The sequence below is a fragment of the Sphingobium sp. OAS761 genome (genome assembly GCF_024168485.1).
Lineage (GTDB): Bacteria > Pseudomonadota > Alphaproteobacteria > Sphingomonadales > Sphingomonadaceae > Sphingobium.
Genome location: NZ_JALJVY010000003.1, coordinates 114,976 through 168,803 on the forward strand (window position 1 = coordinate 114,976; position 53,828 = coordinate 168,803).

Sequence of the window (53,828 nt, forward strand, 5' to 3'; positions counted from 1 at the left end):
GCGGCAGTAGAATTGAGTGCCCCGGACACATAGCCCGACAGGCCGATTGTGTAGCAGTTGTGTGGGGCAGGCGCTCTCTGGGGACCGTCTCTTCGACGATCCCCCAGCATTTTCAATGCCATGAGAACAAATGGTGCCCCACAGGCAACGAAGATGGGCACTTAGATCATTGGATAATTTGCGTCAGGCGCTGAAGGGCCAATCAAGATTGTGACCTATACGCCATATTCCGCAACATCGTCTTCGGAAGGCCAGGGTGGGTATATGATTGGCTTCTCGCCAAAGTGCTGCCGAACTGAACGCGCGCGACGCTCCACCACATCCTCGTTCGGATCGATTGCGTCAGGATAGATGTACGCGACTTCAAACCTGCCGTCGCGGACCAGATACTCCAGTTCCATCCACCGATTCTTGCCCTCCTGCAATTCCCATAGATCGAGAAGCGCGTAGGGCAATCTCTCGTTGACCGGCCACCGATAAAGAACCTGATTGCCGAGTTCCTTGAAGATTGATTCGCCAATCATATTGTGATCGAGCTGAGCATATAGCAGTGTGGGCTCGGACGGATATTCGCGATCCTCCGCCAGTAATCTTCCGATCTCGTTCAGCAATTCCTCGGGATCATCAGTTGCCACCATTTCTCTCCGATCGCTCGTTAGGAAATTTCACACTTTTGGCGTTTCCATCGACTGTCCACCACACGTCGATCACCGTTGGTCGAGCAGAGGCTCCGTCAAACCGTGGGACGATTTTGACCGTGACAGCCCTCCCGGCACGCTTGTCTCTCGCCCACTCATCCTCAAGTACTCGATAGCCGCCCCGATTGAAGTTTGCATCCTGCGCAAAATGGTTGAATGACTCAGTCGGGCCATTAAAGCGCGACGCGATGTAGTGACCGCCATCGTCACTTGCCCGGCGTTCGATTCCCCCCGCTTGCCGTTGCGAGACTCGAGAGCGGATAGGCACATTTGCAACCGTCAGCGCGCCAGAAACGCGCCGCGTTCTCTCTCGCGAATCGATCTAGTATGTATAACCGTTGCGGATGACCGCACGAAACGGCGGCTCCGAGGCTACGGCAGGTCGCGCGGAACTACTACCACTCGACTGACTGGCAGGGGCGGTCGCCGCTGTGGCTCTTTTTTTTTGAGTGGCGGAAATGGGTTTCGACCGGGATCTTTTCCACGTGCCTGTTGCCCCGCCACCGCCAAAGCTCCCGCCTCCACCGTGGTATCGTCCTGTCCCGGCGAATGTGAAACGCCCATCTTCTGGATCATGCCAGGGATTGAATTTGCACTCGATCCCATCGCCCTTTGAACGGGAAGGCAGCCTTCCTGTACGCAACCATATCGGAAAGGCGCGACGCCATTCCTCTTCTGATACTTCGATCATGCCCCGTCACCTCTGAAATGAGGTGAGAACATTTCATAAACATTATCCAACAAGTCAAGCCGGTAAGCAGCACTTCCCGCGCTATTGATTGAATATGTGTAGGTCCTGCAGACGATTCCGAAGGTGCTGATCAACACCACCGATTCTTAAGCAGTCATTTATGGGGTCTGTCGAAACCCAGCTTTTGCGCGGATTTCAGAAAATGGTGCCAGAAGAGCTTTCGGCCGGGCGACCTAAGCGATTGATTTCGAAGTCAAATCATAGACTTACGAACTCGCCGAGAGCATTAATAGCACGATCTGGATTCGTGGAAAAGGCTGGACGTCATCGGACGCGATGGTTCGAGTCCTGATTGCGCCGGTTTAGGAGGTTCAAAGCTGAGCGGGCAGTGCGTCGCGATGCCCTCGCTGCAACCGGATGACATGTGACGAAACCTCTGATAAAGATGCGATCCATCAGAGGATTCGTCACATGGCCTCGAGGCCCATCTCGCAACGGACAAAGCTTCGCAGTCTATTTACCGCCCATACAATGAGGCGCGCGGGAGAGCTGCGTGCCGCCGGCATCGGCCCGCAAACGATAGCGCGGGCCGTCGAGGAAGGTGAACTCGAGCGCATCTCGCGTGGCCTGTATCAACGGCGCGGCTCAGAGATTGAAGAGCACCAAATACTGGCTGAAGCTGCGATCCGGGTCCCCAAGGGCGTCATTGCCCTGACCTCGGCGCTGGCCTTTCACGGCCTGACTGATCAAATGCCGAGACGGATATGGATGGCGATCGGCGCGAGCGATTGGTCGCCAGTGCAATCCTATCCGCCACTGCGGATCGTGCGCTTCACCGACCCCTATCTTCGCCAGGGCGTCGAGCATCATACGATCGCCGGCGTAAACGTACCTATCTATTCGATCCCCAAAACCCTCGCCGATGCGTTCCGCAATCCCAAGCTGGTCGATCGCTCGGTCGCAGTCGAGGGCCTGCGTGCAGCAATCGAGCAACGCAAGGCGACGCCGAGCGCAATCGCCGAAGGAGCCAAGGCTGGCGGTGCATGGAAGACTATGCGCCCTTATCTCGAGGCCCTCACCGCCAATGGCTAGATCGCCCGCCAACCTCGCCAAGTCGGTCAAGGATCGCCTGCTCAATATTTCGCGAAGAGAAGGCCGCGCTTTCGACGTTCTGCTGGTCCGCTTCGCGCTCGAGCGCCTCCTCTATCGGCTGTCGGTCTCGGAATATCGCGAGCGATTCGTGCTCAAGGGCGGAATGCTGGTCACGGCGTGGATCGACGACGACAATCGAGTCACGCGAGATGCTGACTTCCTGGGCTATGGCGACGCCAATCCCGACAAGCTGGTCGCCGACTTCCGGGCAATCATGCAAATTGAAGGAGACGACGGCCTTGTGTTCGACGCCGATGCGTTGGTTGCCAGAGCGATCCGCGAGGAAATGGAATACGGCGGCGTCAGACTCAAGACGGCGGCCTATCTCGAGCGCACGCGAATACCCGTGACGATCGACATCGGCTTCGGCGATGCGCTGGCGGATGCCGCTCAACAACTCGACTACCCGACGCTGCTCGATCTCCCTGTCCCGCACATTAGATCCTACCCGCCGGCGACGGTCATTGCCGAGAAGTTCCAGGCGATGGTTGCGCTCGGTGTGCTCAATGGCCGGATGAAGGACTATTATGACCTATGGGCCATCCCCAGGAATCTGGAGATCGCCTCCGAGGATCTGGATGTGGCCATCCGCGCGACTTTCGAGCGGCGCGGAACACCTATCCCTACCGAACGGCCGCCCGGGCTTTCAGCCGAGATGATGGAGGACGAAACGAAGCAGCTTCAATGGCGTGCTTATGCCGCTTCGATCGAACTCGAAGGCCTTGGCCTGAATTCCATCATTGATGCGGTGTGGAATCTTGTAGGGCCGTCGTGCAAACGGCTGACGGCAAAGACTGGCTGATCAACCTTCGCAGCCGACTTGATCCTACCGCCATGAAGCCGAGGCGCCCATTTTGACGACGGAAAGCCTTCTATAGATCAAATCATGGGATATTTTGATCGATAAGTAGCCGGGTTATCGATCACGCGCCAAGGCATGGATGCCTCGTCAGCCTACCTTTACCGCTCCCCAGTCCAGTCCAAAGCGCGCGAGATATTTTCGCAGACGATCGGCATCGTTGGAACTGCTGCGTCGGGCGCGTGATGCATTAAACAGGGTTCGCCCCGCCTCTGACAACGAGCGGCTTGCGCGGCAGACCCGAAGCGCCTCGGCAAGCTGAACGCGATCGAACAAGTCCATCTCGACAATCGCCTGCTCGTCGAGCACATCCGTGAGGATGCCGGCACCATTGTCCACCTGGCCCGACCAGAGTCGGCGGAGGCGCCCAATTTCCGCTTCCACGCAATCGAGATCGATCCGGCCCTTGGGGCTCAGCGTCGCCATGCGTGTGATGCTGGCAGCCAGGTCGCGAAAATTGCCGGGCCATGTCGCTTCGGACCCGTTCGCGAACGCGAGGTAGCGCTGTCGGGCCTCCTTGTTGAAACTGGCCCGATCCCCTTCGCGCTCGGCAAACCGGTCGAGTTCATAGTCGAGATTGGGTTCGATATCCTCGCGCCGGTCGGCCAGGCCCGGCAAGCGGAACGTCCAAAGATTGAGACGCGCATAAAGATCGTCGCGAAACGCACCCGCCGCGACAGCCTCGCCCAAATCGGTGTTGGTGCCTGCGATCAGCTGGAAGTCACTCGACACTTCCTTATCGGCGCCGACCGGCAGGAAGCGCTTGTCCTCGATCGCCCGCAGGATCATCGCCTGCTCATCGAGTCCGAGTTCACCGATCTCGTCCAGGAACAACATCCCTTTGTCGGCCGCGCGCAGCAGACCCGGGCGATCGGCGACCGCGCCAGTGAACGCCCCTTTGCGATGCCCGAATAGTGCCGACATCGCACTGTCGCCCTTCAGCGTCGCGCAGTTCACCTCGACGAACGGTCCTGCAATCTGATGCTTGAGCTTCTTCAGCTCGAAGATACGGCGCGCGAGCAAGCTCTTTCCGGCACCGGTCGGCCCCATCAGCAGGATTGGAGCCTTTGAGCGCAAGGCAACCTGTTCGATCTCGTCGATCATACGATTGAAGGCGGCGTTGCGCGTGTCGATGCCGGATTTCAGGAACGACGTGCTTTCCGCGCTAGCGACGGCGAAGCGGGTCGCGATGCTGTCGTAGCGCGAGAGGTCGAGGTCGATCGTGTTCCAGACGCCCGCGGGATTTAGCGTGCCGCGCTCGGGCTGCGTCTGAAGCAGTCTCCCGGGCAGGTAACGTGCCTCGGTCAGCAGGAAGAGGCAGATCTGCGCGACGTGCGTGCCGGTCGTGATGTGGACCAGATAGTCCTCCGCCTCGGGATCGAGCGGTTCCGCGCGGGCGAAGTCCAGCAGTTTCCCATAGACTTCCTCGAAATCCCACGGGTCGCGGAAGTCGAGCAGGCGCATCTCGACGTGCGTCTCTGGCGAGACCGAGGCGATGCCTGACGGACTACATCGACTTCTAATCGCCAGGTCGCGGGTTCGAGCCCCGCCGGGTCTTCCATGGACCCGTAGCTCAGTTGGTAGAGCGGGAACGTTCGTCAAACACCTGGTCGCCATGGACCAATTCACAGCTGGCGAATGCCGGCGGGACTACATCGGGAAAGGCTGAAAGGCCGAGCGGTTCGAATCCGCCCCGGAGCAATCCGGGATGTCCCGCCTACCCTCGTCGCCAGCACCAGACTCAACGTCGGCGAATGCCGGTGGGACTACAGGTCAGAGCGCCTGCCGCAAGGCAGGAGGTCGGCGGTCCAACTCCGCCTCCGGTTCGCCGGATAGCTCAGGGAAATGTCTCGCCACGTTTCGTCGCCGGCACCATGATGAAGCAAGGAGGTCACGATGACCGAAGCAATGTTCGACTACCAGCATGTCGAGGGCGGCGTGCCGATCAAGATGTGGACGCGTGGCGTGTCGGTCGAGGACGGCGCGCGGGCTCAGCTCATGCGGGCGGCGCAGATGCCGTTCGTGTTCAAGCACGTGGCCGCGATGCCAGACGTCCATGTCGGCATCGGCGCGACCGTGGGTTCGGTGATCCCGACCAAGGGCGCGGTCATTCCGGCAGCGGTGGGCGTCGACATCGGCTGCGGCATGATGGCGGCACGTACCTCGCTTGTTGCGAGCGACCTCCCGGATAACCTGGAAGCCATCCGCTCGGCGATCGAACAGGCTGTGCCGCATGGTCGGTCGGTCGGTCGCGGTCAGCGCGATCACGGTTCGTGGGGCAGCCCGCCGCCGGCGATCGTCGAGGCGTGGGCGACCCTCGTCCAGCGCTTCGAACGGCTCACCGACAAGCATCCGCGGCTCAAGAACACGAACAACCTCGTGCACCTGGGCACGCTCGGCACCGGCAACCACTTCATCGAGCTCTGCCTCGATGAGGAACAGCGGGTGTGGGTGATGCTGCACTCGGGCTCGCGCGGTGTGGGCAATGCGATCGGCACGTTCTTCATCGAACTGGCCAAGCAGGACATGCGCAAGTGGTACATCAATCTGCCCGACGAGGACCTCGCCTACTTCCCGGAAGGGACCGATCATTTCGACGACTATGTCGAAGCTGTCGGCTGGGCGCAGGACTTTGCGGCGCTCAACCGGCGCATAATGATGACAAATGTCATCGCCGCGCTCCGGGGCCAGATTGCCAAGCCGTTCGACGCGGAAATGGAGGCGGTGAACTGCCACCATAACTACGTCCAGCGGGAGAACCATTTCGGGCAGAATGTCCTGGTCACCCGCAAGGGCGCCGTGCGCGCCGCCAAGGGTGTGATGGGCATTATCCCGGGTTCGATGGGCGCCAAGTCGTTCATCGTGCGCGGGCTGGGTAACCCGGAATCGTTCGATAGTTGCTCGCATGGTGCCGGTCGGGTGATGAGCCGGACTGCCGCCAAGAAGCTGGTGACGCTCGACGAGCATATTGCCGACACTGCCGGCGTCGAATGCCGCAAGGACGAAGGCGTGATCGATGAGACGCCGAAGGCCTACAAGCCGATCGAGGCCGTAATGGCCGCGCAGTCGGACCTGGTCGAGATCGTCCACACGTTGAAGCAGGTGGTGTGCGTCAAGGGCTAGCGCTCGTGGCGCGCACCACCACCCAAAAGAGAAGTATCATGATCGAGATCGACGGTTCGGAAGGTGAAGGTGGGGGGCAGGTCGTGCGCAATGCGTGCGCGCTGTCTCTCGTCACCGGCCAGCCGTTCCGTATTACCAATGTGCGCGGCAAGCGCTCGAAGCCGGGGTTGATGCGCCAGCACGTGACCGCGATCGAGGCGGCGTGCCGGCTCGGCAGCGCCCACTGCGAGGGCCTGACGGTCGGTTCGTCCGAGATCACCTTCGAGCCCGGCCATGTGCGGCCCGGCGAATATCATTTCGCGGTCGGCACGGCGGGCAGCACCGGCCTTGTGTTCCAGACCGTGCTGATGCCGCTCGTCCTTGCGGACGCACCGTCGCGCCTGGTACTCGAGGGCGGGACGCATAACATGCTCGCGCCGCCGTTCGACTTCATCGCGAAGAGCTTCGTGCCGATCATCGAGCGAATGGGGCCGCGCATTTCCGTGCGGCTCGTGCGTCACGGTTTCTACCCGCGCGGTGGTGGTCGGATCGAGGTGGAGATTACCCCCGCGCCCCTTGCCCGGATCGATTGCCTCGAGCGTGGCGCCCTGCTCTCGCGATCCGCGACTGCGGTGTTTGCTGGCCTGCCATTCGACATCGCCGATCGCGAGATCAAGACGGCACGGAAATTCCTGGCCGATTGGCCGGAAGAGGCGTTCGCCGTCCGTGAACTGCCGGCCGAGCAGGGGCCCGGTACGATCCTCCTGCTGGAGGCGGCGTTCGAGCAGGTGACCGAGGTGGTGAGCGGTTTCGGCAAACTCGGCGTCTCGGCGGAGTCGCTCGCCAAGACCTCGGCGCATCGGATGGCTGGCTATCTTGCAAGCAACGCGTTCGCGGGGCCTTATCTGGCCGACCAGTTGCTGCTGCCTTTCGCCCTCGCTGGCGGCGGCAGCTTCACGACGGTGAAGCCCAGCCAGCACTCCCTCACCGCACGCGACGTGATCGAGCGGTTTACCGGGCAACGCTGGGTGTTCGAGCAGCAGGCAGATGGCTGCCACCTCGTTCACAAGCGCGGGCGGGATAGCTGACGCGCGATGGCACCGGGAGCGCCGCTTCAATGTTTGAAGCAGTGCTCCCGATGCCATCTGACGAATTGCTGGTGCGGGCGATCGGCTTCTCGCATCGGCATCAACAGGTGTCCGCTGCTATTGATCACGCCGCGGATGCTCTCCTGGTCGTTTGCCTGTCGCGACACCAGGATCTGGAGCTCGTCATCGAGCCCGATCAGCCCTCGATCGAACATCCAGTGCGCCGTTCCGGACAGGGCAAGACCGTTAGTGACGATGTCGGGTCCGTTTTCTTCGACGGGGCGAATATGTGCGGCCTCCACCTCGGCCCGCCCGCCACCGTTGATGAGCTTCAAACCCGTGACGACGCAGCGTTCATCATAGGCGCGCAAGACGATCCGCCGGAACACGCGGTCCCGAACGACCCGCGATACGAGCGAAGCAACTCGCGCCCGCGCCTCGTCAACCACGAAGGGTGCGCGCTCTTCGCGCAAAACAGGGCCGGCATCCGCAGTCCCGGTTCGCGGCAGCAGCGGACTATCGTCGGCGAGGCCCGCCTCGACGATCCGGCTGAAATCACCTGACGACAACCCGCGGACCGCAGCCTGCGCACGTCCTGAAACGCGCCCCGCATCGTTGAGAACGCCGCGTTCGATCGGTCCGCTCTCGTTTGCAAATGGGACCGGCGTGGCGAAATCGAGGTAGCTTCCTGGTTCGATCAGCGCGAGGTACATGCCAGGCGTTGATGGATCGGGGACAACACGCTCTACTTTGGCAACAGCATAATAGCCTTTCGTATCAGGCACTTTCCGGGGTTCGTAATATATGGTCCAGTCGCCGACACATGCCTGCGCGCGCTCCAGATACTGCCTCGGAAACTGGTACCGCTCGGCTGGTGTATCGTCATAGATCGAGTCGGATCTGTGGATGAAAACGCCGAAAGCCATGCGTTTTGATAACCATTAGCGCGAGGCGGCGAAACGAAATCTGATTGTCAGGCCCCTGAATAGCGGGGCAGGCCGCGCAGTGTTCAGCCCAGGGGCTATGCAGCCCGAGACTGATCCTGATCTGCAGAGGGTGAGACCATGCGTGAACCATCCAGACGACGCCGGACGTTCATAGACGTATGCGGATTCAGAAGAGCTTGATCGCTGGGCGACTAAGCGGTTGATTTCGCAATCAAATCATAGACTTGCGAACTCGCCCGAGGGCACTAATAGCACGATCTGGATTCGTGGAAAAGGCTGGACGTGAATGGACAGGGCGGTTCGAGTCCTTCCGGGCATCGGGCTGGCTGGGGTTTGTCCGAAATATGACTACAAATTTCGGACAGGAAGGCGTGTAGCAGTCCCTATATCAGCGACTTCTCGAGCGCGCTGAGAGGCTCCGCAAATATGGAGCGGCAAAACCGGTTGGACGGATGATTCGGGGGCACGATTCCGATCGTCCAACACAATAACCTAATTTACGCTCGACACAATAACCTAAAAATGGCACAGCACAAAAACCTAATAACCGCGCGACACGAAAACCTAATGGTTGCGCATCATCGAGGGTGAATGCCGTGGCAACTCCCCAGCAAAAGCTCGCGGACGCGCTCGATACGCTCCGCACGCTTCAGGACCGCAACCTCGTCGCCATCCGCAGCGACGATCTCAGTCGGCCCCAGCGCGAGCTGCTCATGAAGCAGGGCTTCCTGCAGGAAGTCATGAAGGGCTGGTATATCCCTGCACGGCCTGATGCGGGCGCTGGCGAAAGCACGGCCTGGTATACCTCCTATTGGGGCTTCTGCGGCGCCTATCTGAACGAACGCTTCGGTGAAGACTGGTCCCTCTCCCCTGAGCTCTCGATCGCGCTGCAAACGGGAAATCGCACGGTTCCAAAGCAGCTCCTCGTGCGCACGCCGAAAGGCGGCAACAAGCCGACGGCACTGCCCTTGGGCACTTCCTTGTTCGACGTCCGTGCGGCGATCCCGACACCGGAGGATGCCGCGGCACAGGACGGGTTGCGCCTCTTCTCGATTCCCGCTGCCCTCATTGCGAGTGCACCCGGTCTCTACGAAAACAATGCGATCGACGCCCGAGCAGCCTTGGCGACCGTGCGGGACGCGTCCGAATTGCTGGGACGATTGCTCCAAGGAGGCCACAGCGCGATCGCCGGCCGTCTGGCCGGCGCCTTCCGCAACATCGGGCGCGAACGCATTGCCGACGACATTTTGAAGGCGATGCGGTCGGCAGGCTATACCGTGCGCGAGCAGGATCCGTTCGCGACAAAGCTCGAGACTCTCCTGCCGGCGCGTGAGCGCTCTCCCTATGCGGGCCGGATCCGCCTGATGTGGCAGGAGATGCGCGGAGCAGTCCTTGAGCGATTCCCACCGCCGCCGGGCCGCCCCGCCGATATCGGCGCCTATCTCAAGCGCGTGCAGGACAGCTACGTCACCGACGCCTATCATTCGCTATCGATCGAGGGCTATCGCGTCAGCCCGGAACTGATCGAGCGCGTCCGCAGCGGCACGTGGAATCCGGAAGCCGACGAGCAGGATCGCGAATATAAGGATGGACTGGCCGCACGCGGCTACTGGCTCGCCTATCAAGCTGTTCTCAAAAGCCTGAATCGCGTCCTGGCCGGCGAGAATCCTGGCCTCGTCGCCGACGAGGAGCACGGCGACTGGTATCGCGAGATGTTCACGCCGAGTGTTACCGCAGGATTGATCAGCGCGAGCGATCTCGCCGGATACCGCAACGGTCAGGTCTATCTGCGCGGCTCGATGCATGTACCGCTCAACTGCGATGCTGTCCGCGATGCGATGCCGGTGTTCTTCGAATTGCTAAGCGAGGAAACCGAGCCTGCGGTCCGCGTCGTCCTCGGCCACTTCATCTTCGTCTACATCCATCCCTATATGGACGGGAATGGAAGAACCGGCCGCTTCCTGATGAATGTCATGCTCGCGGCTGGCGGCTATCCGTGGACGGTCGTGCCCGTCGAGCAGCGCGCCGATTATATGGCTGCGCTTGAGGAGGCCAGCGGCCGGCAGGACATTCGCCCCTTCACGGAGTTCCTGGCGCAATTGCTGGACCGCGAACTGAAGGGGGAGCCAGTCGCCCGGCTTCCGAAAGCGTGATTGCCGAGGCCGGTCATAGCGCTTCGAAATATGCGCTCGCATTATACCAACGGTATATTCCGAGCATAAATTTCAATGCTTCGAGGCAGACCGGTTCGCACTGAGACGGCCACCGTTGCCGCATTTGGTGCAGATCGGGCGTGACGGTGAATCATCGATCTCACTCAGACGCCGGCCTTGGATTATTGGCCTCCGTCAATTTCGTGTCGTGGCGGCAAGAATTTTCTCGCATCTGAGATGCGCGAAAACCTCAAAAACTCACGGCGTCTGGGACACGCTGTGGGGTAGACTCTTGGCACAAAAATGCTGAAATCCCATCCGACCCCCTCTCACTTTTGTCAGAAAAACGTATACATATCTCTGACAAAGGAGACGCTGGTGCGTGGGACTGGTCTGAATCTGAAAGGGCAAATACTTGATCGGATGGAACAAGCCGCGCCATTCGGCGCTTGGACGCCGGTCGACTTTCTCGATCTCGGGGTACGTGATGCCGTCGATCAGGCACTCCATCGACTGACGCGCGAAAAGCAGATCCGTCGCTTCGCGCGCGGCCTTTACGACAAGCCCAAGACCAATAGCCTAACCGGCAAGCCCACGAATCCCGATTCTCGCGCCGTCGTCGACGCATTGTCGCGACGCGACCAGACCCGCATGCTCATCGACGGCATCACCGCAGCCAATGACCTCGGCCTTACGAACGCGGTGCCAGCGAAAATCGTCATTCATACCGACGCGCGCCTCAAATCTTTAAAACTCGGCAATCTCGTCATCGTGTTCAGGAAGACTGCTCCCAGCAAACTTTACTGGGTTGGACGACCGGCAATGCGCGTAGTGCAAGCGCTGCACTGGCTGCAGGACGTCCTGCCGCAAGATGGCGAACGCATCCGCGCACAGCTGCGCATCGTCTTCGGCCATCCCGATCATGGCGCTGCAATGGTCAAGGATCTGCACCGCGGCATGCACACTCTCCCGGCATGGATGCATGACTTTCTGCGCGATATATTGGGCGGACCATAAAACTAGATCGATGACGCGTTGCGCCATGGGAGAATCCCTCTCCCTCCGCCAACACTAGCTGATTTAATTAGATTTTTTTGAATGCCGGGCCTGGCAACCCGGTTTTTCAGGCGAACAAGTGCAGCCAATAGTGGTCTTTTGCGGTCGAACCGAGGTCAGCCCCGGGAAGCGAAAGCCCGCCTTTGGTGGGTTGTGGAACGGTCAAAGGACTTGTTTTGGTCTCAAGCTCGCCTGTAGTTGCCTAGCTCGGAAGGCGGATGCAGACCAACAACCGCGCCGCTTAGCGGCGCACGTCAACCGCAGCCGGCGCGGCCGTTGCCCTCGATTTAGATGTCCGCTCCTAGAGACACTCTGCGCTGTCGGCGAGTCCCGTTTTCGAGTGGGTTTCATTCGCATTCTACCGCTGTCGCGCTTTCCGGTGCACACTAGCCCGACCGCGCCCAACAAGGATCACACATGTTCATTGAACGAATCAGCTTGGAGAACTTCCGATGCTTCGGATCTATTCCAACGACGATTGATTTGACATCGGGTCTGACAACCTTCGTCGGTGTCAATGGCGCGGGCAAAACTGCGGTCATGCAGGCACTTCAACGCCTATTCGGGATCACCGGCGATCACCGGCGGCTGCGTCGCCAGGATTTTCACATTCCGGCGGCCGAGCTCGTCGCGCCACTTCAGCGAACCTTGGCTCTCGAAGCAATCCTTGCCTTTCCCGAGCTTGATGGCGGCGGCGCGGACGCCGGGGCGATTCCGGAGTTTTTCCAGCAGATGGCGACCGATGAAGGCGGCCGGCTAAAGTGCAGACTACGTCTGGAGGCAACTTGGACGGACGATGGCTCGCTTGAGGGGACGATCGAGCAGAAATATTGGGCCGTCCGCACTTTCGGCGCGTTCGCGGAAGCGGACTGCATCGAACTGAAGGTTCTGGACCGCGCAAGGATCCAGATGATCTATGTGCCGGCGTCACGCGACGGTGCATCCCAGGTAACCGCCTTCCTGCGCGGGCGCCTGTGGCGCGCAATTAACTGGTCACAAGATGTAAGGGACACGTTTTCCAACGCGGGCGCCACGCTTAACAACGCTTTTGCCGGCGAAGCCGCCGTGGACATCGTGTCGGTCGCTGTGCGGCGACGCTGGCAGGAGATGCATACAGCCGGCACCGACACGACAGCGAGCTATCGGCCGAATATAAAGCCCAGTTCGCCTGGGACATGCTGACGCCGCTCTGGCAGACGATCGGACGCGGCATCCGCAGCCGGGCGCGATGCTCGCTTCCATCAACGCCGCCGCCTCGTGGAAATCCTGATCGCGCGCGAAGTCGATTGGTGTCCGACCGCTGGCGTTACGCCAGCCAGCGTCGGCGCCATGCGCGAGCAGAATGCGCGTGATTACGGCCGCGCGATCGGGATCGTCGGGCGGAAGGATGAACAACGGCGTCGGCCCCTCGGGGTCGGGAAGGGCAAGGTTGGCCCTTGTGGGATCCTCGCGGAGGATCGTTTCGAGCCTTTCGGCTTGGCCCATATAACCCAGCGTGCGGGGATCGCGGCTGAGCGGCGCGAGCCGTTCAGCGATATGCGGCTGGCCCATCTTGACCGCCCAACTCAGCGGCGTCCCATTCCAGCGCTGCTCCTGCAGATCGACATCGCCGCCCGCCGCAACGAGCAGATCGACCGCCTCGACAGACCCTGATTGCGCCGCGCGGTGCAGCGGGCTGATCCCATCCTCGCCGAGCCCATGGACCGAGGCCCCGAGCGACAGCAGCAGCGCGACGGCGCGGGCATTGCCGAACTCTGCGGCGACGATCAGCGGCGCCGGATCATCGATCAGGGCCGGATCGGCGGCAAGCATCGCGCGGACCCTGTCCTCGTCGCCCGCGAGACAGGCAGCCTGGAAGGCGTGGATACCCTCGAGCACCACGGGCCGGGCGCCATGTCGTTCGAGCAGGGCGCTCATTTCCAGAAAGCCCGACATCTGGGCGAGCGCGTGGACCGACTGGAGACGAAAGGGCTGGATCGTGTCGGGATTGGCGCCGTGGGCGAGCAGCCATTCGGCGCGCGCGAGATGGTTCTGGCCGGCCGCGCTGCCGAGCAGGAAATCGAGCGTGCTGAGTTCCAGATTCCCGCCCGGCCGACCGGCCGCCGGGTCGCTCCATTTATGCGCGGTGCCCTGCGCTTCGCTATGGCGCCAGAGCAACTCGTACCAACCGGCGTCGCCGGGGACGCAGCCGACATTGTACAAGGCCTGGAGATCGAAAGGGTCGGCGCCGGCCGCGACGAGCAAGTCGACGAGCGCCTCGGCTTGGGGATGGCTCGGCCTGTGCTGTTCGCCGAGCCAGATCGCGCCGGTCAGGATCTTGAACGGGCTGCCCCAGCCATCGTCGAACTGGAAATTGGGATCTGCCCCTGCATCGAGCAGCAAGCGTGCGATGGCGACGGCATTTTCGGTGTCGAGGCGGCCATAGGCGACATAGGCGAGCGCGGTCCAATTGAGCCGGCCTCCGGTCCGGGTCGCGGCTTTCGGATCGCGGGCCAGCCGCCGCTCCAGCTCCGCCAGGTCGCCGCAGGTGACGGCGGTGAACAGGCTATGCCGGGCGATGTCGGGATAAAGATCGAGGATGCGGCGGGCGATCCTGGTGTCGCCGTCCCAGCCATGGCGCAGCAAGCGGTCGAGGCGGTCGGCCCGATTGCTGCCGGTAAGCGCCAACTCCTCGATTGCGGCCTTGAGCGCCGTCCAGCTTTCACAGCCATATTCGCGGGCGAGCGCATGCTGGACGTCACGCAGTCCGGGTTCAGCAGGCGCGGTGTACCACGCCGCTGTCAGGCGAGTTTTCGCTTGCGGGTCGCCAGCCCTCAGGGCCTTGAGCCAACGCTTGGCATCCTTGCGGAGCGTTTCGACAGAGGTTCGGGGCGTGAGGACACGGGTCATCGTCAACCTTCCTTCCCATCGCCAAACGTCCGCTTACGAAAGGCCGGAAGAAGGGTTCGTAAGATCATATCGCTATGACTGGATGGGAGGATCTCCCTTGCCGCGGACAGGAGGCGCTCCAGATGCGCTCTGCCGCCGATCATTGGCGAGCTGCTGCCACGTGTCAATGCGAACTGGACGACCAGGCCCGGTCACGTCTTGACAATATGTTTGATAGCTAACATTTATGTTAGATGGCTAACAAAGATGCGATCCGTAAACACGACACCTTGGGTGCGTGGGCAAAGCGATGCTTTTTCGCGGGACGTGCGCTGATGGAAGAGGCCCTGCGGCCGCACGGCCTGGGCGCGACGCAATGGTATATTCTGCACCAGCTAGCGACGATCGGTCCGACGATGCAGCGCGAGCTCGCGCCGTTGCTCCAGATCGAGCGGGCGACAGTCAGCATCATCGTCTCGGCGCTGGTGCGAAAGGGTTTGGTCGAACAGGTTCCGAGCGACCTTGACCAGCGGCAGAAGCTGCTCCGCCTGACCCCGGCAGGAACAGGCTTGTGGGGTGAACTGCCCGACCTCGCTTTCATCCATGACGAGGCGTTTAGCGACTTCTCCGACGCCGACCTCGAAACAACGGCGCGGGTGCTGCGCGCAGCGACCGAGCGCCTCAATCACCGACTGAAAGGAAAGAAGGCATGACGATCCTAGTGACCGGTGCAACCGGACTGGTCGGCGAACGCCTGGTGCCGCGCCTCGTCGAAGCTGGAGAAGACTGCCGTGTCCTGGTTAGGGCAGGCAAAGCTGCGCCTGCCGGCGTGGAGGCCGTGGAAGGCGATCTGTTCGATCCGGCATCGCTGGCGGACGCGGTCGCGGGCGTTTCGACAATCCTTCATTTGGCAGCGGTGTTCCGCACAGCTGACACCGACTTGATCTGGAAAAGCAACCTGGAGGGCACGCGCAGCCTTATTGCCGCGGTGCAGGCCGATGCGCCCGATGCGCGCTTCGTGATGGCCAGCACCTCCAACGTCTACAACAAGAACAGCCCGCAACCGGGGCGCGAAACGGATGCGGTCGCGCCGGATGAGGCGTACCCGGCCAGCAAGGTCGCGGCCGAGAAGGCCCTGCGCGAAAGCCGCCTGAACTGGGCGGTCGTTCGGTTCCCCTTCGTCTATGGTGATGGCGATGGCCATCTGGAAATGTTGCCGAAGCATCTGAGCGCCTTCGGATTTCACCCAGCCAACCGGATGAGTACGATCCATCACCGCGATATTGCGACGGCAATGAAACTGGCCTTGGCAGGCGCGTTCGATGGCCGGATCGTGAACATAGCGGACGAAGCGCCCACAACGATCTACGAGCTGGTCCAGCTGGTCGGCCACACCATGGCCCCGTCTTTCGAGCCCATGCAGAACCCGTGGCACCTTCATATCGATGGCGCCCTTGCGCGTACCCTCGGCTTCCAACCGACCGTGAGGACAGTCTACCAAGCCGAGCAGGAAGGAATACTCTAAAAGCTGAGGTATGAGGGGCTGCGACAGCGCCCGCGACGGCTAGATCCAGTCCTTCCTGCTACCCGCCCGCACCGTCGTCAGAGAGCAGCTCAGGCTACGCTGAATGGACACCGACCGCCGGAACGCGTCGATCGTTCTTCCTGGACGCGGCCCTGACGGGGAAAGATCGGAGAGTTGCAATGATCGCGTCATCTCAGGAACGAGCCGCCACCGGCATGTACGAGCGATACATCGCCTGCCTGAATGGCCGTGCCTTGGGTGCGCTGGGCGAGTTCGTCGCGGACGATGTGGCTCATAACGGGCGCCCGCTCGGGTTGGATGGATATCGATCCATGCTCGAAGAGAATTACCGCGATATTCCCGACCTTCATTTCGATGTCGCTCTCGTCGTGGCGGATGAAAGCCGGATTGCGTCTCGAATTCGCTTCGACTGCACACCGAACGGAACATTCCTGGGCCTGCCGGTCGATGGAAGGCGCGTCGTCTTCCACGAGCACGCCTTTTACACTTTAGAGGAAGGAAGGATCGCGGAAGTCTTCTCCGTGATCGATAAGGCGGCAATCGAAACCCAGCTAAGGCCGTGAATCGCGATTCCGTTCAGCATTCTACGGCACCAGCGTCATCCGATCCGGATCAAAGGCCGGAACTCGACTGCGTCTCCACCGGCGTGTTGAGGAGCTGCTGCTCCCAAAGAAAAGCAATGCCGCTGCCGCCGAGATGAGAGATCAGGATTTCAGTCAGCGCTTCGACGTGCTCGGTGCGCGCCCAGTCCCGCTGCCACTCGCCCGCAAGCGCCATCCAGGTCATCATGTTCACGCCCGCCGCGATCATGCGCTGGATGGCAACCTCGTGAGACTCCTTGGTAACGCCGCCTGACGCATCGGTGATCACGGTCACGTCCCAGCCTTCACCGGCGGCCTGGATCGCGGGCATCGCGACGCAGACTTCGGTCCACAAGCCGGCAATGATCAGTTGCTTGCGACCGGTGGCCTTGACCAGGTCCACCACCTTCTTGTCCTCCCAGGTGTTCACCCAGGTCCGGTCGATCACTTCCTGGTCCGGGAAGACGTCGGTGATCTGCTTGAAAAGAAGGCCGCCACGGGCTGCGAGCACGCTGGTGAGAATGGTCGGAACATTGAATGCTTTCGCCAGCTTCGTCAGCGCGGTCGTGTTGTTGACGACCGTTTGAGGATCATGACTTCCCAGCCCCGCAAGCTGGAAGGCCTGATGATCGATCAGGACGAGGACTGAGTCCTCGGGACGAAGAAGCGAGTCGAGGCCGTTGCGAAAGCTCATGATGATCCTTTGGCATTTATCAGAAAGGGTCGCTGGCAAGCCCCGGGAGGTGCGTTGCCTGGCCTAAGCATTGCCATTCCCGCTTTTGAGACGGTAGTCCGGCTTCGAGACACACTGCGTCGCGCATCGGGGAACGCCGGATGGATATCGAAGAGTTGCGAACCTTCGTGGAGGTCGCCGATGCCGGGGGTGTTTCGCCTGCCGCGCGCCGTCTGGGCCTCTCGAAATCGATCGTCAGCCGGCGGCTCGCCCGGCTCGAGGCGGATCTCGGCGTCCAGCTGCTCGCACGGACGACGCGGGGCGCGGCGCTCACCGAGGCCGGGACCATTTTCCGGGACCATGCGGCACGGGTCTGTGCGGAAATCGACAACGCGAAGGAGATGATCCTGCCTGCCGGAGAGCTTCGCGGCCGGCTCCGGATCGCAGCGCCGCTGACCTTTGGCCCGACGCATCTGGCGCCCGTGATTGCAGAGATGGGGCGGCGCCATCCCAGGCTTGAAATCTTCACCTGCTACGCCGATCGCTTCGTCGACCTCATCTCCGAAGGATATGACTGCGCGATACGGGTTGGATTTCTTGCCGACTCCAACCTGATCGCCCGCCGGGTGGGGCCTATTCGCGGAAGCCTTGTTGCGAGCCCGAGTTACATCCGCGCCCATGGCGCGCCGGAGGAGCCGGACGAGCTGCTCGCGCATGAGGCCGTCATGCAAGTGAACGAAAGCTGGCAGTTCATGGATGGCGACAAGAGGATCACCATCCGTCCGCGGGGCCGCTTCAGGGCTGATAACGGGACGGCCCTGGTGTCCGCCGTCGTGGCGGGATTGGGCATTGCCTGTCTTCCCGACGGGGTCATCGAGGCCCATGTGAAGGCCGGCGAGCTGGTGCGGATCATGACCCGCTATCCCGTGCCTGAAGCCGGTATCTTCGTTATTCGCCCGCCTGGGCAGCATCCTTCGCGCAAGATACGGGTGCTGACCGAGATGCTGATCGAATGCTTTGGGTCTACAGCGCAGGAGGAGGGAGCCTGACGTAGGGCGGCCACCGCCTGTCGCCGCTGCCGGCCGCGCCGGGGCGACGGGCCTCATGCAACTGCTCCGGCCACCCGGTCGGAAAATGCGCAAGGCGTTCGCTTCTTTCCGGTCGAGGATCGCGCCGACCTTCCGCAGGTCACCCAGCGCTATCCGGCGTTTGCCCGTTCGCGCGCGAGGTCGACGAGCGCGCGAAACGCGGCCGAGGGATTTTTCCGCCCCGCATAATAGAGGCACAGCGGCGCCAGCTGCGGCATCCAGTCCGCCAAAAGATGGACGAGACGGCCGGCAGCGATATCCTCGCGCACATCCGCCTCCATCATATAGCCGATTGCTAGGCCCTCCAGCATTGTGATGCGGGTGAGGCTCGGTTCGTCGAGCGTGATCGGCCCGGCGACGTCGACCGGCAGCGGCCGGCCGTCCTTTTCGAAATGCCAGCGATACGGCGCGCCGTTGGGTAGACGGATCGCGATACACGCATGACGGTCAAGATCGCCCGGCGTGCGTGGCACGCCATGAGCTTCGAGATAAGCCGGTGAAGCAACGACAGCGTTGCGACGCGGTGGCCCGACGGGAATCGCGATCATGTCGGTCGGAACGAGATCGCGGCTGCGGATACCGAAATCGAAACCGTCCGCCACCACATCGACCAGCCGGCCTTCGGTAACCAGATCGATCGAGACCTGGGGGTAGCGCCGCAGAAAGGCCAGCAGCAAGGGTGCCAGAACCTCGCGCGCGGCTGTCGCGAACGCGTTGATCCGCAGCACCCCCGACGGCGTCGCCTGCTGCGAGCGTGCGATGTCCATCGCACCATGAATATCGCTGAGCGCCGGGCCGATATGGTCAACGAACCGGCGACCGGCGTCGGTCAGCGAGACGCTCCGCGTCGTCCGGTTGAACAGGCGCACGCCAAGCTGCCGTTCAAGCTTTGCGATACTGTTGCTGAGCGCGGTCGTCGACATGCCCAAGTCTACCGCTGCCGCACGGAAGGACCGATGGCGGGAAACCGCGAGGACAGCGTCGAGTTCTAGCAGGCTATGCCGCACGATTGTCCTCAGAAGCGGGATGTTACATCCCGATCTATCCCGCTTATCGCGACGAGCGTCCATCTCTATCTTTAGCGAACAAGGCGACATCCGCCGCGAAGTCCAGCTCATGGCCGCAGGATCGGGCGTCGCATCATGCGAAAGGATCACGACATGGCAATTGCGCTCCCGGCACCGATCGCCGGCTATTTCGAAGCGGACAGGGACGAGAAGCCGGAGGCGATAGCGCCCTGGTTCGCCGAGGATGCGATCGTCGAGGACGACGGCAAGACCCATGTCGGCCGCGACGCCATCGTCGCCTGGAAGGTCGAGTACACCAAGGCCTTTACCTCTGTCGCCGAGCCGTTCGCCATCGCCGAGGATGGCGACGAGGTCATCGTGACCAGCCACGTGACCGGGGACTTCCCCGGCAACCCCATCGACCTGCGCTATTTCTTCGTGCTGCGCGGCGAGCACATCGCCCGACTGAAGATCACGCCGTGACTGCGCGCCTTTTCATTCCCACTCCTCCGAAAGGGCCAAGAAAATGACGGACTTCCTCAATCTCGCGGGCAAGCGCGCGCTGATCACATCGGGCACGCGCGGTGCGGGCGCGGCGACCGTCCGTCTGTTTCGCGAGCAGGGCGCAACCGTCCTGACGACCGCGCGCTCGAAACCTGATGACCTTCCCGATCAGCTGTTCGTCGCCTCGGACCTGACTACGGCCGCAGGGTGCGACGCGCTGGCGGCGGCCGCGCAGGAGCGGCTCGGTGCGATCGACATCATCGTCCACATGCTCGGGGGCTCCTCGGCTCCCGCGGGCGGGTTCGCTGCGCTGAGCGACGAGGAATGGGACAAGGAGCTCGACCTCAATCTGAGGCCGGCGATCCGGCTCGATCGCGCGCTGCTACCCGCCATGGTGGCGCGCGGCAGTGGTGTCGTGGTGCATGTGACTTCGATCCAGAACCGGCTGCCGCTGCCCGAGGCAACAACCGCCTATGCCGCCGCCAAGGCCGCGCTTTCGACCTACAGCAAGAGCCTGTCGAAGGAAGTTTCGCCAAAGGGAGTCCGGGTGATGCGCGTGTCGCCGGGCTGGATCAAGACCGAGGCGTCGGTCGGGCTGGCCGAGCGGATGAGCGCGCAGTCCGGCGAGAGCATCGAAGAGAGCATCCAGCGGATCATGGATGCGCTTGGCGGCATCCCGCTCGGTCGCCCTGCCCACCCTGACGAGGTGGCGAACCTCGTCGCATTCCTCGCATCCGATCGCGCCGCCAGCATTACCGGGACGGAATATATCATCGATGGCGGCACCATCCCGGTCGCATGAGCGGCAGTTGGCTCCCGCTTATCTCCTCGCGATCCGATGCGTCTCAGGCGAACCGCACGCCGGTCATCTCCTCGGAGAGCGCCCACAGCCTCGTGGCGGCGGCGGGGTCGAGCGCTTGCCTCGGTATCTTGGCGATAGCGGGCGCTCCGCGCGTCTCGCCAAGATTCCTGGGACCGTAGTAGCTGCCGGGCCTGGTCTCGGGAGAGGTCGCTGCGAACAGCGTCGGCAACGCGCCTTGTGCTACCGGCTGGAACAGGAACCAGAGCAGCGAGCGGGTCAGCCCTGTCGCGCTCCAGCGGCCCGGGGCGTTGTGCAGCAGGTCGGTGCGGGCGATGCCCGGGTGCGCGCCGAGACTCGTGATGCCCCACGCGCCGCAGTCGCTGCGCCGCTGCAGTTCCAGGCTGAACATCAGACAGGCAAGCTTGGACTGGCTATAGACCGGCATCGCCCGATAGCTTGCGGTCGCGTTGATGTCGTCAAAGGCGATTCCACCGCTTCGCGCCGCGACGCTGGATAGCGTCACGACACGTGACCCGGCCGTGCCGCGTAGCAGCGAAAGCAGCCGGCCGGTCAGCGCGAAATGGCCGAGATAGTTGGTGCCGAGCTGAAGCTCGAAACCGTCGGCGGTCTCCTGCCGCTGCGGCGGGACCATGACGCCCGCATTGTTGATCAGGATGTCGAGCCGCTCATATCGCTCCGCGAACCGGTCGGCGAAGGCGGCGACCGAGGCGAGACTGGCAAGGTCGAGCTGCTCGAAGCGGATATTCGCGCCGGGCACCGCCGCACCTATCCGCGCGACCGCGTCGGCGCCCTTGTCCGGATTGCGGCCGGCCAGGATCACTTCGGCGCCCGCGCGCGCCAGTGCCAGGGCGTCTTCAAAGCCAAGGCCCCCGGTGCCGGTAACGATCGCGACGCGGCCAGTCTGTGGTGGGATATCGGACGTCTTCCAACTTGCCATGATCTGCCTTTCAAGAATCTCGCACTCAGTGTAAGATGCAGATATTTACACCCAGTGTAAGTTTCAAGGTCCAATGACGAACGGCATCGATCCAGCGCCGCAGGAAGGGACGCGCGCACGCAAGCGCCGGGAGACGCTGGCGCGGATCACCGAGGCGGGCATCACCCTGTTCCTCGAGAAGGGCTATGACGCGACCACGCTCGACGACATCGCAGCGCGCGCGGGCATCTCGCGGCGCAACTTCTTCTATTACTTCAAGTCCAAGGACGAGATCCTGCTCTCGCTCCAGAGCGGCATGGGCGAGATGATCGTCGACGCGCTCAGGCAGCAGCCCGTGGACCAACCGCCGCTAGAGGCGGTCCGCGACGCGGTGCTGAAAGTCTGCGCGATCTTCCCGACCGACGAGATGATCGCCATCGATCAGCTGATGCGAACCAACCCCGTGGTCCAGGCGCGCAAACAGGCGAGCATGGTCGAGCATGAGGCCACGCTCTACGCGGCGCTGCGCGAAAAATGGCCAGCGCCCGATCAGGCAATCCGGCTGCGCATGGTTGCGATGATGGCGATGGGCGCGATCCGACTTGCCACTGACAGCCTGCATCACGAGGGCGGTAAACGAGCATTCACGGACATCCTAGCCGGCAATTTCGCTGCGCTGCGCGACACCGCGTGATCAATTGCTGGGGGCCAAGATCGCTCAGGCCTGATGGATCTTCGCGGTCAGTTTTGCCGAGAGGAACCAACAGCTGGGGGCACTGCACCGGCTCACCCCTGGTCTCCAGCGTGTTCCTGGGTGCACCCGCCCGTTGCCCAAGTGATTGCGTCGGCTCCGGCCGGAAGAACCATCGGGCAGTCAGGATCGCTCGCGGCACGAAACACAGCTTCTGCCACATCACGCGCGGTCGTGACGTCTCCTGATCCTGCGGCATGAAATGCCGCCATCGTCTGATCTGCAAAGTCCTGATAGGCCTCAGGGAACCAGCCGCCCTTCGCAATCTGCTCCTGTGCGTTGGCGGCGAAGTTCGTCGACGGGGCCATGCCGGGGACGACGACCCTTGCGCGAATGTTGAACGGTGCGATTTCCAGCGCAGCCGACTCTGTCAACGATGTCACGGCGGCTTTGCTCGCGCGATAGACAGAGAGCAGCGGCAGGGGCTTATAGGTCGAGCTGGAACTGACGTTCACGATCACGCCAGACCGGCGCTCACGCATGGCTGGCAGCACGGCCTGCATGGTTGCGATCGTGCCGAACAGATTGGCTTCGAAGATGCGACGCACCACGTCCATCGGCGTGCCTTCAATGGCGTTCATCCAGCCAATGCCGGCATTGTTCACCAGCACGTCGATCTCGCCAGCCTCCGCGACGGCAGCCGCGATGCTGTCAGCGCTGGTGACATCCAGCGGCAGGACGCGCAGGTGCTCCGACACAGGCAAGGTGCTGGTGGCGGGGTCGCGCATCGTTGCGACAACGGCCCAGCCCTGTTCGAGGAAGTACAATGCGGTTTCACGGCCGAAGCCAGTCGAGCAGCCAGTGATGAAGACGGTTTTCATGGGGCCTGTCCTTGTGATGGGGTGTCTGTCGCTCTAAGATATGAAGGATCCTTCAGTTTTGGAATTCGCATATGAACCGACCGGCGCCTGACCTCCTGAAGCCCCGGAAAACGCCGCAACAGTCGCGCTCGGCGGCAACGATCGAGGCGATCCACACGGCAACCATTCAGGTTTTGCTGGCGGATGGGGTCGGACGGCTCACGACAACGCGCGTGGCGGAACGGGCGGGTGTTTCGGTCGGGACAATGTACCAATATTATCCGCACAAGCAGGCGCTGCTGTTCGCCATCGTCGAGCGGCAGCTTGATCTGATCGTGACCGCCATGCTTGGGGCCGTCGAGCGTCTGGAAGGGCACGATCTGCAGACCGTTTCGGATGGGCTGGCGACGGCTTGGCTCGACGCAAAGATGGCGGACCTCGTCTCGTCGCGCGCCATTTACGGCATCGCCGCCGAGTTCGATCTCGCCGAACTGATGAGCCGCGCCAAAAATCTCATGGTCGAGGCGATCAGCCCATTGCTCAGAGCGGTTCCCGATGCACGCTTTGCCGATCCCGATTTGACGGCCTTTATGCTCGCCGCGCTGCTTGGCGGAACGGTGCGCGTTGTCATGGAGGCGGGCTCCTCGGAGGATGACCTCGAGCGTTTGCGCCAGGAATTGCCGCGGGCCTGTCTGGGCTACCTTAAAATGGCCGCTTTGCAGCCTACGTCCCTCTGATGGATGACCGACAGCTATCGGGAAACCCGTAAGCTGGTTTCAACGACAGAAAAGAGGGCGGTCAGTGCCCACTTCAAATCTAGCTCGTCGAGCTGGGTCCTGCGACGGCGGAACGTGCAGCAATGAGCCAATCGATATGCTGCAGGAAATCGTGCAACACAGGCGACGAATTGTCCGCCCGGTATCCCGCAGCGATCTCTATCACCGGGGCAGTTCCGACAAGCGGCCTGCTCACGACGGACCGGGGCAGCAGCTTCTCGACATAGGCCGGCAGGAGCGTCAGGCCGCCGGTCGACGCGACTAGGGAAATGCCGGTCGCAAAGCTGTCCAGGAAGTGGCTGGACGAAACGGTGACGCCGCGCTCGCGCAGATAGCGCTCGACGATGCCGCGCAACACGTGCGGCGTGTCGGTGTAGCCGATAAAGGGATGGTCGCCGAGATCGGCCGGATCGATTTCGGATCGAGCGGCCAAGGGATGGTCTCCTGGAAGAATGACCACGATCGGTTCGGCGGCGATCACTGCATAGGTCACATCGGGCTGCGGCTCGACGCGAGAGAAGCCCAGGTCGATCTCACTGCGCTGCACGGCCTCCGCCACGGCGGGCGAGAAGTCGCTCGAGACGCGGAAATCGATTTCCTTGAGCTGATCGCGCAGGATCTGCGTGACATGAGGCAGCCACTCCACTTCCTGCCCGGTCAGGAAACCGACCGAGAAGCTCGCCTTGGCCGGCCGCGACACGCGCCGCGCAGCGGCGACGGCCTCGGCAGCCTGGGCCAAGGCGAGCCGCGCATGGTCGAGAAAGATCTGCCCGGCAGGCGTCAGGGTCACCCCGCGCGAGGTCCGGATGAGCAGCGGCGTGCCGACCTCTAGCTCCAGATCGCGAAGCTGGCGGCTGAGCGACGGCTGTGCAGTGTGCAGGCGTTTCTCGGCAGCCACGGTCAGGCTGCCTTCCTCTGCAACCGCAACGAAATAGCGTAGATGGCGAAGCTCCATAGGCCATGCCTAGCAGGTATGGCTGGAAAAGCTACAAAGTCTTTCCGCCGCGCCTTTCTATAGGGCATTTAAGCACCAGCTAAAGAGCTCTGGCCGGCGGATATGCCGACCAGGCATCGCCGACAAAATGAAAGCCATCCGCTGGGCCACGGCACTGTGCCGGCCCCTGTGAGCCCGCTTGTGCAGAAAGGAGTAGTCACATGACCTACGATCCATTCTCCGCGCTGACCTTCATCACCGGGCCGGCGATCCTCACCAATGCCTGCGCGATCCTGCAGAACGGCGCGACCACCCGTTATAATCTCGCCGTCACGCAGTGGCGCGAGTTTCAGGCGTCCTTCGCGGCGGACGAAGACAGGCTTTCCCTGCTCTACGTCGATCCCGATCGCGCCCTGTCGCTCGCCGAGCGGCGCATTCATCTGCAACTCCGGGCACTCGGCCTGCTCAACGCGGGCGTCGCGCTGTTCGGGGTGACCAGTATCTGCGGCCTGATCGGCGTCTTCCTCGTCCAGGCGCTCTCCGTGCCGCCCGGCGCCGTCAGCCTGTTCATGGCGGCCGCCGGCGGCGCTGCGCTCACAGCCATGCTCGCGGCGATCGGTGCTCTGTTCATCGAGGGCGCGTGCGGCCGGGACATGGTGCGGCTGCACCATCGCCTGAGCACGGTCGCACGGCGCCGTACGCCACTCCCGCAAAGGGCCGAACGGCCTGAGGCGTAGCTACCACCCCGTCGGCGGGCTGCCGACACATCAAGAACCACGAAAGGACTGACCAATGACCACCATTTCCATCGTTACCGGCGGCAGCCGTGGCCTCGGCCGCAACACCGCCATCAGCATCGCCCGCCACGGCGGCGACGTGATCTTCACCTACCGCAGCGGGGCCGAGCAGGCTCAGGCCGTCGTCGCGGAGATCGAAGCACTCGACCGCAGAGCGGTCGCGCTGCAGCTCGATGTCGGTGACATCGCTGCCCTGAAGCCGTTCGCCGACCGAGTTCGCACGACGCTCCAGTCCTGGGGTCGAGAGAGCTTCGATCATCTGGTCAACAATGCCGGCCATGGCGAGATGGCGAGCTTCGCCGAGACCAGCGAGGCGCAGTTCGACCAGCTGTTCAACGTCCACGTGAAGGGCGTGTTCTTCCTCACTCAGGCGCTGCTGCCGCTGATTGCCGATGGCGGCCGCATCGTGAACTTCTCGTCGGGTTTGACCCGGGTCTCCTATCCCGGCTTCTCGGCCTATTCGGCCGCGAAGGGCGCGATCGAGATCCTCACGCTCTACATGGCCAAGGAACTCGGCAGCCGCAGCATCACCGCGAATGCGATCGCACCGGGCGCAATCGAGACCGACTTCCTCGGCGGCGCGGTGCGCGACACGCCGGAATATAACGAGGCCTTCGCCAACATGATTGCGCTCGGGCGGGTCGGTGTCCCCGACGACATCGGGCCGGCCATCGCCAGCCTGCTTGGCCCTGACAATCGCTGGATCACGGCCCAGCGGATCGAAGTGTCCGGCGGCCAGAACATCTGACCCTCAACCCTAATCTCATCAACCGGTCGTCTTCCCGACGACAAGCAGGAGACATATCATGACCAATATCCTGATCGTTCTTTCGGCTGCGGACAAATGGACCCGTGCCGATGGCTCCATCTATGAATCCGGCGTCTGGGCGCAGGAGTTCGTCGATCTCGACGAAGCCTTTGTGCGGGCCGGCTTCAAGGTCGATCTCGCCAGCCCCGGCGGCATCGTGCCGACGATGGACAAGCGCAGCCTCGACCCCGGCACGGTCGGCGAGAAGGTTGCAGACCGCATGCGGGCCTATCTCGACAAAAATGCCGAGCGCGTCGAAAAGCCGCTCATCCTCGCCGACATCAGGACCGCCGACTATGACGCTATCGTGGTCCCCGGCGGACACGGCCCGGTCGAGGATCTCTACAGGGATCCCGACATGGGCCGCGTGCTGATCGAGGCGGACAAGACCGGCAAGGTCATCGCTGCGGTCTGCCATGGCCCGGCGGCGCTACTGGCGGCACGGGACGAGAACGGCCGCTGGCCATTCGCCGGCCGCAAGATGACCGCGCTCAGCGACGAAGAGGAGATCGAGTTCGGGACAGCGGAGAATGCGCCCTGGCTGCTGGCCGACACCCTGCGCAAGCAGGGCGCCGTGTTCGAGCAGGGGCCGAACTGGCACGCGCACGTCGTCAAGGACGGTAATCTGCTCACCGGCCAGAACCCGCAGTCGTCGGCTCCCTTGGCAGAGGTCGTCATCGCAGCGCTTCGGTAGTGGACCGAACGAAACTGTATCGGGCAGCCGGCGACAGCGCCGGCTGCCCGATCGACACCCACGGATGGCGACCTGATTGAACTCGATGAACAAGCGGCAGCTTCTGGCGGGCATGGCGTCGAACCCGCCTCCAATCTGACCAGTCCGTGCTGTCGGTCCCCAGAGGGGTATGCGCAGACCCCAGCGGGTCACTGATCCCAAGCACCCGGATGAGACAGACTGGCGGACAATCCTGAGGCACGCTTCCGCGTTGCCGGGAGAACTCGTCAGTCCCTGGAGATCATCCATGTCCTCTTCCATCCGCATGCACGCAAAGCCCTTTGCCGCTGCCCTGCTCGCCGTTGGCTCCCTCGGCCTCACCCTGACCGTACCGGCAACACCAGCCCATGCGCAGTTCGGCGGCGTGGTGTTCGACCCCAGCAACTATGCGCAGAACATCCTGACCGCCGCGCGTACACTGCAGACCGTCAACCAGCAGATCCAGCAGCTCCAGAACGAAGCGCAGATGCTGGTCAACATGGGCAAGAACTTGGAGACCATCGACTTTCCGCAGCTCGATGCGCTCAAGCAGAAGCTCGCCGAGATCGACCGGCTGATGGGCCGCGCGCAGGCCATCGACTTCCGCGTCGACCAGCTCGACGACAAGTTCCAGAAGCTCTTCCCGGAGGACTTCTCATCCGCGCTGCGCACCGACGCGCGCGTGCGCGATGCAAGGTCGCGCCTCGACGCCAGCATGGGCGCGTTCCGCCAGACGATGACCGTGCAGGCGCAGGTCGTCGAGAATATCCAGGCGGACACCCAGGCGCTGGCGGACATCGTCGCACGCAGTCAGGGCGCAGAGGGATCGCTCCAGGCCCAGCAGGCGACCAACCAGCTGCTCGCGCTCACCGCCAAGCAGCAGTTCCAGCTTCAGCACTTGATGGCGGCGCAATTCCGCAGCGAAGCCGTCGAGCGGGCGCGCCGCGCCACCCAGGCGGTAGAAGCCCGTGCCGCCACCAAGAAGTTCCTCGGTTCCGGATCGGCCTACACGCCCCGATAGCCCCCTCGGGCCGACAGGCCCGATCCGGACCTGCGATCGGCGGCGTTCCCTCCGCCGCCAGTCGCCGTCGCGGGGCGCGGTTCCGCTCCCCAGCCGCGTCCCGCGACATCTCTCAACACCAACCAGGAAGTGTAGCGCTTTGAACGACCTCAATGTCATCGACCGCTTCCTGCAGGCGTTCATCACCTACATCGACAGCGGGTTCGGGTTGCTCGGGCCGGACGTTGGGTTCCTCACCGCGACGCTGATTGGTATCGACATCACGCTTGCCGGCCTGTTCTGGGCGATGGGCGGCGAGGACAATGTCATCGGCCGGTTCCTCAAGAAGATCCTCTATATCGGCGCATTCGCGTTCATCCTGAACAGCTTCTCGACGCTCGCCGACATCATCTTCCGCTCGTTCGCGCAGGCCGGCCTGACTGCCGGGGGCGGAGTGCTCACGGCCGACGACCTGCTCAAGCCCGGGCGACTTGCCGGGACCGGCTTCTCGGCCGCGTGGCCGCTGCTCGGACAGGCCAGCGAGATGGTCGGGTTCACGACCTTCTTCGACAATTTCCTGACCATCATGGTGCTGCTGTTTGCCTGGGCGCTGGTGATCGTCGCCTTCTTCATCCTCGCCGTGCAGATGTTCGTCTGCATCCTCGAATTCAAGCTGACCAGCCTCGCGGGCTTCATCCTCGTGCCGTTCGCGCTGTGGAACCGGACCAGCTTCCTCGCCGAGCGCGTGCTCGGCAATGTCGTGAGCTCGGGCATCAAGGTCATGGTGCTGGCCGTCATCGTCGGCATCGGGTCCAATTTCTTCACCGAGTTCACCGAGGCGCTCCAGGGCCAGGAGCCCGACATTGGCCAGGCCATGAGCCTCGTGCTCGCCAGCTTGTCGCTGTTCGGCATCGGGATCTTTGGCCCATCGATCGCCTCCGGCCTGGTCGCCGGCGCGCCGCAGCTCGGTGCCGGTGCCGCCCTCGGCACGGCCGTTGGCGCGGCCGGTGTCACGATGCTCGCCGGGGGTGCTGCCGTTGGTGGCGCCCGCGCGCTCGGCGGTGCGGCGCTCGGCGCGGTTCGCTCGGGCACCGCGATGGGGTCGGCCGCATCGACCGCCTACCAGCTCGGCCGCGAGACAGCCGCCACGCCATCCGTGGGGACCGGGCTCGGCGGCGTGGCGCGCGCCGCCGGTAACGCTGCCAAGTCCCGCGCCAGCGGCGCGCTCGGGCTGGGCAAGGCTACAGCAGGCGGACGTCAGGCGGCCTGGAACGCTCTCAACCAGAACTCTCCGTCGCCGTCGCAGGGCGGACCGGGCAGCGGCGGGGAGACGGGAACGCCGACCTGGGCTCGCGCGATGCGCGACCAGCAGACCAATCGGCATCGCCGTCAGCTCGCCATCCACACGCTCCAGCAGGGCGACCGCGGCGGCGCGTCCGCCACTCCCGACATCAAGGAAAGGAACGACTAAGCCATGTTCTTCAAGCGAAGTGCGCAGCGCTACGGGCGCACGCCACCGCCCGAGACGCCGTACCAGCGCGCGGGCCAGCTCTGGGACGAGCGCATCGGCTCGGCGCGGGTGCAGGCGCGCAACTGGCGGCTGATGGCGTTCGGATGCCTTGCCCTGACGGCGGGCACGTCGGCGGGTCTCGCTTGGCAGTCTCTGCAAAGCCGCGTCACGCCCTATGTGGTAGAGGTCGACCGGCTCGGCGAGGCCCGCTCGGTGCAGGCCGCCGATGTCGACTACCGGCCAACCGATCCGCAGGTCGCCTGGCACCTGTCGCATTTCATCACCAATGTCCGCTCGGTGTCGCTCGACCCGGTGCTGATGCGCCGCGACTGGCTCGAGGCCTATGACTTCGCCACCAAGCGGGGCGCCCAGTTCCTCGGCGAATATGCCCGCTCGGCCGCGCCGTTCGCCAACGTCGGCGAGCGGACCGTGTCGGTTCAGGTCACCAGCGTCGTGCGGGCATCGGACAAGTCGTTCCAAGTGAAGTGGACCGAGACTGCCTTCGAGCGCGGCTCGCAATCCGGCACCAGCCGCTGGACCGCGATCCTGACTACCGTCACCCGCCCGCCGGCATCGGCCGACGTCCTTCGCAAGAACCCGCTCGGCATCTACGTCGACGCGATCGACTGGAGCCGCGAACTGGACGGCGAGGCACCCGAGCGCCCTGCGCCGACCGCGTTACCCGCGGACCTACCCTCGACTGTCGCACGCTCGATCCCCGCTGGCTCGCCGCTCGATCCCGCGTCCGACGACCCGGCCATCAACACCCAGGAGACGCAACCATGAAATCGGCCATCTTTCCAGCGCTCGCCGGAATTCTCGCCGCCACGCCGGCACTCGCCCAGCCCGAAACAAAGGCGGGATCGATCCGTCATGTCGCGACCGCAAACCGCGCGGCGACGTTCCGGCCGGCGCCGTCCGGGTTCATCGGCGGTGCGCAGGTCTATCCTTGGAGCGAGGGCACGATCTATATCGCCTACACGGCGCCCGGACTGGTGACCGACATCGTCCTCCAGCCCGGTGAATCGCTGATCGCGGTGGCGAGCGGCGATACCGCGCGCTGGGTGATCGGCGACACCACCAGCGGCTCCGGCGAGACGAAGCAAACGCATTTGCTCGTGAAGCCCTTCTCGGGCGGTCTCGTCACCAACCTCGTCGTGACGACAGACCGTCGCACCTATCATGTCCGGCTGGTCAGCACGTCGGCGACCGCGCTGTCGTCGATGCGCTGGACCTATCCGCAGGATGAATTGCTGGCGCTCCGCCGGAAGACCGAAGCCGAGCGAGCCGCCGCGCCTGTCGCGACGGGACTGTCGGTCGAGACGCTTCACTTCGACTACGCGATCAGCGGCGACAAGCCCGGATGGCGTCCGTTGCGCGCATTCGACGACGGCCAGCGGACCTATGTCGAGTTCCCCGCATCGTTGGCGAATAGCGAGGCGCCGCCACTGTTTATCGCCGACCGCGAGGGCAAGGCTGAGCTGGTCAACTACCGGCTGAGCGGCCGCTTCTACATCGTCGACCGGATTTTCGACGCCGCGGAGCTTCGTCTCGGCCTTAAGAAGCAGCAGATTGTTCGCATCGACCGCATAGCGCCATCGGCCAAGCGGAGGGGCGCATGACCGAGGCAACTGCACCCGCTTCAGCCGCATCGGGCTTGCCGCCCCAGTCCCCGCAGCCAAAGCTCGATCCAGAGACTTTGGCCATCCGCTCACGCCCGGCGCGTGCGATCCGCTTTCGCAAGGGCGCGATCATCGGCGTCGCGGCACTCGGATCGGCGAGCCTGATGGGGATCGCCTGGATGGCGCTCAAGCCGCAGGTGTTCAGGCAGGTGGCCCAGGACAGCGAACTATCGCAGCCATTGTCGAAGCCTGCGTCCGACGCGCTCTCCGGATTGCCGGCGAGTTACGGCGACGCGCCGAAGCTCGGGCCGCCGCTTCCCGGCGACCTCGGTCGGCCGATCCTGCGGGCGCAGCAGCGGGCGGGAGCCGAGGTCGCGCCATCGCCGATCGATACCGCGGAGGCTGCTCGGCAGCAGCGCCTCGCCGAGCTCAAGGCCGCGCGCGAGTCCGGCCTGATGGCGCAGGTCGCGACCGGCAGAGGCGTCGCCGCACCCTCGATGGCAGACGCGACCGCTGCGTTGACCGCTCCGCAACCTGTCGCGCCTTCCTTGGCGGGGACGCGAAAGGAGCAATTCGCATCCGGGCGCAACACCGAAGACGATCTCAATTCCGGCGGGCTGGTGGCGCCCGTGTCGCCCAACAGTCTCCTTGCCGGCAGCGTCATCGCGGCGAGCCTCATCACCGGGCTCAATTCCGACCTGCCGGGCATGGTCACCGCGCAGGTGACGCAGAATGTGTTCGACACGGTGACGGGCAACATCCTGCTCGTGCCACAGGGCGCTCGCCTCATCGGCAAATATGATAGCGTGGTGGCGTTCGGCCAGCGGCGGGCGCTGGTCATCTGGCAACGACTGATCCTGCCGGACGGCAGCTCGGTCCGCCTCGACAACATGCCGGCGACCGACGCTGCGGGCTATGGCGGGCTGGCGGACAATGTCGATTTCCACACATGGACGCTGCTCAAGGGCGTAGCCATTGCGACGATGCTGGGCGTCGGCTCGGAGCTCACCATCAGCGGCGAGAACGATCTCGTCCAGGCAATCCGGCAATCCGCCCAGTCGAACACGGCCCGCGCCGGCGACCGGATCACGCAGCGCAATCTCGACATCCAGCCGACGATCACGATCCGCCCCGGTGCGCCGGTCCGGGTGTTGGTGACCCGTGACCTCGTCCTCGCGCCCTGGCGCGGAAAGGCAGGCTGACATGGTCGACCTGAAACTGGGCAAGCTGCCGGATCGAACGCCGGTGAAGCTGTCCGTGACGATCACGCCGGACCTGCAGGCTGGCTTGCAAGCCTATGCCGTACTCTATGCCGAGACCTACGGCGTGGAGGAGCCGGTTGCTGAATTGATCCCGGCGATGCTGTCGACCTTCCTCGAAAGCGATCGCGGCTTCGCGCGGTCGCGCGAGGCATCGGCCCGGAGGGCGAAATGATCGAGCGCCCCTGGGAGAAGAAGATCGAACCGCTGACGGTACGGATATCGACGGCGGTGCGGATCACCGGGCTGAGCCGCTCACGGATCTACGAGCTCATCCAGTCCGGCGATCTCGAAACGACCAAGGTCGGGCGAGCCACCCTGGTGCAGTATCGCAGCCTGAAGCTGCTGACGGACAATGCCGGTCCCGTCACTGAGGGACCGGCCTGAAGCTGCCTGGGAATTTGCATCCCTAATCGTTGGTTGCGAACGATCCCGAACGGAAGCGCGCAGGCAAGGACCGCAGGTAATGCGCAGGTTTGTGCGTCGTGGCCTGTCAACTCGGCAGAATGACCGTTATAGTGGGCTTGGAAGGCTTTTGTGCCTGCTATAACGGTCATTTCCGCTGTAGTGAGCCATTGATCACCAGCTGCAGATTCGTCTGTTTCCAGTCTGGATGCCGGCGTTGCCAAACCTATGTGCGAGTGAAAATTGTTTCGGGTAGGCGGCTATTGGTCCGCTATGACCGGACCTTTTGAGCATTGTGCAAAATGCTCTCTTGATCGAATTTTACAAAAGTGCGATTTAGTCCGGCATGAACGGACCAAATGAAAATCGGCTAAAGCAGGTGCTCGATCAGGTTCCACCTGGCTTCCTCGTCGATTCGCGCTGGCTGACCGCTAGCGGCGTCGCAAAGAGCTCGGCCTCGGACTATCATCGCGAAGGATGGCTCGGTCGCGTCGCCCGTGGGGTGTATCGCCGTCCCTATCCGCAGGAGCGCTCGACGGAAGTCGTCGAGTGGAAATTGGCGGTGCTCTCCGCCCAATGGATCATGGGCTATGACTTCCACGTCGGCGGGATGACCGCCCTCAGTCTCGAAGGACATAGCCATTATCTTGGCCTCGGGCGCAGCGCGAACGTCTATCTTTACGGTGATGTGCCCATGTGGCTGTCCAAGCTTGCCCTCGATGCCCATGTCCTGCTCCGCCGGCGACAGCTGTTCGGATCGAATCCGTTTGGTATCGACGACCACGACTTCGACCCTGCCGCGAGGAATGCTCCTAGCCCATGGAACTGGCCTCTGCGGCGCTCGAGCCCGGAAAGGGCGGTGCTCGAAGCGCTGAACGAGCTCCCGGATGCGGAAAGCTTCCATAAGGTCGACATGCTCTTCCAGGGGCTCGCATCGCTTCGTCCTCGCCGCCTCGAAGACCTGCTGCAGGCGTGCAGGAGCGTGAAGGTGAAGCGGCTGTTCTTCCTGTTCGCAGACCGCCACCGCCACCGCTGGCTTGCCCATATCGACCGGGCGGGCATCGACCTGGGCAAGGGGCCACGCATGCTGGTCGAAGGCGGTCGCTATGCGGCGGCCTACCAGCTTGTCGTGCCGGAGGAATTCGCTGCCCCAGGTTCGGAAGAGGCGGCAGATGGCCCGTGAAGCCTATGTGGCGCAGGTCGCGCTCCTCGTTCGCGCGCTCCCATTGGTCGCCGACGAGCCCGAATTCGCGCTCAAGGGCGGCACGGCGATCAACCTGTTCTATCGCGACATGCCGCGGCTTTCGGTCGATATCGACCTCACCTACATGCCGCTCGACGACCGCGGCACGGCCCTGACAAACATCAGTGCCGCCTTCGGTCGACTGGCCGAGCGCGCGCAGCGCGACCTGCGCGGCATCGAGGCGCAGCGGATCAGCGGCGGCGGCGATGGCGATACCCGGGTCCTGCTGCGCGCCGCCGGGGCCGAGGTGAAGATCGAGGTTTCACCGGTGCTTCGCGGCACCGTGGTGCCGCCGCACATGATGCGCGTGACCGACCCGGTGGAGGAGGCATTCGGCTTCGCCGAAATGTCGGTGCTGGCCTTCGAAGACCTGTACGCCGGCAAGCTCTGCGCCGCGCTTGATCGCCAGCATCCGCGCGATCTGTACGACGTGCATCTCCTGTACGAGCATGAAGGCGTCACCGACGCGCTGTATCGGACATTCCTGATCTACGCCGCCTCCTCGCCGCGACCGCTCCACGAACTGATCGCGCCCAATCGCATCGACATCGACCGCGCCTTCGCCCAGGAGTTCGACGGCATGACGATCGAGCATGTTCCCCTTCAAACCCTGCTCGCGGCGCGCGACCGGCTGTTTCGCGATGTGGCGGACCGCGCGACCGGGGGCGCGGCAGAATTCCTGCTCTCGCTCCACGATGGCGAGCCGGACTTCGGGCTGGTCGGTCATCCGGCGGCTGCGGACCTGCCGGCGATAAAATGGAAGCTGCTCAACCTGAGAAAACTCAGGGACAGCAATCCGCAAAAGCATGCCGACCAGCGCGGCAGGCTGGAGGCTGCGCTCCGCTGATGATTCGGGACGACCGCCTGCTGCATCTCCGCTTCGCGCGCAAGCCGGGCCTGGAGGCCGCGCGATCGTGACGGCCCTCCTTCGTTGCCGAGGCGCCATGAGCGAGATGCAGGCTCTGTTCGGCGCCGAGCCTTGCGGCAAGCCGGCCTGGGAACCCCTGATCTGGCCCGGCGAGCCGGTTGTTGCCGTCACCGAACGCAATGGCCGGCGGATGATCGATACACAGGCCTGGGGCCTGCCGGCGGCGGCATTCGTCGACTCCGACCGGTCGCGCGCACATCGTGCCATCCTCTTTCCACGCGAACTTCGCGCGGACGCCGGCGCGCTCGTGGATCCCGGCGAACTCGAGCGCTGCCTCATCGTGCTTGAATCCTTCGCCTATCCTGACGGACCCGGCGGGCAGCGAACGCGCGCATGGGCGGGCCTGTGGGAACAGCCACTGGTCGGCTGGGCCGGCTTCTGCGTGCCGGGTGGCCAAGGTTGCGCAGGCCTTCTCGTCTTGGCCAATCCGCTCATCGAGCGCGCCAGCCGGCACATGCCGCTGCTCCTGCGTCCGGACGGTCACGACGCCTGGCTCGACGGAAGTGCGACGATCCTGTCGGTGGCGGCGGTCACGGAGGAAGCGGACTTCTTTCTCGAGCGCACGGACGAACGCTGGTCGACCGGCGCATCGCTCGACGACGAGGACTGAAATGCGGGGAGTGTGACAAAACCTCGGACTCGACGCGATCCTGTCCGAGGTTTCGTCACCCATATTGGGCTAGCCCATCGTCTTCCGACCGAAATCAGGCCGCAGTACCTTTCCGCCGTCGCGCAACAGGTCGAGATAGTCCGACCAGTGCTGCATCATTCGAACGCGTTCATCCCAATATTCGCCGCGAGCGTAAGCGCGCCGGACTTGGTTGGTATCGACATGGGCGAGCTGGCGCTCGATCGCGTCGGGGTTCCATTCGCCCATCTCGTTGAGCAGGGTGGCGGCCATTGCCCGGAAGCCGTGCGCGGTCATTTGGTCGGTCGTGTAGCCGAGCTTACGCAGCCCTTGATTGACCGCGTTCTCCGACATCGCCTTCCGCGGCTTTCCGAGGCACGGGAACAGGTATTTCCACCAGTGCGTATGCTCGTGAAGCTCCTTGAGCATCGCGATCACCTGCCGCGATAGCGGCACCCGGTGCGGTCGCCGCATCTTCATCCTCTCTGCCGGAATGAACCAGATCGCCTCGTCGAAATCGATGTCGGTCCATACCGCCTGCCGAAGCTCGCCTGGGCGAAGCAGCACATGCGGGGACAGGCGCATCGCCATGACCGTGACCTTGTGGCCGCGATAGCCGTCGATTGCCCGCAGCAGCGTGCCCACTTCGGACGGCCGCGTGATGGCCGCGAAATGCTTGACCTTGGGCACGGCGATCGCGCCGCGAAGATCAGCGGCGACATCCTTGTCGCACCGAACCGTCGCCACGCCATAGCGGAACACGCGGCTGAGCACGCTGCGCATGCGCCGCGCGCTTTCGTAGGCGCCGGTCGCCTCGACCTTGCGCAGGACGGCGAGCGCCTCGTGCGGGGTGATCTGCGCGATGGGGATGCTACCGATCAAGGGATAGGCCTTGGCGAGCAGCCAGCGGATCTTGTCGACGGTCACCGGCGCCAGGCCGTCCCGCTCGCATTTGACGAGCCATTCCTCGGCGACCGCCTCGAAGGTGTTGGCAGCGGCGTACTTCGCAGCGATCCGTGCGCGCTTTTTCTCCAGCGCCGGATCGATCCCCTCGGCAATCTTCTTCTTGGCCTCGTCGCGCCGGGCACGCGCTTCTGCGAGGCTTATGGTTGGCCATCCACCGAGATGGAGTTTCTTCTGCTTGTCGAGGAAGCGGTAGTTGAAGCGCCAGAGCTTCGAGCCGTTGGGCTGGATAACGAGATAGAGGTTTTGAGAATCGGATAGGTTCCAAGCCTTCGCTCTCGGCTTGGCGGCATTGATCTGGATGTAGGTCAGCATGGTCGTTTTCCCAGCAAGGCCGGGTCGATCCGAGGGCAACAAAAAGGGCAGCAATTGTGGTCGCTGCACATGCCCTTAGGCGGATTTCGCCGGACGGTGTCTGGCGATTCTCGGTCTAAAAATGCTGTGAAACCAGCCGCTTACTGGACTTGCCTGGACGCTACCAGAGCCAGTATTGGTGCCCAGAAGAGGACTCGAACCTCCACGACCTTGCGATCGCCAGCACCTGAAGCTGGTGCGTCTACCAATTCCGCCATCTGGGCACGGGGTAGGAGCGCGCAACTAGCCGGTGCCTCCGGGGCTGTCAACCGCGCGGCCGGCAATATTTTTCCCGCTTCTGGCGAAAGCTGCACTATGGCACGGGACCGGTTCCTCAAAGCGCGGAAAGACAATCGATGGATCAGACCCAGCTTTCGCCCCCCGCCCGGTTCGCGCGGCCGGACGGCGTGCATCTGGCCTATCGCCATCGCGCCGGGACAGGGCCGACGCTGGTTTTCCTGCCGGGATATATGTCGGACATGGAGGGCGGCAAGGCGGTGGCGCTGGATCGCTGGGCGGCATCGACCGGGCGCGCCATGCTGCGGCTCGATTATGGCGGCTGCGGCGCGAGCGAAGGGCGGTTCGACGCGGGCACATTGGCAAGCTGGCGCGACGATGCCCTTTTGCTGCTCGATTCTCTGGTCGAAGGCCCGGTCGTGCTGGTGGGATCGTCCATGGGCGGCTGGCTGGCGCTGCTCGTGGCGCTGGCCCGGCCGGAGCGGGTCGCGGCGATCGTCGGTATCGCGGCGGCGCCCGATTTTACCGAGTGGGGCTTTACCGACGCGGACAAGGCGCTGTTACAGACGGAAGGCCGGATCGAGGAGCCGACACCCTATGGCGATGATCCCTATGTGACCACGCGCGCCTTCTGGGAATCTGGACAGGCCTTGCGCCTGCTGGACGGTCAGATCGCCATCGATTGTCCGGTACGATTGCTGCAGGGACAACAGGATCCGGACGTGCCGTGGGACGTGGCGGTCGCCCTTGCCAGCCGGTTGCGTTCATCCGATGTGCAGACGCTGCTGATTAAGGACGGCGACCATCGCCTTTCCCGCGACGGCGACATTGCTTTGCTGATCCGGGCCGTCTCCGCCTTGCTGGACATGATCTGATGCCCCTTATCCTGCTGCCGCTGCTGCTTCAGGCCTATGACCCGGAAATCGAGGCGGTGATGAACCGCAAGGCAAAGGAGCGGCAGCAGGCCGCCGCCGCAGCCAGCCCATCCGAAGATGCTGCCGCTGCCCGGGATGGCAGGCTCCCCGTTCCGCCCCAATTCGCCGCGCCCTTTCAGGCCTGTCTGGAACAGGCGAACGAGGCGCCGGACGCGGGCATAGCCTTTGCCCAGAAATGGCGGATCGACGGCGGCAGCTTTTACGCCCGCCATTGCCTGGGCTTCGCCTATGCCCGGGCCGAGCGGTGGGCGCCGGCGGTCGTCGCGTTCGAACAGGCGGCGGAAGAGGCCGAACGGGGCGGCGAAATGACGCAGGGCGCGCGCCTGTGGGCACAGGCGGGCAACGCCGCGCTGGCCGGCGGGGATGCGGCAAAGGCCCGTGCCGATTTCGATGCGGCGCTGGCCCGCGGCCTGCCCGACGGACTGGAAAAGGGCGAGGTGCATCTCGACCGTGCCCGCGCCCTGGTCGCGCTGGGGGATATGACGGCGGCGCGGGAGTCGCTCGACACGGCACTCACCATGGCGCCGCAGGACCCGCTCGCCTGGCTGTTGTCCGCCACCCTGGCGCGGCGGACGGGCGAAATGGCGCTGGCCCGGGCGCATGTCGCCCGCGCGGTGAAGCTTTCGCCCGACGATGCCTCGGTCGCGCTGGAAGAAGGCAATGTCGCGATCTTGAGCGGCGAGGCGAACGTCGCGCGATCGGCCTGGGAACGTGCCGTCAGGCTGGCGCCCGATTCCCCCGCGGGGAAGGCAGCAGCCGACAATCTGACCCGCTTGCCACCGCCCTAGTGGATGGATTTCGACATTCGAGCGAGACTTGGCCTCGAACGGTATCGAATGTCGGAATCGGACCACCAGGCGCAGTTCCCCGCCCGTCGCCCGCTATTTTAGGTAAAAGTCGACCGTGGTGACGACGCGTACCTTCTTGTAGGGCGTGTCGCTCGACCCGTCGCCGCCGCCTTCGCCGTCGCGCGCGTCGATCGAGAAATAGCCCTGGGTCGCGCTCTTGATGCCGCCGACGCCTGCGCCGCTATCCTGGGCGAACTGTTCGGCGGCGGCGCGCGCATCCCTGGTGGCCGCCGCCACCATGTCGGGCTTGATGTCGTTGAGCTTGGTGAAGCTGTAACGCATGCCCGACCCTTCCTGTAGGGTCACGCCGCGCCGCACCAGGTCGAACTGCTGTGCGACGGCCTTTTGCGCGCGGGGGATGTCGGTCGTGCGCAGCAACATCCGCTGGGTGATGGTGATGGTGTTGACGCCGTTGTTGAGCCACTGGTTGACCCCCGCGCCCACCGGGGTCAGGTCGCCCGGCCGGAATCCCAGGGCCTGGAAATATGCGCGCAATTCCTTGGTATTGCTGTCGATTTCGGATCGCACTGCGGGCAGGTCGAAACCCGTGGCCGAATAGCTGATCGACCAGGTCGCCAGATCGGCGGTAACGTCCTTTTCCGCCAGGCCGCGCACGGTGACGGAACGGTCCGCCGCCTTCGCCCGCTTAAGTCCGTCGCCCAGCAGGTAGCCGCCGGCGACCACGCCGAAAGCCAGCAGGGCGGCGCTGCCCAGCATCACCTTGTCCCTTATGTCGAATGCCATCCGCTTTCCCCTTCCGTCCGGTGCCGTGCGACCTTATCTTGTAGGCATGTCTGCCATCGCCGAGATGAACCGTTGCTTTATAGCGACGAACGGAGAATAGCCATGCCCAAATATCTACATAGCATGATCCGCGTCACCGATGTCGATCGGACGATCGCCTTCTTCGAACTGCTCGGCCTCAAGGAACTGAGCCGGTTCGACAATGCGCAGGGCCGCTTCACGCTGATCTTCATGGCGGCCCCGGGGGACGAGGATGCACGGGTAGAGCTGACCTACAACTGGCCGCCGGAGGATGGCGGCACGCCCGAAGCCTATGATGGCGGGCGTAATTTCGGGCACCTGGCCTACCGGGTGGAAAATATCTACGACACCTGCCGGCGGCTGATGGACGCCGGGATCACCATCAACCGCCCGCCGCGCGACGGGCATATGGCGTTCGTCCGCACGCCCGACAATATCTCGATCGAACTGTTGCAGGACGGGCATCTGGAGCCAGCCGAACCCTGGGTTTCGATGCCCAATGTGGGGACATGGTGATGTCCATGCTGGACGTGGTGCGCATCCCGGTGCTGTCCGACAATTATGTCTGGCTGCTGCACGACCATGCCAGCGGCGACACGGTGGTGATCGATCCCGCCGTGGCGGAGCCGGTACTGGACGCGGCGGCGGCGCGCGGCTGGACCATCGGCCAGATCTGGAACACCCACTGGCATGGCGATCATGTCGGCGGCAATGCCGCCATCAGGGCAGCGACCGGATGCACCATCACCGGGCCGGCGGCGGAGGCGGCGAAGATCGGCACGCTCGACCGGACGGTCGGCGAAGGCGACAGCGTCCGGATCGGTGAGCATAGCGCCCGAGTGATGGCGGTTCCGGCCCATACCGCCGGGCACGTCGCCTATCACCTGGCCGACGACCATATGGTCTTTGTGGGCGACACATTGTTCGCGATGGGATGCGGCCGCCTGTTCGAAGGCACGGCGACGCAGATGTTCGACAATATGCGGCGGCTGGCCGCCCTGCCGGACGATACGATCGTCTATTGCGCGCATGAATATACGCTCTCGAACGGCCGCTTCGCCGTGCGGGTGGAGCCGGAAAATGCCGCGCTGGCGGCACGGGTGGCGGCGGTGGAAGCAGCCCGCGCGCGCGGCGAGGCCACCGTGCCGACGACAATCGGGCAGGAACGCGCGACCAACATCTTCATGCGCGCCCGCGACGCGGACGAACTGGCAGAGCGGCGGCTGGCCAAGGACGCGGCGTGACGGACCGGCCGCCATGGCATCGTCTCGCAGGACGGGTTTGCGAAGGAGAGACGCGATGCGCGGATGGATGATATGTGCCCCCCTGCTGCTGGCCGCCTGTGCCGGCGGCAATGTGCCCCGGCCGCTGACGGACAAACAGGCGGCGAAACTGGCCCAGGCGCTGGACGGCAAGGTCGCGGGCACGCCCGTCAGTTGCATCGACCGGCGGACGCAGAGCAACCTGACCGCCATCAGCGACACCGTGCTGCTCTATCGGGTCAGCCGCAAGCTGCTGTACCGGAACGACCTGATCGGCAGTTGCAGCGGTCTCGCACGCGGCGACATCGTCGTGACGCAGAGCTTCGGCACGCAATTGTGTCGCGGCGACATGACGCGCACCGTCGATCGCACGTCCGGCATGATGACCGGCGCCTGCGCCCTGGGCGACTTCACCCCCTATCGCACGCCGGCAGAATGAGTGCCGCGGACGCCCCGCGCCCGGATCACGCCTTGTACAGCGCGTCCAGCCGCTCGGCATAGCGCTGACGGATGACGTGCCGGCGGATTTTCATGGACGGCGTCATCTCGGCATTGTCGATCGTGAAGGGCTCGTCGGCCAGGATGAAGCGCCGGACCCGTTCCAGCACCGACAGGTCGGCGTTCACCCGGTCGACCGCCGCCCTGAGCGCGGCATGATAGCGCGGGTCGGCCGGCGCGGCGTCCACCGCCACCCCTTGCGACGTCGCCCAGTCGCGCGTCCATTCGGCGTCCGGCACGATCAGGCCGACCAGATAGGGGCGCCGGTCGCCATGCACCATCGCCTGCCCGATTTCCGGTTGCAGGGTCAGCATCCCCTCCACCTTCTGCGGTGACACATTGTCGCCCTTGTCGTTGACGATCAGATCCTTCTTCCGGTCGGTGATGCGGATGCGGCCCCTGGCGTCGAATTCACCGATGTCCCCTGTGTGCAGCCAGCCGTCCTTCAGCGCCTTTTCCGTCTCGGTCGGATTGCGCCAGTAACCGTGCATGACCAGTTCGCCCCGCACCAGGATCTCGCCGTCGTGGGCGATCTTCACCTCCACGCCCTCCAGCGGTGGGCCGACCGTGTCCATCGCGATGCCGGCCGCCGGGCGGTTGCAGCTGATGACCGGCCCGGCCTCGGTCTGGCCATAGCCTTGCAGCAGCGTCAGCCCCATGGCCTGGAAGAACAGACCCACATCGGGGTTGAGCGGCGCCCCGCCCGATACCAAAGCCTTCATCCGCCCGCCGAAACGCGCGCGGACCTTGGGGATCAGCGTGCGCGACAGCAGCGCTTTCATCGGCAGGTCGAGGATCGATCCCCTGCCCGCCTGCTCCTTCGCCGCGATCCGCAGCGCCTGGCCCAGCAGATAGGCCGGGAACTTGCCCTGCTTCTCGATCGACTTGATGATCCGCGTGCGCAGCACCTCGAACAGGCGGGGGACGACCACCATGATGGTGGGGCGCGCCTCCTCGATATTGCCGGCCAGCTTTTCCAGCCCCTCGGCATAATAGATCTGGCCGCCCAGCAGAATGGGCAGGAACTGCCCGCCGCTATGTTCATAGGCATGGGACAGCGGCAGGAACGACAGGAACACCTCGTCGCCCCAACCGAAATCCTCCGCCACGATCCGGCCCGCACCCTCGCAATTCTGGAGGATCGCGCCATGATGCTGCATCACCCCGCGCGGCGCGCCGCCGGTCCCGCTGGTATAGATGATGCACGCCTGGTCGTCGCGCGTCGCGGTTTGCGCCGCGGCGCATATGTCGACGTCGGCGGCCGGATCGTCCGCATGGGCAGCGATCAGGTCGGCCCACATGTGGCTGGCGCCTTCCCCCTGCGCGGCGCGCAGCGGTTCCATGCCGATGACGAAGCTCGCCTGCGACCGGACGACCGCCGGCATCAGCGTCGCGGCCAGCTTGGCCGTGGATACGATCACGGCGCGGGCGCCGCTATCGGTCAGGATATGCTGATGATCGCGCGTCGTGTTGGTGGTGTAGGTGGGCACGGTGATACAGCCCGCCGCCATGATCGCCAGGTCGGCGATGCAGAATTCGGGTCGGTTCTCGCTGACCAGCATCACCGGATCGCCCGGCTTCAACCCCTGCGCCTTCAGCGCGGCGGCCAGCGCGGCAACCTGCCTTGCGACCTCGGTCCAGCTCTGCGCGTGCCACGCGCCGGCGGCCTTATGCCACAGAAAGGGGGCATCGCCGCGCTCCTTGGCGCGCGCGAAGAACATAGTGACCAGGTTGGGAAATTTCTCGATCGCCCTCAAAGGCTCGACTCCTGTTGCGTTCGGCGCGTCTGTCGCGCGCCTGACCATCGCAAGAGCCTATAACGGCGCCGCGCCGTAACGGCCATGCTTTTCCGCTGCTATGCGTCAGTCGAACAGCCCGTCCTGCGATCCTGCCGGCGGATTGAGGCCCAGATGCTTCCAACCCGGCCCGTTCAGGCACCGCCCGCGCGCGGTTCGTGCGATCAGGCCAAGCTGGATCAGATAGGGTTCGACCACTTCCTCCAGCGTGTCGCGCGCTTCCGACAGCCCGGCCGCCAGCGTTTCGACACCCACCGGCCCGCCGCGGTAGATGTCGGCGATCATCATCAGATAACGCCGGTCCATCAGGTCGAGACCCAGATGGTCGACCTCCAGCCGGAGCAGCGCCGTGTCGGCGACCTTGCGATCCACGGTCGGCGCACCCGCCACATTGGCAAAGTCGCGCACGCGGCGCAGCAGACGCCCGGCGATGCGAGGCGTGCCCCGCGACCGGCGTGCGATTTCCGTCGCCCCGTCCGGCGTGATCGCCAGGTCCAGCAACCGCGCGGCGCGCCGTACGACCAGTTCCAGTTCGTCGACCGTGTAGAATTGCAACCGCACCGGAATGCCGAACCGGTCGCGCAGCGGGGTCGTCAGCAACCCCTGCCGTGTGGTCGCGCCGACCAGCGTGAACCGCGGCAGGTCGATCCGCACCGACCGGGCCGAAGGTCCCTCCCCGATCATCAGGTCGAGCGCCCGGTCCTCCATCGCGGGATACAGCACTTCCTCCACCGCCGGGTTGAGGCGATGTATCTCGTCGACGAACAATACGTCGCCCTCGTCCAGATTGGTGAGCAGCGCGGCCAGGTCGCCCGACTTGGCGATGACCGGTCCGGACGTGGCGCGAAAACCCACGCCCATTTCCTTGGCGACGATCTGCGCCAGCGTGGTCTTGCCAAGGCCCGGCGGTCCGAAAAACAGGACATGGTCCAGCGCGTCGCCGCGCGACCGCGCCGCCTGGATGAAGATGCGCAGGTTCTCGCGCGCGGCCTGCTGTCCGACAAATTCGTCGAGCGATTTGGGACGCAGCGCGGCATCGACATCCTCCGGCCGGCGCGCGGGGGTCAACAGACGGTCGTCCTCGTTCACTTCGCCGCCTTCCGCAGCGCCAGCCGCACCATCGCGTCAAGGCTGGCGCCTTCGCCCAGTTCCGCCTCGGCGGCGGCAACGGCGCTGCTCGCCTCGGCGGGTTTGAACCCCAGATTCTGAAGCGCGGACAGCGCATCCGCGCTCAGGCTGCCGACGGGAAGCGGCACCGGCCCGCCCGTCCCCAACGGACCGGCGGCGGGCGCCGCACCGATCTTGTCCTTCAATTCGTTGACGATGCGCTGCGCCAGCTTCGGTCCGACGCCGTTCGCGCGCGCCACCATCGCCTTGTCGCCGGTGGCGACGGCGCGATGCAGTTCGGCCGGCTCCAGCGCCGACAATATGGCCAGCGCCACGCGCGACCCGACGCCCTGCACATGGGTCAGCAGGCGGAACCAGTCGCGCTCCTCGGCCCGGGCGAAGCCGACGAGGCGGATGGAATCCTCCGCCACCAGCATTTCGGTGTGGATCGTCACCGCTTCGCCTACCGCGCCCAGCGCCGCCAGCGTCCGCGACGAAGCGCCGACGAGATAGCCCACGCCGCCGACATCGATCACCGCATGGTCGATGCCGGTGCTGTCCAGTCGTCCCTTGAGTTTGGCGATCATGCCCGCAGCCCGTTGGTCATGATCTGTTCTTTACAGCCTGTGGCGACGGGCGCCAGTTGAAAAGCACGGCACCTTTTTGCGGGCCGCGCGTAGTGCAGCCCGACACCCCCTATCGGAAGACGCTTCATGACCGCACCGCTGCTGACATCCAAGGATTTCGAATTTCCCGCGATCACCCTTTCGGGCATCGTGGACCATGGCATGTATCTCCATTTCCGCAATTGCCTGGGCACCGCGCCGCAACAGGGGCTGGTGGTGGTGGAAATTTCCACCCTGGGCGGCGATCCGGAAATCGCGCGGATGATGGGGGAGGATATACGCTTTCATTCCGATCTCTATCCGGCCCGCCGGCTGGTCTTCCTGGGCAAGACGGCGGTCTATTCGGCCGGCGCGACCTTCATGAGCTTCTTTGCGGCCGAAAACCGCTATGTCACGCGCGGCACGCGCCTGATGATCCATGAACGCCTGATCACCAAGACGATTCAGCTTTCCGGGCCGCTTTCAACCTGTATCGCGACGCTCAAAGCCAATCTCAACGAGATAGAATCGTCCATCGCCATCCAGAATGAGGGTTTCCAGAACCTCATCCTGGGGTCGCAGGTGACGATGGAGGAACTGCTGCAAAAGGCCCCTGAAAACTGGTATCTCGAAGCGACGGAGGCGCAGGCGATGGGCTTGATCGCGGCGGTGCTGTGATAGACCTGCCGCCATCGGCGATGCCCCTTGGGGTGGCATGATGCGCGCGTCCGCCATCTTCCCCTGGCGTTACGGCATGTTCCTGCTGCTGCTCGGCGGCATCGCGCCGCTGTCGCTGGCGATGGTGTGGCACGAGGCGGTGATGGCGGGGTTCGATCTCGCCGCGCTGGCCTTCCTGGTGGCGACCGTTCCGCTGCTGCGGGCCGATCCTGCGGCGATGCGGGCGAAGGCGGCGGCCAATGATGCCAACCGGGGGCTGATGCTGCTGCTGACCGGCGTCGTCAGCCTGGTCGTGCTCGTGACGGTGGGCGTGGCCGTCACGCAGCGCGGCGGGCCCGACGGCCTCGCCATCGCGCTGTTGCTGGCCACGCTGGTCCTTGCCTGGCTATTCTCGAACCTCGTCTACGCCATGCATTATGCGCATCTTTTCTACCTGTCCGACGGGCGGGGCGCCGACAGCGGCGGGCTCGACTTTCCCGGCGACGAGGAACCGGGCTACTGGGATTTCATTTATTTCGCCTTCACGCTGGGCATGACGTTCCAGACATCGGATGTGGCGATACAGGCAAGGACCATGCGGCGCACGGTCATCCTGCACTGCTTCGCGGCCTTCCTGTTCAACCTCGGCGTGCTGGCCTTCACCATCAACGTGCTGGGCGGCGGCTAAAGTCTTTTCACATCGGGCAAAGCATCGGGCGAACAGCGCCGCTGTTCGAACGCCCCATGTCCCGAACCGTCGACCCTGAAAGGTCGACTGTAGATCGTTCTAGCGCTTGCCCGCCTTGCGCGCGCTTTCGATCGGAATCGGCTTCGCCGTCCGGTCGGTCAGCAGCTTCTGCGCCTTGCGGCGGTCGACCTCGCGTTTCGCCTCGTAAAGCTTGCCCGCCATATAGGCGCCCGTCACCATCAGCGCGCCGGCCGGATAGCGCATGATCAACCGCTTGGCGCCCATGCCGGCCAGCAGGCCGAACACACCCTTCTTGCCGGTCTGAGCCGCGACGCGGGTGGCGACCAGCGTCGCGCCGACGCGGGCCGTCTTGCGCAGCAAACCCGCCTTCTTGGGCGGAAACACCGTGCTCAACGGCGTGGCGGGCTGGGGCTTTTTCGTCTTCATAGAGGGTTAATGTATCGCGCGCGCGCCGGTTCCGCCAGCATCACACCATATTTTCAGGCCGCACCAGGCGGTCGAACGTCGCTGCGTCGACCAGACCCAGTTCCAGTCCCGCTTCCTTCAGCGTGCTGCCGGTCGCATGGGCATGCTTGGCGATCTTCGCCGCATTGTCGTAGCCGATTTCCGGCGCCAGCGCCGTGACCAGCATCAGCGATCGGTCGACCAGTTCGGCGATGCGATCCTCGTTCGCCCGCAACCCCTCGACGCAGCGCTGTGCGAAACTGTCCATGCCCACGCTCAGCAGATGGATGGACCGCAGCACGGCCGCGCCGATCAGCGGCTTGAAGACATTGAGTTCCATCTGCCCCTGCATCCCGCCCACCGTCACCGCCTGGTGATTGCCGATGACCTGGGCCGCGACCATCGTGAGCATCTCGCACTGGGTGGGGTTGACCTTGCCCGGCATGATCGAACTGCCCGGCTCGTTGGCGGGCAGGTCCAGTTCGCCCAGCCCCGAGCGCGGCCCGCTGCCGAGCAGGCGGATGTCGTTGGCGATCTTCGTCAGCGCGACGGCGATGCTGTTCAGCCGCCCGGAAAAATCGACCAGCGTGTCGTGGCTGGCCAGCGCCTCGAACTTGTTGGGCGCGGTTTCGAAGGGAAAGCCGGCAATGGCCGCGATCTCGGCCGCGACGTCGCGCGCGAAACCTTCGGGCGCGTTGAGCCCTGTGCCGACCGCCGTGCCGCCCTGCGCCAGCCGCGACAGCCCATGCTCGACCAGCGGCATGGTGCGCGTGCGGGCCAGGCGGACCTGCGCATAATAGCCGGAAAATTCCTGGCCCAGCGTCAGCGGCGTCGCGTCCTGCAAATGGGTGCGGCCGATCTTCACTATGTGGCTCCACGCCTTCGCCTTGTCCAGCAGCGCGCCTTCCAGCCGTTCGAGCGCGGGCAGCAGATGTCTTTGCGCCGCCAGCGCGGCGGCGACGTGCATGGCGGTGGGGAAGCTGTCGTTCGACGACTGGCCGAAGTTCACATGGTCGTTGGGATGCACCGGCGCCTTGCCGCCGCGGGTGCCGGTCAGCATTTCATTGGCGCGTCCCGCGATCACCTCATTGACGTTCATGTTCGACTGGGTGCCGCTGCCAGTCTGCCAGATGACCAGCGGGAACTGGTCGTCGTGGCGCCCGTCGATCACCTCGGCGGCGGCGGCCTCGATCGCATCGGCGATGGCGGGGTCCAGCCCGTGGCGCCGGTTCACCCGGGCCGCCGCCTGCTTCACGATGGCAAGGGCATGGATGATGCCGATCGGCATTCTCTCCGTCGCGCCGAACGGGAAATTCTCGATACTGCGCTGCGTCTGCGCCCCCCAATAGGCGTCGGCCGGAACGGCGATCGGTCCGATGCTGTCGGTTTCGGTGCGGGTGGCGGGCATCGGCTATCTCCGGTCCTGACGGGGTGCCTACCATCTAGGACGGGAAAACGCCCGTCCAAGGGGCGCGGTGCTCAGCTTGGTGGACGCTTAAGCGGGCCGGGACGCCAACGCCCCTATTTCTTCTTCCCGAAATCCACGGTCACGACGTTGGACCCGTCCTCGGCCACGACGGTCGGCGCATCGTTTTCGGCCGCGTCATGGGGTTCGGGATCGATGTCCGACTGCACCTGGAATTGCAGCGCGAAATTGACCGCCGGATCGACGAAGGCGGTGATGGCGCTGAAGGGAATGACAAGGTGCGCGGCCACCTGGTTGAAGGTCAGGCTGACCTCGAAATGATGGTCGCTGACCTTCAGGTCCCAGAATTTGTTCTGGAGGACGACGGTCATCTCGTCCGGGAAGCGTTCGATCAGGTGCCGGGGGATGTCCACGCCCGGCGCCTGAGTCTTGAAGGTGATGTAGAAATGATGCGTGCCCGGCAGGCCACCGGTCTCCTGCACCTCCCCCAGCACGCGGCCGACAACGGCACGCAGGGCTTCCTGCACGATTTCGTCATAGGGAATCAGGCTGTCGGGCAGGTCGTCGCTCATGATCCCCATGTCCTAACGGCACGAAACAGGCGGTCAACCCCGCCCGGCACTTTGCATGGCGCGATTGCATGATGGGCGCGACGCGCTATAGGGCGGCCATGCGCACGGCCGAGATTCACCGCAACACGGCGGAAACCAAGATCGACGTCACCGTCAACCTGGACGGAACGGGCCTCTACACCGTGTCGACCGGCATCGGTTTCCTGGATCACATGATCGAACAGCTGTCGCGCCATTCGCTGATCGACATGGACGTCAGGACGGTGGGTGATCTGCATGTCGACCAGCATCACACTACCGAGGACACGGCGATCGCGATCGGTGAGGCGCTGGCCAGGGCACTGGGCGACAAGCGCGGCATTTCCCGCTACGGCAGCGTCTATTCGCCGATGGACGAAACGCTGACCCGCGTCGCGCTCGACATTTCGGGCCGCCCCTGGCTGGTATGCAAACTGCCCTTCACGGTGGAGAAGATCGGCGAATGGGACGCGGAGATGGTCGAACATTTCTTCCACAGCTTCGCCCAGTCGGCCGGCATCACGCTGCACATCGAAAATCTGTATGGCGGCAACAATCACCATATTGTCGAAAGCGCGTTCAAGGGGCTGGCCCGCGCGCTGCGGCAGGCAGTGGAGATCGACCCGCGCAAGGCTGACGCCATTCCGTCGACCAAGGGGATGCTGTGACCGGGATCGCCCTTATCGACTATGGCGCGGGCAATCTCCATTCGGTGCATAATGCGCTGCGCAAGGCGGGCGCGGACGACGTGACCATCACCGCCGATGCCGACAGGGTGCGGCGGGCCGACCGCATCGTGCTGCCGGGCGTGGGCGCCTTTCGCGCGTGCCGCGACGCGCTGGTGGCGATCCCCGGCATGGTCGATGCGATGGGCGAGGCGGTGAACGGCCGTGGCACGCCCTTTCTGGGCGTGTGCGTTGGGATGCAGTTGCTCGCCGACGCGGGGGAGGAATTCGGCCGGCATGACGGGCTGGGATGGATTCCCGGCACCGTCCGTTTGATCGAACCTGCCGATCCCGCGATCAAGGTGCCGCACATGGGCTGGAACGATGTCGCGCTGGAGGGCGCGCCGCCCCTGCTGGAGGCGGGCGAGGCCTATTTCCTGCACAGCTATCATTTCGATGCCGCCGAACCCGCCCATATCGCCGCGACGACGACCCATGGCGGCCCGCTGGTCGCGGCGGTCGCGCGCGACACCATCATCGGCTGCCAGTTCCACCCGGAAAAGAGCCAGCGCTACGGCCTTGCCTTCCTGTCCCGTTTTCTCGACTGGCGGCCCTGATCCGTCCGTCCGCAAAGGTGTCGCCATGTCCCTGATCGTCTTTCCCGCCATCGACCTGAAAGAAGGGCAGGTCGTGCGCCTGGCCGAAGGCGACATGGACCGCGCCACCGTCTATGGCGACGACCCCGCGGCACAGGCCCTGATCTTCGCCCAGGCCGGCGCGCAGCATCTGCACGTCGTCGATCTGGACGGCAGCTTTGCAGGTCGCGCCGTCAACGCGCAGGCGGTCGAGTCCATTGTCGAGGCCTTCCCCGGCCATGTCCAGCTGGGCGGGGGCATCCGCAACCGCGAAGCGGTGGAACGCTGGTTCGACCTTGGCGTGTCGCGCATCGTCATCGGCACGGCGGCGCTCAAGGACCCCGCCTTCGTCAAGGCGGCTGCGCGCGACTTTCCCGGCGGCATCGTCGTCGCGGTCGATGCACGCGACGGCTTCGTCGCGACCGACGGCTGGGCGGAAAAGAGCGACATGCCGGTCATCGACCTCGCCCGCCGGTTCGAGGATGCGGGCGTCGCCAGCCTGCTCTTCACCGATGTCGGCCGCGACGGGCTGCTCAAGGGCTGCAACATAGACGCGACCGTCGACCTCGCGCGGGCGACCGACATTCCCGTGATCGCCAGCGGCGGCGTGGCGGGCATTGCCGACATCCGCATTCTCAGCCTGCACGCGGACGAGGGGATAGAGGGCGTCATCACCGGCCGCGCCCTCTATGACGGCCGCCTGGACCTGAAAACCGCGCTGGCCGTGGCGCAGGCGGCGGCCTGAGGGACCATGGCATGACCGTCCGCACCCGCGTCATTCCCTGCCTGGACGTCGCCGACGGGCGCGTTGTGAAGGGCGTCAATTTCGTCGACCTGCGCGATGCGGGCGATCCGGTCGAACAGGCGAAGCTATACGACGCGGCGGGCGCGGACGAACTGTGCTTCCTGGACATCACGGCGACCCATGAGGCGCGCGGGACCATCCTGGACGTGGTGCGCCGCACCGCGGAAGTCTGCTTCATGCCGGTGACCGTGGGCGGCGGCGTGCGCAGCGCGGAGGATGCGCGCGCGCTGCTGCTGGCCGGCGCGGACAAGGTCGCGGTCAACAGCGCGGCGGTCGCCCGGCCCGAACTGGTTGCCGACATCGCCGACCGCTTCGGCGCGCAGTGCATCGTGGGATCGGTGGACGCGCGGCGGGTCGGCGAAGGCCGCTGGGAAATCTTCACTCATGGCGGCCGCAAGCCGACCGGGATCGACGCGCTGGAGCATGCGATGCGCCTTGCCGAACTGGGCGCGGGCGAATTGCTGGTCACCTCGATGGACGGGGACGGCACGAAAAAGGGCTATGACCTGGCGCTGACCCGCGCCATCGCCGATGCGGTGGCGGTGCCGGTGATCGCCAGCGGCGGCGTGGGCACGCTCGATCATCTGGTCGAAGGCGTGGTGAAGGGCCATGCGAGCGCAGTGCTGGCGGCCAGCATCTTCCATTTCGGGCAACATAGCATCAGCGAGGCCCATGCCGCGCTGGCGGCGGCGGGCGTACCGGTGCGGGTGCCGGTGACGGGGGAATAGCGATGCGCGAAACACTCGACAGGCTGGAACAGACCATTCGCGCCCGGCGCGGCGCGGACCCTGCGGCCTCCTATGTGGCGAAGCTGTCGGCGAAGGGCCGGGCCAAGATCGCGCAGAAGGTCGGCGAGGAAGCCGTGGAGGCGGTGATCGCCGCCATGGCGGACGACCGGGCGGGCGCGATCGGCGAAAGCGCGGACCTGATCTTCCACCTGCTGCTGCTGCTGGCCGACATGGATATTCCGTTCGCCACGGTGCTGGACGAACTGGACCGGCGCGAAGGCGTGTCGGGCATCGCGGAAAAGGCGGCGCGGCCCAGGGATTGACCTTTGCGGCCGGGAAAGAATCCGGCCCTGCCGCGTTAAGGCCCCGATATTCCAAATGGGGAGGCATCATGGTTCGGACCCTGATCGGCGGACTGCTCGGCGGTTTCGCCATGTTCATCATCGGCTTCCTGTTCTGGGGCACGCCGCTCAGCGCGCTGGCGCTCAGCCGTGCGGACGGACAGGCCAGCGCCAATTTGCAGGCGGCAATGGCGCAGGCGCTGACCCCCGGCGGCACCGGGGTCTATTTCATTCCCGACCCCTCGACCGCGGAAGGGACCGTGCTGTTCGGCAAGGGTCCGGTGGCGCAGATCTTCTATAACAGCAGCGGATTTCCGGTGACCGACGGCGCGGCGCTGATCGGCGGGCTGATCCTGGCGCTGGCCGTGGGGATCATCATCGCGCTGGCGCTCGGCTTCGTGGCCGGCGGGCTGGCGGCGCGGGTGCGCGCCACCCTGCTGTTTGCGCTGGCCGCAGTGCTGTGGCTGCATGTCGGGCAGGCCGTGTTCAACCATGCGCCCTGGGGATATATCCTCTATCTGGCCTTCAGCGATTTCGTCGCGCTGGTCGCCGCCGGACTGATCGCCGCGAAGCTGATGGAAAAGCGGGGCCCTGCGCCGGCCGCCTGAGGCCGGCCCATTGCCGCGCCGCGCGGCGGCTGGCATGGCATGGCGATGAAGAAGATCGGTCTGCTGGGTGGCTCTTTCAATCCGGCGCATGGCGGGCATCGCGCCATTTCCCTGTTCGCCGCGAAGGCGCTGGCCCTGGACGAGCTGTGGTGGCTGGTGTCGCCGGGCAATCCGCTGAAACCCGCACGCGGCATGGCGCCGCTCGCCGCGCGGGTCGCCCGCGCGCAAAGGGTCGCGCGCCGCGCCCCGATTCGCGCGACCGCGATAGAGGCGCAACTGGGCACGCGCTACACCGTCGACACATTGCGCGCGATCCGCGCGCGCTACCCCCGCAACCGGTTCATCTGGCTTATGGGAGCCGACAATCTGGCCCAGTTCGGCCAATGGAAGGACTGGCGCGGCATCGCGCGACAGATGCCCATTGCCGTCATCGCCCGACCGGGCTATGATGACGATGCTCGTGGCTCTGCGGCCATGAACTGGCTGCGGCGCTTCGTCCGGCCCGCGCGCCAGAGTGCAGACTGGACGAATTGGAGAGTGCCGGCGCTCGTGCTATTGCGCTTTCGCCCTGATCCAAGATCGGCAACCCTGCTGCGGCAGGCAGACCCCCTCTGGCATCGCGAATATGAAGCAACGCGTGTGCGCGATCCGCTCACGCGCCGGTATATCGTCTAGATTGGAGTATGTTTGACTAACCTCGCCCCTGCCAACGATACGGTGCCCGGCGCCGATTCCGTGGCCGCCCTGCACGCCCTTGTCATGCAGTCGCTCGACGACGACCAGGCGCAGGAAACCATCTCCATCCCCCTGGAAGGCAAGAGCAGCATCGCCGATCACATGGTGATCGCGAGCGGCCGTTCGTCGCGTCAGGTCGCGGCCATGGCCCAGCATCTGGCCGAAAGGATCAAGAAGGAAACGGGCCGTT

General features: G+C 64.4%; 61 protein-coding genes, 1 tRNA gene and 1 pseudogene (2 of these 63 only partly in view). 43 read left to right on the forward strand and 20 right to left on the reverse strand.

Features of this window, described 5'->3' with window-relative positions; all coding sequences use genetic code 11:
• The 3 genes from J3E64_RS20775 to J3E64_RS04975 all read right to left on the reverse strand — a co-directional run.
• On the reverse strand, positions 1-144 hold the beginning of the coding sequence (locus tag J3E64_RS20775; protein WP_367398602.1) for a DUF6538 domain-containing protein. The gene continues 255 nt to the left of window position 1, outside the view; only the first 144 of its 399 coding nucleotides appear in the window; its start codon is at positions 142-144; the stop codon falls past the left edge of the window.
• Positions 145-215: 71 nt separating this feature from the next.
• Positions 216-638, reverse strand: coding sequence for a hypothetical protein (locus tag J3E64_RS04970; RefSeq protein WP_253340480.1), 423 nt, complete (start codon positions 636-638; stop codon positions 216-218).
• Positions 625-1,020, reverse strand: a complete 396-nt coding sequence (locus tag J3E64_RS04975; RefSeq protein WP_367398603.1) for a DNA/RNA non-specific endonuclease — start codon at positions 1,018-1,020, stop codon at positions 625-627. The genes J3E64_RS04970 and J3E64_RS04975 overlap by 14 nt, the downstream gene beginning before the upstream one ends.
• Before the next feature lie 840 nt (positions 1,021-1,860).
• Between J3E64_RS04975 and J3E64_RS04980 the strand changes: the two genes are divergently transcribed.
• Both J3E64_RS04980 and J3E64_RS04985 read left to right on the forward strand, forming a co-directional pair.
• Positions 1,861-2,481, forward strand: a complete 621-nt coding sequence (locus tag J3E64_RS04980) for an AbiEi antitoxin N-terminal domain-containing protein (protein ID WP_253340484.1) — start codon at positions 1,861-1,863, stop codon at positions 2,479-2,481.
• Positions 2,474-3,343 (forward strand): nucleotidyl transferase AbiEii/AbiGii toxin family protein, encoded by an 870-nt coding sequence (locus tag J3E64_RS04985; protein ID WP_253340486.1) that lies wholly within the window; start codon positions 2,474-2,476, stop codon positions 3,341-3,343. The genes J3E64_RS04980 and J3E64_RS04985 overlap by 8 nt, the downstream gene beginning before the upstream one ends.
• 147 nt (positions 3,344-3,490) lie before the next feature.
• On the opposite strand, the gene rtcR is transcribed toward J3E64_RS04985, so the two are convergent.
• On the reverse strand, positions 3,491-5,017 hold the full coding sequence (rtcR, locus tag J3E64_RS04990) for an RNA repair transcriptional activator RtcR (RefSeq protein WP_301287132.1): 1,527 nt from the start codon (positions 5,015-5,017) through the stop codon (positions 3,491-3,493).
• A 279-nt stretch (positions 5,018-5,296) separates the two neighbouring features.
• Here rtcR and J3E64_RS04995 point away from each other — a divergent pair, with 279 nt between their 5' ends.
• Together J3E64_RS04995 and rtcA are read left to right on the forward strand one after the other, a co-directional pair.
• A complete protein-coding gene (locus J3E64_RS04995) occupies positions 5,297-6,523 on the forward strand; it encodes an RtcB family protein (RefSeq protein WP_253340488.1) in 1,227 nt (408 codons plus the stop codon).
• A 38-nt stretch (positions 6,524-6,561) separates the two neighbouring features.
• Positions 6,562-7,590 (forward strand): RNA 3'-terminal phosphate cyclase, encoded by a 1,029-nt coding sequence (rtcA, locus tag J3E64_RS05000; protein WP_253340496.1) that lies wholly within the window; start codon positions 6,562-6,564, stop codon positions 7,588-7,590.
• 26 nt (positions 7,591-7,616) lie between these two features.
• On the opposite strand, the gene J3E64_RS05005 is transcribed toward rtcA, so the two are convergent.
• Complete coding sequence (locus J3E64_RS05005; protein ID WP_253340498.1) at positions 7,617-8,516, reverse strand: HNH endonuclease; 900 nt, start codon at positions 8,514-8,516, stop codon at positions 7,617-7,619.
• Between the two features lie 617 nt (positions 8,517-9,133).
• Between J3E64_RS05005 and J3E64_RS20780 the strand changes: the two genes are divergently transcribed.
• The 3 genes from J3E64_RS20780 (at position 9,134) to J3E64_RS20785 (ending at position 12,928) form a co-directional block, all read left to right on the forward strand.
• Positions 9,134-10,690: a Fic family protein gene (locus J3E64_RS20780; protein ID WP_253340506.1), complete on the forward strand. Its 1,557-nt coding sequence runs from the start codon at positions 9,134-9,136 to the stop codon at positions 10,688-10,690.
• 378 nt (positions 10,691-11,068) lie between these two features.
• The gene (locus tag J3E64_RS05015) at positions 11,069-11,707 is read left to right on the forward strand and encodes a DUF6088 family protein (protein ID WP_253340508.1); all 639 of its coding nucleotides are present in this window, start codon (positions 11,069-11,071) and stop codon (positions 11,705-11,707) included.
• A 456-nt stretch (positions 11,708-12,163) separates the two neighbouring features.
• The gene (locus tag J3E64_RS20785) at positions 12,164-12,928 is read left to right on the forward strand and encodes an AAA family ATPase (protein ID WP_367398600.1); all 765 of its coding nucleotides are present in this window, start codon (positions 12,164-12,166) and stop codon (positions 12,926-12,928) included.
• Between the two features lie 348 nt (positions 12,929-13,276).
• Here the strand turns inward: J3E64_RS20785 and J3E64_RS05025 are convergent.
• Positions 13,277-14,635: pseudogene (locus J3E64_RS05025) on the reverse strand (ankyrin repeat domain-containing protein); the annotation flags it as partial.
• A gap of 314 nt (positions 14,636-14,949) precedes the next feature.
• On the opposite strand from J3E64_RS05025, the gene J3E64_RS05030 reads away from it, so the two are divergent.
• The 3 genes from J3E64_RS05030 (at position 14,950) to J3E64_RS05040 (ending at position 16,723) form a co-directional block, all read left to right on the forward strand.
• Complete coding sequence (locus tag J3E64_RS05030; RefSeq protein ID WP_253340512.1) at positions 14,950-15,327, forward strand: MarR family winged helix-turn-helix transcriptional regulator; 378 nt, start codon at positions 14,950-14,952, stop codon at positions 15,325-15,327.
• Complete coding sequence (locus J3E64_RS05035; protein ID WP_253340515.1) at positions 15,324-16,139, forward strand: NAD(P)-dependent oxidoreductase; 816 nt, start codon at positions 15,324-15,326, stop codon at positions 16,137-16,139. The genes J3E64_RS05030 and J3E64_RS05035 overlap by 4 nt, the downstream gene beginning before the upstream one ends.
• A 179-nt stretch (positions 16,140-16,318) precedes the next feature.
• Positions 16,319-16,723, forward strand: coding sequence for an ester cyclase (locus tag J3E64_RS05040; RefSeq protein ID WP_253340517.1), 405 nt, complete (start codon positions 16,319-16,321; stop codon positions 16,721-16,723).
• A gap of 49 nt (positions 16,724-16,772) precedes the next feature.
• Here J3E64_RS05040 and J3E64_RS05045 read toward each other — a convergent pair whose 3' ends face one another.
• A complete protein-coding gene (locus J3E64_RS05045; RefSeq protein ID WP_253340519.1) occupies positions 16,773-17,435 on the reverse strand; it encodes a hydrolase in 663 nt (220 codons plus the stop codon).
• A gap of 140 nt (positions 17,436-17,575) precedes the next feature.
• On the opposite strand from J3E64_RS05045, the gene J3E64_RS05050 reads away from it, so the two are divergent.
• Positions 17,576-18,463, forward strand: coding sequence for a LysR family transcriptional regulator (locus J3E64_RS05050; protein WP_253340521.1), 888 nt, complete (start codon positions 17,576-17,578; stop codon positions 18,461-18,463).
• A gap of 149 nt (positions 18,464-18,612) precedes the next feature.
• Here J3E64_RS05050 and J3E64_RS05055 read toward each other — a convergent pair whose 3' ends face one another.
• On the reverse strand, positions 18,613-19,512 hold the full coding sequence (locus tag J3E64_RS05055) for a LysR family transcriptional regulator (RefSeq protein ID WP_253340992.1): 900 nt from the start codon (positions 19,510-19,512) through the stop codon (positions 18,613-18,615).
• A gap of 150 nt (positions 19,513-19,662) precedes the next feature.
• Here J3E64_RS05055 and J3E64_RS05060 point away from each other — a divergent pair, with 150 nt between their 5' ends.
• A complete protein-coding gene (locus J3E64_RS05060) occupies positions 19,663-19,992 on the forward strand; it encodes a nuclear transport factor 2 family protein (RefSeq protein ID WP_253340523.1) in 330 nt (109 codons plus the stop codon).
• 43 nt (positions 19,993-20,035) lie between these two features.
• A complete protein-coding gene (locus J3E64_RS05065; protein ID WP_253340525.1) occupies positions 20,036-20,815 on the forward strand; it encodes an SDR family oxidoreductase in 780 nt (259 codons plus the stop codon).
• A gap of 43 nt (positions 20,816-20,858) precedes the next feature.
• On the opposite strand, the gene J3E64_RS05070 is transcribed toward J3E64_RS05065, so the two are convergent.
• Positions 20,859-21,773, reverse strand: coding sequence for an oxidoreductase (locus J3E64_RS05070; RefSeq protein ID WP_253340526.1), 915 nt, complete (start codon positions 21,771-21,773; stop codon positions 20,859-20,861).
• A gap of 73 nt (positions 21,774-21,846) precedes the next feature.
• Here J3E64_RS05070 and J3E64_RS05075 point away from each other — a divergent pair, with 73 nt between their 5' ends.
• Positions 21,847-22,446, forward strand: a complete 600-nt coding sequence (locus tag J3E64_RS05075) for a TetR/AcrR family transcriptional regulator (protein WP_253340528.1) — start codon at positions 21,847-21,849, stop codon at positions 22,444-22,446.
• 92 nt (positions 22,447-22,538) lie between these two features.
• Here the strand turns inward: J3E64_RS05075 and J3E64_RS05080 are convergent, their stop codons facing one another.
• On the reverse strand, positions 22,539-23,324 hold the full coding sequence (locus J3E64_RS05080; protein WP_253340530.1) for an SDR family oxidoreductase: 786 nt from the start codon (positions 23,322-23,324) through the stop codon (positions 22,539-22,541).
• Between the two features lie 71 nt (positions 23,325-23,395).
• Here J3E64_RS05080 and J3E64_RS05085 point away from each other — a divergent pair, with 71 nt between their 5' ends.
• Entirely contained in the window at positions 23,396-24,040 is a 645-nt protein-coding gene (locus J3E64_RS05085) for a TetR/AcrR family transcriptional regulator (RefSeq protein WP_253340539.1), read from the forward strand.
• Positions 24,041-24,119: 79 nt separating this feature from the next.
• Here the strand turns inward: J3E64_RS05085 and J3E64_RS05090 are convergent, their stop codons facing one another.
• Entirely contained in the window at positions 24,120-25,034 is a 915-nt protein-coding gene (locus J3E64_RS05090; protein ID WP_253340541.1) for a LysR substrate-binding domain-containing protein, read from the reverse strand.
• A 200-nt stretch (positions 25,035-25,234) separates the two neighbouring features.
• Between J3E64_RS05090 and J3E64_RS05095 the strand changes: the two genes are divergently transcribed.
• From J3E64_RS05095 to J3E64_RS05155, 13 genes are all read left to right on the forward strand, one after another.
• Positions 25,235-25,750, forward strand: a complete 516-nt coding sequence (locus tag J3E64_RS05095) for a DUF2721 domain-containing protein (protein WP_253340543.1) — start codon at positions 25,235-25,237, stop codon at positions 25,748-25,750.
• Positions 25,751-25,805: 55 nt separating this feature from the next.
• Positions 25,806-26,558, forward strand: coding sequence for an SDR family NAD(P)-dependent oxidoreductase (locus J3E64_RS05100; protein ID WP_253340545.1), 753 nt, complete (start codon positions 25,806-25,808; stop codon positions 26,556-26,558).
• Positions 26,559-26,616: 58 nt separating this feature from the next.
• The gene (locus tag J3E64_RS05105) at positions 26,617-27,312 is read left to right on the forward strand and encodes a type 1 glutamine amidotransferase domain-containing protein (RefSeq protein WP_253340547.1); all 696 of its coding nucleotides are present in this window, start codon (positions 26,617-26,619) and stop codon (positions 27,310-27,312) included.
• Positions 27,313-27,598: 286 nt separating this feature from the next.
• Entirely contained in the window at positions 27,599-28,351 is a 753-nt protein-coding gene (gene trbJ, locus J3E64_RS05110; protein WP_253340549.1) for a P-type conjugative transfer protein TrbJ, read from the forward strand.
• A 139-nt stretch (positions 28,352-28,490) separates the two neighbouring features.
• On the forward strand, positions 28,491-29,801 hold the full coding sequence (gene trbL / locus J3E64_RS05115; RefSeq protein ID WP_253340551.1) for a P-type conjugative transfer protein TrbL: 1,311 nt from the start codon (positions 28,491-28,493) through the stop codon (positions 29,799-29,801).
• Positions 29,802-29,804: 3 nt separating this feature from the next.
• Positions 29,805-30,626 (forward strand): conjugal transfer protein TrbF, encoded by an 822-nt coding sequence (gene trbF, locus J3E64_RS05120; RefSeq protein WP_253340553.1) that lies wholly within the window; start codon positions 29,805-29,807, stop codon positions 30,624-30,626.
• Entirely contained in the window at positions 30,623-31,462 is an 840-nt protein-coding gene (trbG, locus tag J3E64_RS05125) for a P-type conjugative transfer protein TrbG (RefSeq protein ID WP_253340555.1), read from the forward strand. The genes trbF and trbG overlap by 4 nt, the downstream gene beginning before the upstream one ends.
• Entirely contained in the window at positions 31,459-32,664 is a 1,206-nt protein-coding gene (locus J3E64_RS05130; protein ID WP_253340557.1) for a TrbI/VirB10 family protein, read from the forward strand. The genes trbG and J3E64_RS05130 overlap by 4 nt, the downstream gene beginning before the upstream one ends.
• Position 32,665: 1 nt before the next feature.
• On the forward strand, positions 32,666-32,896 hold the full coding sequence (locus tag J3E64_RS05135) for a DUF2274 domain-containing protein (RefSeq protein ID WP_253340559.1): 231 nt from the start codon (positions 32,666-32,668) through the stop codon (positions 32,894-32,896).
• The gene (locus tag J3E64_RS05140) at positions 32,893-33,108 is read left to right on the forward strand and encodes a helix-turn-helix domain-containing protein (RefSeq protein WP_253340561.1); all 216 of its coding nucleotides are present in this window, start codon (positions 32,893-32,895) and stop codon (positions 33,106-33,108) included. The genes J3E64_RS05135 and J3E64_RS05140 overlap by 4 nt, the downstream gene beginning before the upstream one ends.
• Before the next feature lie 364 nt (positions 33,109-33,472).
• Entirely contained in the window at positions 33,473-34,309 is an 837-nt protein-coding gene (locus J3E64_RS05145) for a type IV toxin-antitoxin system AbiEi family antitoxin domain-containing protein (RefSeq protein WP_301287134.1), read from the forward strand.
• The gene (locus J3E64_RS05150) at positions 34,299-35,216 is read left to right on the forward strand and encodes a nucleotidyl transferase AbiEii/AbiGii toxin family protein (protein WP_253340565.1); all 918 of its coding nucleotides are present in this window, start codon (positions 34,299-34,301) and stop codon (positions 35,214-35,216) included. The genes J3E64_RS05145 and J3E64_RS05150 overlap by 11 nt, the downstream gene beginning before the upstream one ends.
• 97 nt (positions 35,217-35,313) lie before the next feature.
• Complete coding sequence (locus J3E64_RS05155; RefSeq protein WP_253340567.1) at positions 35,314-35,907, forward strand: hypothetical protein; 594 nt, start codon at positions 35,314-35,316, stop codon at positions 35,905-35,907.
• A gap of 69 nt (positions 35,908-35,976) precedes the next feature.
• Here the strand turns inward: J3E64_RS05155 and J3E64_RS05160 are convergent, their stop codons facing one another.
• Positions 35,977-37,203, reverse strand: coding sequence for an integrase arm-type DNA-binding domain-containing protein (locus J3E64_RS05160; RefSeq protein ID WP_253340569.1), 1,227 nt, complete (start codon positions 37,201-37,203; stop codon positions 35,977-35,979).
• A gap of 176 nt (positions 37,204-37,379) precedes the next feature.
• Positions 37,380-37,466: transfer RNA gene (locus tag J3E64_RS05165), tRNA-Leu, on the reverse strand.
• 132 nt (positions 37,467-37,598) lie between these two features.
• Between J3E64_RS05165 and J3E64_RS05170 the strand changes: the two genes are divergently transcribed.
• Together J3E64_RS05170 and J3E64_RS05175 are read left to right on the forward strand one after the other, a co-directional pair.
• Positions 37,599-38,354 (forward strand): alpha/beta hydrolase, encoded by a 756-nt coding sequence (locus tag J3E64_RS05170; protein WP_253340572.1) that lies wholly within the window; start codon positions 37,599-37,601, stop codon positions 38,352-38,354.
• Positions 38,354-39,202, forward strand: coding sequence for a tetratricopeptide repeat protein (locus tag J3E64_RS05175; RefSeq protein ID WP_253340574.1), 849 nt, complete (start codon positions 38,354-38,356; stop codon positions 39,200-39,202). Before J3E64_RS05170 ends, J3E64_RS05175 begins: the two co-directional genes overlap by 1 nt.
• Before the next feature lie 93 nt (positions 39,203-39,295).
• Here J3E64_RS05175 and J3E64_RS05180 read toward each other — a convergent pair whose 3' ends face one another.
• Positions 39,296-40,006 (reverse strand): SIMPL domain-containing protein, encoded by a 711-nt coding sequence (locus J3E64_RS05180; protein ID WP_253340576.1) that lies wholly within the window; start codon positions 40,004-40,006, stop codon positions 39,296-39,298.
• 102 nt (positions 40,007-40,108) lie between these two features.
• Between J3E64_RS05180 and J3E64_RS05185 the strand changes: the two genes are divergently transcribed.
• From J3E64_RS05185 to J3E64_RS05195, 3 genes are read left to right on the forward strand one after another with little or no spacing between them, the layout of a single operon-like run.
• Positions 40,109-40,543 (forward strand): VOC family protein, encoded by a 435-nt coding sequence (locus J3E64_RS05185; RefSeq protein WP_253340578.1) that lies wholly within the window; start codon positions 40,109-40,111, stop codon positions 40,541-40,543.
• 5 nt (positions 40,544-40,548) lie between these two features.
• The gene (gene gloB, locus J3E64_RS05190) at positions 40,549-41,271 is read left to right on the forward strand and encodes a hydroxyacylglutathione hydrolase (protein WP_253341001.1); all 723 of its coding nucleotides are present in this window, start codon (positions 40,549-40,551) and stop codon (positions 41,269-41,271) included.
• A gap of 55 nt (positions 41,272-41,326) precedes the next feature.
• Positions 41,327-41,728 carry a hypothetical protein gene (locus J3E64_RS05195; protein WP_253340580.1) on the forward strand — a complete coding sequence of 134 codons (402 nt, stop codon included), beginning with the start codon at positions 41,327-41,329 and terminating at the stop codon, positions 41,726-41,728.
• Between the two features lie 25 nt (positions 41,729-41,753).
• Here the strand turns inward: J3E64_RS05195 and J3E64_RS05200 are convergent, their stop codons facing one another.
• From J3E64_RS05200 to ruvA, 3 genes are all read right to left on the reverse strand, one after another.
• A complete protein-coding gene (locus J3E64_RS05200) occupies positions 41,754-43,508 on the reverse strand; it encodes a long-chain fatty acid--CoA ligase (RefSeq protein ID WP_253341003.1) in 1,755 nt (584 codons plus the stop codon).
• Positions 43,509-43,649: 141 nt separating this feature from the next.
• Positions 43,650-44,672, reverse strand: a complete 1,023-nt coding sequence (gene ruvB, locus J3E64_RS05205; protein ID WP_253340582.1) for a Holliday junction branch migration DNA helicase RuvB — start codon at positions 44,670-44,672, stop codon at positions 43,650-43,652.
• Positions 44,669-45,277: a Holliday junction branch migration protein RuvA gene (ruvA, locus tag J3E64_RS05210; protein ID WP_253340590.1), complete on the reverse strand. Its 609-nt coding sequence runs from the start codon at positions 45,275-45,277 to the stop codon at positions 44,669-44,671. The genes ruvB and ruvA overlap by 4 nt, the downstream gene beginning before the upstream one ends.
• 126 nt (positions 45,278-45,403) lie before the next feature.
• On the opposite strand from ruvA, the gene J3E64_RS05215 reads away from it, so the two are divergent.
• On the forward strand, positions 45,404-45,973 hold the full coding sequence (locus tag J3E64_RS05215) for a peptidase S14 (RefSeq protein WP_253340593.1): 570 nt from the start codon (positions 45,404-45,406) through the stop codon (positions 45,971-45,973).
• A gap of 40 nt (positions 45,974-46,013) precedes the next feature.
• Positions 46,014-46,640, forward strand: coding sequence for a DUF1345 domain-containing protein (locus J3E64_RS05220; protein WP_253341005.1), 627 nt, complete (start codon positions 46,014-46,016; stop codon positions 46,638-46,640).
• A gap of 99 nt (positions 46,641-46,739) precedes the next feature.
• On the opposite strand, the gene J3E64_RS05225 is transcribed toward J3E64_RS05220, so the two are convergent.
• The 3 genes from J3E64_RS05225 to J3E64_RS05235 form a co-directional block, all read right to left on the reverse strand.
• The gene (locus J3E64_RS05225) at positions 46,740-47,087 is read right to left on the reverse strand and encodes a hypothetical protein (RefSeq protein ID WP_253340595.1); all 348 of its coding nucleotides are present in this window, start codon (positions 47,085-47,087) and stop codon (positions 46,740-46,742) included.
• Positions 47,088-47,127: 40 nt separating this feature from the next.
• Entirely contained in the window at positions 47,128-48,513 is a 1,386-nt protein-coding gene (fumC, locus tag J3E64_RS05230) for a class II fumarate hydratase (RefSeq protein ID WP_253340603.1), read from the reverse strand.
• Between the two features lie 113 nt (positions 48,514-48,626).
• On the reverse strand, positions 48,627-49,103 hold the full coding sequence (locus J3E64_RS05235; RefSeq protein WP_253340605.1) for an SspB family protein: 477 nt from the start codon (positions 49,101-49,103) through the stop codon (positions 48,627-48,629).
• Positions 49,104-49,201: 98 nt separating this feature from the next.
• On the opposite strand from J3E64_RS05235, the gene hisB reads away from it, so the two are divergent.
• From hisB to rsfS, 8 genes are all read left to right on the forward strand, one after another.
• On the forward strand, positions 49,202-49,789 hold the full coding sequence (hisB, locus tag J3E64_RS05240) for an imidazoleglycerol-phosphate dehydratase HisB (RefSeq protein WP_253341007.1): 588 nt from the start codon (positions 49,202-49,204) through the stop codon (positions 49,787-49,789).
• Positions 49,786-50,403, forward strand: coding sequence for an imidazole glycerol phosphate synthase subunit HisH (gene hisH / locus J3E64_RS05245; protein ID WP_253340607.1), 618 nt, complete (start codon positions 49,786-49,788; stop codon positions 50,401-50,403). The genes hisB and hisH overlap by 4 nt, the downstream gene beginning before the upstream one ends.
• Before the next feature lie 25 nt (positions 50,404-50,428).
• Entirely contained in the window at positions 50,429-51,166 is a 738-nt protein-coding gene (gene hisA / locus J3E64_RS05250) for a 1-(5-phosphoribosyl)-5-[(5-phosphoribosylamino)methylideneamino]imidazole-4-carboxamide isomerase (RefSeq protein WP_253340609.1), read from the forward strand.
• A gap of 11 nt (positions 51,167-51,177) precedes the next feature.
• Complete coding sequence (gene hisF, locus J3E64_RS05255) at positions 51,178-51,954, forward strand: imidazole glycerol phosphate synthase subunit HisF (protein ID WP_253340611.1); 777 nt, start codon at positions 51,178-51,180, stop codon at positions 51,952-51,954.
• A 2-nt stretch (positions 51,955-51,956) separates the two neighbouring features.
• The gene (locus J3E64_RS05260) at positions 51,957-52,277 is read left to right on the forward strand and encodes a phosphoribosyl-ATP diphosphatase (protein WP_253340613.1); all 321 of its coding nucleotides are present in this window, start codon (positions 51,957-51,959) and stop codon (positions 52,275-52,277) included.
• Positions 52,278-52,345: 68 nt separating this feature from the next.
• The gene (locus tag J3E64_RS05265; protein WP_253340615.1) at positions 52,346-52,903 is read left to right on the forward strand and encodes a hypothetical protein; all 558 of its coding nucleotides are present in this window, start codon (positions 52,346-52,348) and stop codon (positions 52,901-52,903) included.
• A 39-nt stretch (positions 52,904-52,942) separates the two neighbouring features.
• Complete coding sequence (locus J3E64_RS05270) at positions 52,943-53,578, forward strand: nicotinate-nucleotide adenylyltransferase (protein WP_301287135.1); 636 nt, start codon at positions 52,943-52,945, stop codon at positions 53,576-53,578.
• A gap of 12 nt (positions 53,579-53,590) precedes the next feature.
• Positions 53,591-53,828 carry the 5' portion of a ribosome silencing factor gene (rsfS, locus tag J3E64_RS05275; RefSeq protein WP_253340619.1) on the forward strand. 152 nt of this gene lie beyond the right edge of the window, so 238 of the gene's 390 nt are visible here — the first part of the coding sequence; the start codon lies at positions 53,591-53,593; its stop codon lies beyond the right edge, outside the window.

Excerpts from the sequence above, each read along its gene's own strand:
- J3E64_RS05180 (WP_253340576.1), bottom strand. The coding sequence starts at position 40,006 with ATGGCATTCGACATAAGGGACAAGGTGATGCTGGGCAGCGCCGCCCTG.
- rtcR (WP_301287132.1), bottom strand. The coding sequence starts at position 5,017 with ATGGCGACCAGGTGTTTGACGAACGTTCCCGCTCTACCAACTGAGCTA.
- rtcA (WP_253340496.1), top strand. The coding sequence starts at position 6,562 with ATGATCGAGATCGACGGTTCGGAAGGTGAAGGTGGGGGGCAGGTCGTG.
- J3E64_RS05085 (WP_253340539.1), top strand. The coding sequence starts at position 23,396 with ATGAACCGACCGGCGCCTGACCTCCTGAAGCCCCGGAAAACGCCGCAA.
- J3E64_RS04995 (WP_253340488.1), top strand. The coding sequence starts at position 5,297 with ATGACCGAAGCAATGTTCGACTACCAGCATGTCGAGGGCGGCGTGCCG.
- J3E64_RS05100 (WP_253340545.1), top strand. The coding sequence starts at position 25,806 with ATGACCACCATTTCCATCGTTACCGGCGGCAGCCGTGGCCTCGGCCGC.
- J3E64_RS05035 (WP_253340515.1), top strand. The coding sequence starts at position 15,324 with ATGACGATCCTAGTGACCGGTGCAACCGGACTGGTCGGCGAACGCCTG.
- J3E64_RS05185 (WP_253340578.1), top strand. The coding sequence starts at position 40,109 with ATGCCCAAATATCTACATAGCATGATCCGCGTCACCGATGTCGATCGG.
- J3E64_RS05075 (WP_253340528.1), top strand. The coding sequence starts at position 21,847 with ATGACGAACGGCATCGATCCAGCGCCGCAGGAAGGGACGCGCGCACGC.
- ruvA (WP_253340590.1), bottom strand. The coding sequence starts at position 45,277 with ATGATCGCCAAACTCAAGGGACGACTGGACAGCACCGGCATCGACCAT.
- J3E64_RS05130 (WP_253340557.1), top strand. The coding sequence starts at position 31,459 with ATGACCGAGGCAACTGCACCCGCTTCAGCCGCATCGGGCTTGCCGCCC.
- J3E64_RS05170 (WP_253340572.1), top strand. The coding sequence starts at position 37,599 with ATGGATCAGACCCAGCTTTCGCCCCCCGCCCGGTTCGCGCGGCCGGAC.
- hisA (WP_253340609.1), top strand. The coding sequence starts at position 50,429 with ATGTCCCTGATCGTCTTTCCCGCCATCGACCTGAAAGAAGGGCAGGTC.
- hisF (WP_253340611.1), top strand. The coding sequence starts at position 51,178 with ATGACCGTCCGCACCCGCGTCATTCCCTGCCTGGACGTCGCCGACGGG.
- J3E64_RS05260 (WP_253340613.1), top strand. The coding sequence starts at position 51,957 with ATGCGCGAAACACTCGACAGGCTGGAACAGACCATTCGCGCCCGGCGC.
- J3E64_RS05135 (WP_253340559.1), top strand. The coding sequence starts at position 32,666 with ATGGTCGACCTGAAACTGGGCAAGCTGCCGGATCGAACGCCGGTGAAG.
- J3E64_RS05060 (WP_253340523.1), top strand. The coding sequence starts at position 19,663 with ATGGCAATTGCGCTCCCGGCACCGATCGCCGGCTATTTCGAAGCGGAC.
- J3E64_RS05160 (WP_253340569.1), bottom strand. The coding sequence starts at position 37,203 with ATGCTGACCTACATCCAGATCAATGCCGCCAAGCCGAGAGCGAAGGCT.
- J3E64_RS05080 (WP_253340530.1), bottom strand. The coding sequence starts at position 23,324 with ATGAAAACCGTCTTCATCACTGGCTGCTCGACTGGCTTCGGCCGTGAA.
- J3E64_RS05220 (WP_253341005.1), top strand. The coding sequence starts at position 46,014 with ATGCGCGCGTCCGCCATCTTCCCCTGGCGTTACGGCATGTTCCTGCTG.
- J3E64_RS04985 (WP_253340486.1), top strand. The coding sequence starts at position 2,474 with ATGGCTAGATCGCCCGCCAACCTCGCCAAGTCGGTCAAGGATCGCCTG.
- J3E64_RS05155 (WP_253340567.1), top strand. The coding sequence starts at position 35,314 with ATGAGCGAGATGCAGGCTCTGTTCGGCGCCGAGCCTTGCGGCAAGCCG.
- J3E64_RS05265 (WP_253340615.1), top strand. The coding sequence starts at position 52,346 with ATGGTTCGGACCCTGATCGGCGGACTGCTCGGCGGTTTCGCCATGTTC.
- J3E64_RS20785 (WP_367398600.1), top strand. The coding sequence starts at position 12,164 with ATGTTCATTGAACGAATCAGCTTGGAGAACTTCCGATGCTTCGGATCT.
- J3E64_RS05045 (WP_253340519.1), bottom strand. The coding sequence starts at position 17,435 with ATGAGCTTTCGCAACGGCCTCGACTCGCTTCTTCGTCCCGAGGACTCA.
- hisB (WP_253341007.1), top strand. The coding sequence starts at position 49,202 with ATGCGCACGGCCGAGATTCACCGCAACACGGCGGAAACCAAGATCGAC.
- J3E64_RS04970 (WP_253340480.1), bottom strand. The coding sequence starts at position 638 with ATGGTGGCAACTGATGATCCCGAGGAATTGCTGAACGAGATCGGAAGA.
- J3E64_RS05175 (WP_253340574.1), top strand. The coding sequence starts at position 38,354 with ATGCCCCTTATCCTGCTGCCGCTGCTGCTTCAGGCCTATGACCCGGAA.
- trbJ (WP_253340549.1), top strand. The coding sequence starts at position 27,599 with ATGTCCTCTTCCATCCGCATGCACGCAAAGCCCTTTGCCGCTGCCCTG.
- J3E64_RS05030 (WP_253340512.1), top strand. The coding sequence starts at position 14,950 with ATGGAAGAGGCCCTGCGGCCGCACGGCCTGGGCGCGACGCAATGGTAT.
- J3E64_RS05195 (WP_253340580.1), top strand. The coding sequence starts at position 41,327 with ATGCGCGGATGGATGATATGTGCCCCCCTGCTGCTGGCCGCCTGTGCC.
- J3E64_RS05090 (WP_253340541.1), bottom strand. The coding sequence starts at position 25,034 with ATGGAGCTTCGCCATCTACGCTATTTCGTTGCGGTTGCAGAGGAAGGC.
- J3E64_RS05215 (WP_253340593.1), top strand. The coding sequence starts at position 45,404 with ATGACCGCACCGCTGCTGACATCCAAGGATTTCGAATTTCCCGCGATC.
- J3E64_RS04980 (WP_253340484.1), top strand. The coding sequence starts at position 1,861 with ATGGCCTCGAGGCCCATCTCGCAACGGACAAAGCTTCGCAGTCTATTT.
- J3E64_RS05065 (WP_253340525.1), top strand. The coding sequence starts at position 20,036 with ATGACGGACTTCCTCAATCTCGCGGGCAAGCGCGCGCTGATCACATCG.
- fumC (WP_253340603.1), bottom strand. The coding sequence starts at position 48,513 with ATGCCCGCCACCCGCACCGAAACCGACAGCATCGGACCGATCGCCGTT.
- J3E64_RS05050 (WP_253340521.1), top strand. The coding sequence starts at position 17,576 with ATGGATATCGAAGAGTTGCGAACCTTCGTGGAGGTCGCCGATGCCGGG.
- trbF (WP_253340553.1), top strand. The coding sequence starts at position 29,805 with ATGTTCTTCAAGCGAAGTGCGCAGCGCTACGGGCGCACGCCACCGCCC.
- trbG (WP_253340555.1), top strand. The coding sequence starts at position 30,623 with ATGAAATCGGCCATCTTTCCAGCGCTCGCCGGAATTCTCGCCGCCACG.
- J3E64_RS05225 (WP_253340595.1), bottom strand. The coding sequence starts at position 47,087 with ATGAAGACGAAAAAGCCCCAGCCCGCCACGCCGTTGAGCACGGTGTTT.
- J3E64_RS05150 (WP_253340565.1), top strand. The coding sequence starts at position 34,299 with ATGGCCCGTGAAGCCTATGTGGCGCAGGTCGCGCTCCTCGTTCGCGCG.
- J3E64_RS05095 (WP_253340543.1), top strand. The coding sequence starts at position 25,235 with ATGACCTACGATCCATTCTCCGCGCTGACCTTCATCACCGGGCCGGCG.
- gloB (WP_253341001.1), top strand. The coding sequence starts at position 40,549 with ATGCTGGACGTGGTGCGCATCCCGGTGCTGTCCGACAATTATGTCTGG.
- J3E64_RS05070 (WP_253340526.1), bottom strand. The coding sequence starts at position 21,773 with ATGGCAAGTTGGAAGACGTCCGATATCCCACCACAGACTGGCCGCGTC.
- J3E64_RS05140 (WP_253340561.1), top strand. The coding sequence starts at position 32,893 with ATGATCGAGCGCCCCTGGGAGAAGAAGATCGAACCGCTGACGGTACGG.
- J3E64_RS05005 (WP_253340498.1), bottom strand. The coding sequence starts at position 8,516 with ATGGCTTTCGGCGTTTTCATCCACAGATCCGACTCGATCTATGACGAT.
- J3E64_RS05270 (WP_301287135.1), top strand. The coding sequence starts at position 52,943 with ATGGCGATGAAGAAGATCGGTCTGCTGGGTGGCTCTTTCAATCCGGCG.
- J3E64_RS05235 (WP_253340605.1), bottom strand. The coding sequence starts at position 49,103 with ATGAGCGACGACCTGCCCGACAGCCTGATTCCCTATGACGAAATCGTG.
- J3E64_RS05200 (WP_253341003.1), bottom strand. The coding sequence starts at position 43,508 with ATGTTCTTCGCGCGCGCCAAGGAGCGCGGCGATGCCCCCTTTCTGTGG.
- J3E64_RS05145 (WP_301287134.1), top strand. The coding sequence starts at position 33,473 with ATGAACGGACCAAATGAAAATCGGCTAAAGCAGGTGCTCGATCAGGTT.
- J3E64_RS05040 (WP_253340517.1), top strand. The coding sequence starts at position 16,319 with ATGATCGCGTCATCTCAGGAACGAGCCGCCACCGGCATGTACGAGCGA.
- J3E64_RS05105 (WP_253340547.1), top strand. The coding sequence starts at position 26,617 with ATGACCAATATCCTGATCGTTCTTTCGGCTGCGGACAAATGGACCCGT.